The 56,694-nt window shown below is 69.1% G+C and carries 45 protein-coding genes and 1 pseudogene (2 of these 46 only partly in view); 28 read left to right on the forward strand and 18 right to left on the reverse strand.

Annotation, left to right across the window (positions count from 1 at the left end; genetic code table 11):
- From SNE35_RS30485 to SNE35_RS30510, 6 genes are all read left to right on the forward strand, one after another.
- Positions 1-2,601, forward strand: the 3' portion of a protein-coding gene (locus tag SNE35_RS30485) for a TonB-dependent receptor (RefSeq protein ID WP_320426838.1). The gene continues 150 nt to the left of window position 1, outside the view; the window shows 2,601 of its 2,751 coding nt (coding positions 151-2,751); its start codon lies beyond the left edge, outside the window; its stop codon occupies positions 2,599-2,601.
- Positions 2,602-2,745: 144 nt separating this feature from the next.
- Complete coding sequence (locus tag SNE35_RS30490; protein WP_320426839.1) at positions 2,746-4,008, forward strand: NAD(P)/FAD-dependent oxidoreductase; 1,263 nt, start codon at positions 2,746-2,748, stop codon at positions 4,006-4,008.
- Positions 4,009-4,012: 4 nt separating this feature from the next.
- Positions 4,013-4,774 (forward strand): class II glutamine amidotransferase, encoded by a 762-nt coding sequence (locus SNE35_RS30495; protein WP_320426840.1) that lies wholly within the window; start codon positions 4,013-4,015, stop codon positions 4,772-4,774.
- An 84-nt stretch (positions 4,775-4,858) separates the two neighbouring features.
- Positions 4,859-5,929 (forward strand): sensor histidine kinase, encoded by a 1,071-nt coding sequence (locus SNE35_RS30500; protein ID WP_320426841.1) that lies wholly within the window; start codon positions 4,859-4,861, stop codon positions 5,927-5,929.
- On the forward strand, positions 5,926-6,666 hold the full coding sequence (locus SNE35_RS30505) for a LytR/AlgR family response regulator transcription factor (protein ID WP_320426842.1): 741 nt from the start codon (positions 5,926-5,928) through the stop codon (positions 6,664-6,666). The genes SNE35_RS30500 and SNE35_RS30505 overlap by 4 nt, the downstream gene beginning before the upstream one ends.
- Positions 6,667-6,751: 85 nt before the next feature.
- A complete protein-coding gene (locus SNE35_RS30510) occupies positions 6,752-8,467 on the forward strand; it encodes a M14 family zinc carboxypeptidase (protein ID WP_320426843.1) in 1,716 nt (571 codons plus the stop codon).
- Between the two features lie 6 nt (positions 8,468-8,473).
- Here the strand turns inward: SNE35_RS30510 and SNE35_RS30515 are convergent, their stop codons facing one another.
- The 3 genes from SNE35_RS30515 to SNE35_RS30525 form a co-directional block, all read right to left on the reverse strand.
- The gene (locus SNE35_RS30515; RefSeq protein WP_320426844.1) at positions 8,474-10,201 is read right to left on the reverse strand and encodes a diguanylate cyclase domain-containing protein; all 1,728 of its coding nucleotides are present in this window, start codon (positions 10,199-10,201) and stop codon (positions 8,474-8,476) included.
- Between the two features lie 23 nt (positions 10,202-10,224).
- The gene (locus SNE35_RS30520; RefSeq protein WP_320426845.1) at positions 10,225-12,216 is read right to left on the reverse strand and encodes an OPT family oligopeptide transporter; all 1,992 of its coding nucleotides are present in this window, start codon (positions 12,214-12,216) and stop codon (positions 10,225-10,227) included.
- A 108-nt stretch (positions 12,217-12,324) separates the two neighbouring features.
- A complete protein-coding gene (locus SNE35_RS30525) occupies positions 12,325-13,764 on the reverse strand; it encodes a cytochrome P450 (RefSeq protein ID WP_320426846.1) in 1,440 nt (479 codons plus the stop codon).
- 70 nt (positions 13,765-13,834) lie between these two features.
- Between SNE35_RS30525 and SNE35_RS30530 the strand changes: the two genes are divergently transcribed.
- On the forward strand, positions 13,835-15,961 hold the full coding sequence (locus SNE35_RS30530; RefSeq protein ID WP_320426847.1) for a prolyl oligopeptidase family serine peptidase: 2,127 nt from the start codon (positions 13,835-13,837) through the stop codon (positions 15,959-15,961).
- 44 nt (positions 15,962-16,005) lie between these two features.
- Here the strand turns inward: SNE35_RS30530 and nadC are convergent, their stop codons facing one another.
- Together nadC and SNE35_RS30540 are read right to left on the reverse strand one after the other, a co-directional pair.
- The gene (gene nadC / locus SNE35_RS30535; protein WP_320426848.1) at positions 16,006-16,869 is read right to left on the reverse strand and encodes a carboxylating nicotinate-nucleotide diphosphorylase; all 864 of its coding nucleotides are present in this window, start codon (positions 16,867-16,869) and stop codon (positions 16,006-16,008) included.
- Positions 16,866-17,567 (reverse strand): fumarylacetoacetate hydrolase family protein, encoded by a 702-nt coding sequence (locus tag SNE35_RS30540; RefSeq protein WP_320426849.1) that lies wholly within the window; start codon positions 17,565-17,567, stop codon positions 16,866-16,868. Before SNE35_RS30540 ends, nadC begins: the two co-directional genes overlap by 4 nt.
- A 53-nt stretch (positions 17,568-17,620) precedes the next feature.
- Here SNE35_RS30540 and SNE35_RS30545 point away from each other — a divergent pair, with 53 nt between their 5' ends.
- A complete protein-coding gene (locus SNE35_RS30545; RefSeq protein WP_320426850.1) occupies positions 17,621-18,604 on the forward strand; it encodes a septal ring lytic transglycosylase RlpA family protein in 984 nt (327 codons plus the stop codon).
- Between the two features lie 9 nt (positions 18,605-18,613).
- On the opposite strand, the gene SNE35_RS30550 is transcribed toward SNE35_RS30545, so the two are convergent.
- Positions 18,614-21,625 carry a beta strand repeat-containing protein gene (locus tag SNE35_RS30550; RefSeq protein WP_320426851.1) on the reverse strand — a complete coding sequence of 1,004 codons (3,012 nt, stop codon included), beginning with the start codon at positions 21,623-21,625 and terminating at the stop codon, positions 18,614-18,616.
- Between the two features lie 139 nt (positions 21,626-21,764).
- Here SNE35_RS30550 and SNE35_RS30555 point away from each other — a divergent pair, with 139 nt between their 5' ends.
- Complete coding sequence (locus SNE35_RS30555; RefSeq protein ID WP_320426852.1) at positions 21,765-22,322, forward strand: ECF-type sigma factor; 558 nt, start codon at positions 21,765-21,767, stop codon at positions 22,320-22,322.
- 39 nt (positions 22,323-22,361) lie between these two features.
- Positions 22,362-25,031 carry a serine/threonine-protein kinase gene (locus SNE35_RS30560; protein WP_320426853.1) on the forward strand — a complete coding sequence of 890 codons (2,670 nt, stop codon included), beginning with the start codon at positions 22,362-22,364 and terminating at the stop codon, positions 25,029-25,031.
- Between the two features lie 23 nt (positions 25,032-25,054).
- On the opposite strand, the gene SNE35_RS30565 is transcribed toward SNE35_RS30560, so the two are convergent.
- Complete coding sequence (locus tag SNE35_RS30565; protein WP_320426854.1) at positions 25,055-25,813, reverse strand: SDR family oxidoreductase; 759 nt, start codon at positions 25,811-25,813, stop codon at positions 25,055-25,057.
- A gap of 69 nt (positions 25,814-25,882) precedes the next feature.
- Between SNE35_RS30565 and SNE35_RS30570 the strand changes: the two genes are divergently transcribed.
- On the forward strand, positions 25,883-27,040 hold the full coding sequence (locus SNE35_RS30570) for a GGDEF domain-containing protein (protein WP_320426855.1): 1,158 nt from the start codon (positions 25,883-25,885) through the stop codon (positions 27,038-27,040).
- Complete coding sequence (locus SNE35_RS30575; protein ID WP_320426856.1) at positions 27,037-28,221, forward strand: GGDEF domain-containing protein; 1,185 nt, start codon at positions 27,037-27,039, stop codon at positions 28,219-28,221. Before SNE35_RS30570 ends, SNE35_RS30575 begins: the two co-directional genes overlap by 4 nt.
- Before the next feature lie 6 nt (positions 28,222-28,227).
- Here SNE35_RS30575 and SNE35_RS30580 read toward each other — a convergent pair whose 3' ends face one another.
- Positions 28,228-29,847, reverse strand: coding sequence for a diguanylate cyclase (locus SNE35_RS30580; protein WP_320426857.1), 1,620 nt, complete (start codon positions 29,845-29,847; stop codon positions 28,228-28,230).
- Positions 29,848-29,946: 99 nt separating this feature from the next.
- A complete protein-coding gene (locus SNE35_RS30585) occupies positions 29,947-31,464 on the reverse strand; it encodes a CoA-acylating methylmalonate-semialdehyde dehydrogenase (RefSeq protein WP_320426858.1) in 1,518 nt (505 codons plus the stop codon).
- Between the two features lie 103 nt (positions 31,465-31,567).
- On the opposite strand from SNE35_RS30585, the gene SNE35_RS30590 reads away from it, so the two are divergent.
- From SNE35_RS30590 to SNE35_RS30600, 3 genes and pseudogenes are all read left to right on the forward strand, one after another.
- Positions 31,568-32,500 (forward strand): LysR family transcriptional regulator, encoded by a 933-nt coding sequence (locus tag SNE35_RS30590; protein ID WP_320426859.1) that lies wholly within the window; start codon positions 31,568-31,570, stop codon positions 32,498-32,500.
- 168 nt (positions 32,501-32,668) lie between these two features.
- A complete protein-coding gene (locus tag SNE35_RS30595; RefSeq protein WP_320426860.1) occupies positions 32,669-34,372 on the forward strand; it encodes a ClcB-like voltage-gated chloride channel protein in 1,704 nt (567 codons plus the stop codon).
- 23 nt (positions 34,373-34,395) lie between these two features.
- Positions 34,396-34,911, forward strand: a pseudogene (locus SNE35_RS30600) (YecA/YgfB family protein); the annotation flags it as partial.
- A 133-nt stretch (positions 34,912-35,044) separates the two neighbouring features.
- Here SNE35_RS30600 and SNE35_RS30605 read toward each other — a convergent pair.
- Positions 35,045-36,349, reverse strand: a complete 1,305-nt coding sequence (locus tag SNE35_RS30605; protein WP_320426861.1) for an Hsp70 family protein — start codon at positions 36,347-36,349, stop codon at positions 35,045-35,047.
- A gap of 136 nt (positions 36,350-36,485) precedes the next feature.
- On the opposite strand from SNE35_RS30605, the gene SNE35_RS30610 reads away from it, so the two are divergent.
- Positions 36,486-37,385: a serine hydrolase gene (locus SNE35_RS30610; protein ID WP_320426862.1), complete on the forward strand. Its 900-nt coding sequence runs from the start codon at positions 36,486-36,488 to the stop codon at positions 37,383-37,385.
- Between the two features lie 7 nt (positions 37,386-37,392).
- Here the strand turns inward: SNE35_RS30610 and SNE35_RS30615 are convergent, their stop codons facing one another.
- Together SNE35_RS30615 and SNE35_RS30620 are read right to left on the reverse strand one after the other, a co-directional pair.
- Positions 37,393-38,700, reverse strand: a complete 1,308-nt coding sequence (locus SNE35_RS30615; RefSeq protein WP_320426863.1) for a D-amino acid dehydrogenase — start codon at positions 38,698-38,700, stop codon at positions 37,393-37,395.
- A 26-nt stretch (positions 38,701-38,726) separates the two neighbouring features.
- Positions 38,727-39,365 (reverse strand): LysE/ArgO family amino acid transporter, encoded by a 639-nt coding sequence (locus SNE35_RS30620; RefSeq protein WP_320426864.1) that lies wholly within the window; start codon positions 39,363-39,365, stop codon positions 38,727-38,729.
- A gap of 76 nt (positions 39,366-39,441) precedes the next feature.
- On the opposite strand from SNE35_RS30620, the gene SNE35_RS30625 reads away from it, so the two are divergent.
- Complete coding sequence (locus SNE35_RS30625) at positions 39,442-40,362, forward strand: LysR family transcriptional regulator ArgP (RefSeq protein WP_320426865.1); 921 nt, start codon at positions 39,442-39,444, stop codon at positions 40,360-40,362.
- A 9-nt stretch (positions 40,363-40,371) separates the two neighbouring features.
- Here the strand turns inward: SNE35_RS30625 and SNE35_RS30630 are convergent, their stop codons facing one another.
- A complete protein-coding gene (locus tag SNE35_RS30630) occupies positions 40,372-40,608 on the reverse strand; it encodes a hypothetical protein (RefSeq protein WP_320426866.1) in 237 nt (78 codons plus the stop codon).
- 256 nt (positions 40,609-40,864) lie between these two features.
- On the opposite strand from SNE35_RS30630, the gene SNE35_RS30635 reads away from it, so the two are divergent.
- Positions 40,865-41,122, forward strand: a complete 258-nt coding sequence (locus SNE35_RS30635; protein ID WP_320426867.1) for a hypothetical protein — start codon at positions 40,865-40,867, stop codon at positions 41,120-41,122.
- Between the two features lies 1 nt (position 41,123).
- On the opposite strand, the gene SNE35_RS30640 is transcribed toward SNE35_RS30635, so the two are convergent.
- The 3 genes from SNE35_RS30640 to SNE35_RS30650 are packed head-to-tail and all read right to left on the reverse strand — an operon-like array spanning position 41,124 to position 43,653.
- Positions 41,124-41,903 (reverse strand): metallophosphoesterase, encoded by a 780-nt coding sequence (locus tag SNE35_RS30640; RefSeq protein ID WP_320426868.1) that lies wholly within the window; start codon positions 41,901-41,903, stop codon positions 41,124-41,126.
- Between the two features lie 14 nt (positions 41,904-41,917).
- Positions 41,918-42,688, reverse strand: a complete 771-nt coding sequence (locus SNE35_RS30645) for a UPF0149 family protein (protein WP_320426869.1) — start codon at positions 42,686-42,688, stop codon at positions 41,918-41,920.
- A complete protein-coding gene (locus tag SNE35_RS30650) occupies positions 42,685-43,653 on the reverse strand; it encodes a LysR family transcriptional regulator (RefSeq protein ID WP_320426870.1) in 969 nt (322 codons plus the stop codon). Before SNE35_RS30650 ends, SNE35_RS30645 begins: the two co-directional genes overlap by 4 nt.
- A 132-nt stretch (positions 43,654-43,785) precedes the next feature.
- Between SNE35_RS30650 and SNE35_RS30655 the strand changes: the two genes are divergently transcribed.
- The gene (locus SNE35_RS30655) at positions 43,786-44,022 is read left to right on the forward strand and encodes a hypothetical protein (protein ID WP_320426871.1); all 237 of its coding nucleotides are present in this window, start codon (positions 43,786-43,788) and stop codon (positions 44,020-44,022) included.
- 63 nt (positions 44,023-44,085) lie between these two features.
- Here SNE35_RS30655 and SNE35_RS30660 read toward each other — a convergent pair whose 3' ends face one another.
- The gene (locus tag SNE35_RS30660) at positions 44,086-45,954 is read right to left on the reverse strand and encodes a phosphoenolpyruvate carboxykinase (GTP) (protein ID WP_320426872.1); all 1,869 of its coding nucleotides are present in this window, start codon (positions 45,952-45,954) and stop codon (positions 44,086-44,088) included.
- Positions 45,955-46,229: 275 nt separating this feature from the next.
- Between SNE35_RS30660 and SNE35_RS30665 the strand changes: the two genes are divergently transcribed.
- The 4 genes from SNE35_RS30665 (at position 46,230) to SNE35_RS30680 (ending at position 48,949) form a co-directional block, all read left to right on the forward strand.
- Positions 46,230-47,042 (forward strand): beta/gamma crystallin-related protein, encoded by an 813-nt coding sequence (locus SNE35_RS30665; RefSeq protein WP_320426873.1) that lies wholly within the window; start codon positions 46,230-46,232, stop codon positions 47,040-47,042.
- 44 nt (positions 47,043-47,086) lie between these two features.
- Positions 47,087-47,641: a hypothetical protein gene (locus SNE35_RS30670; RefSeq protein ID WP_320426874.1), complete on the forward strand. Its 555-nt coding sequence runs from the start codon at positions 47,087-47,089 to the stop codon at positions 47,639-47,641.
- Positions 47,642-47,691: 50 nt separating this feature from the next.
- A complete protein-coding gene (locus SNE35_RS30675; RefSeq protein WP_320426875.1) occupies positions 47,692-48,054 on the forward strand; it encodes an RcnB family protein in 363 nt (120 codons plus the stop codon).
- A 109-nt stretch (positions 48,055-48,163) separates the two neighbouring features.
- A complete protein-coding gene (locus SNE35_RS30680; protein WP_320426876.1) occupies positions 48,164-48,949 on the forward strand; it encodes an Npun_F0296 family exosortase-dependent surface protein in 786 nt (261 codons plus the stop codon).
- 12 nt (positions 48,950-48,961) lie between these two features.
- Here SNE35_RS30680 and SNE35_RS30685 read toward each other — a convergent pair whose 3' ends face one another.
- Positions 48,962-51,067, reverse strand: a complete 2,106-nt coding sequence (locus tag SNE35_RS30685; RefSeq protein ID WP_320426877.1) for a helicase-related protein — start codon at positions 51,065-51,067, stop codon at positions 48,962-48,964.
- 573 nt (positions 51,068-51,640) lie between these two features.
- Between SNE35_RS30685 and SNE35_RS30690 the strand changes: the two genes are divergently transcribed.
- The 5 genes in view from SNE35_RS30690 to SNE35_RS30710 are tightly spaced (at most 45 nt apart) and all read left to right on the forward strand, a layout consistent with a single transcriptional unit that may run on beyond the window.
- Positions 51,641-52,321: a sugar transferase gene (locus SNE35_RS30690; RefSeq protein WP_431312809.1), complete on the forward strand. Its 681-nt coding sequence runs from the start codon at positions 51,641-51,643 to the stop codon at positions 52,319-52,321.
- A 1-nt stretch (position 52,322) separates the two neighbouring features.
- Positions 52,323-53,411, forward strand: coding sequence for a glycosyltransferase (locus SNE35_RS30695; RefSeq protein ID WP_320426878.1), 1,089 nt, complete (start codon positions 52,323-52,325; stop codon positions 53,409-53,411).
- Positions 53,412-53,456: 45 nt separating this feature from the next.
- On the forward strand, positions 53,457-54,884 hold the full coding sequence (gene epsF / locus SNE35_RS30700) for a chain length determinant protein EpsF (protein WP_320426879.1): 1,428 nt from the start codon (positions 53,457-53,459) through the stop codon (positions 54,882-54,884).
- 12 nt (positions 54,885-54,896) lie between these two features.
- Complete coding sequence (locus SNE35_RS30705; protein WP_320426880.1) at positions 54,897-55,796, forward strand: polysaccharide biosynthesis tyrosine autokinase; 900 nt, start codon at positions 54,897-54,899, stop codon at positions 55,794-55,796.
- A protein-coding gene (locus SNE35_RS30710) for a glycosyltransferase family 2 protein (RefSeq protein ID WP_320426881.1) crosses the window boundary here: on the forward strand, positions 55,786-56,694 show its 5' portion. The gene runs 99 nt beyond the window's last position; only the first 909 of its 1,008 coding nucleotides appear in the window; the start codon lies at positions 55,786-55,788; its stop codon lies off the right edge, out of view. The genes SNE35_RS30705 and SNE35_RS30710 overlap by 11 nt, the downstream gene beginning before the upstream one ends.

Genomic DNA, 56,694 nt, shown 5'->3' on the forward strand with positions numbered 1-56,694 from the left:
CTGGCGATTACGCGGGAGGAGATCTCCAATTCCGGCAAGGCGACGCTGACCGAATACCTGCAGTCGCTGTCGCTGGACGGCCAGGGTTCACTGCCGACCGGCTTTGGTAACGGTTTCGCTGCGGGTGCCACGGCGATTTCGCTGCGCGGTCTCGGTGCCAATGCCACCCTCGTGCTGCTGAACGGCCGCCGCCTGGCGCCCTATCCGCGTGCCGATGACTTCCAGAAGATGTTCGCCGACCTGTCGACGATCCCGCTGGAAGCGGTTGAGCGCATCGAAGTCCTGAAGGATGGTGCATCGGCCATTTACGGCTCCGACGCGCTGGCAGGCGTGGTCAACATCATCTTGCGCAGGAACTTCAACGGCATCGTGGGCAAGGTCGAGGCGGGCTCTTCGCGCTATGGTGATGGCAACCGGACCAAGGCGGCACTGACGATGGGCGCGGGTGATCTCGCGAGTGACAAGTGGAATGGCTTGCTGAACATCGAGGTGTCGAAGAACGACGAAATCCACTATCGCGACCGCAATCGCGAGTACATCGGCAAGGGCGACGTGCGGCCCTGGGGCTATGACGCTTTCGCCACTCAGTGGACCGATGGCTATCAGACGGGCAATACGGTGAGGCCTACGCCGGCCGGCATTATCCGTAACCCCAACACCCTTGCCTACCAATTGGTCTCTCCGTGCACCTCGGCTATACCCGGCGCGATCCAGCCCGGGTTCGATGGTGACAACGGGTGCTCTTTCGACTTCGGGCAGTTCCGCAGTTTCCAGCCCAAGCTACAGAATCTGTCGATCTTTGCCCGCGGCTCTGTGGCCCTCGGCGACGCTTGGGAAGCCTATGCCGAACTGAGTTACGGCAAAAACAAGACGGGCTTTGATGTGAGCTTGCTCACAACTCCTGGAACGATCATCGGGCCCTATGGCCTGCGGGGTTATGGCACGGGCATCAACGTACCCGAACTGACTTTGGCAGCAGAGCATCCGGACAATCCGTTCGGAACTCCGGTGCGCTTCCGCTATGCCTTCGGGGAATTCGGCCCGCAGCGTCGCACCAATGACTCCGACATCTCGCGGATCGTGGCGGGCGTCAAAGGTACGGCAGCCGGCTGGGATATCGATGCGGGCGTGATGCACTCCGAGTCGAAGCTCGATCAGGTCTACACAGTGCTCAGCACTCAAGGCGTGATGGATGCGTTCCACAATCCAGGCTCTGCGACCTTCGGCTACCGCATGGGCGCTAATGCCGGCTTGAACACCGCCGCACAGCGCGCCTCGCTACTCGTGAATGCCAGCAGTGCGAGCAAGACGACGCTCGACATCGTCGATGCCAAGGCTTCTCGTGAGCTGATGACCCTGCCGGGCGGCCCAATGGGCCTTGCCATCGGTACGGAGTATCGCAAGCTCAAGCTCGTCGCACCCTCGCTGAGCGGCACCGAAGATGGCTCGGTGATGGCAAGCTACAACGGTTTCTTCGGCGACGAGAAGACCTGGGCCGTCTATAGCGAACTGCTGGCCCCGGTGCTCAAGGGGGTTGAACTGACGGGTGCGGTTCGCTACGACCACTACGCCAGTTTCGATTCCACGACGCCCAAGCTCGCGGTGAAGTTCACACCGATGCCTCAACTGGTGCTGCGTGCCTCTTACTCGGAAGGATTCCGTGCGCCGAACCCGGCTGAGGCGAGTCCGCAAGCGCAGGCAACCTTCTCGTCTTCGGGTGCGCATGATCCGATTCGCTGCCCGGGAGGCGTGTTGGCGTCCGGTGCTACTCAAGCTGACTGCACGGGCAGCGCTGCGGGTGGTATCAGTCAGGGCAACCCTGACCTGAAGCCGGAAAAATCGAAGAACACCAACTTCGGCTTCGTTGCCGAGCCGGTGAAGGGCATGACCTTCGGTGCCGATTTCTGGCAGATCAAGAAGCGCGACCAGATCCAGACGATCTCGTTCCAGGAGGCATTCGACCGGCCCGACGTTGTCCGTTCCGACAACAACCTGCCAGGTATTCCCAACTCAGGCAGCATCATCGTGGCCTACGCGCCGTTCATCAATGCGGGCAGCACCACGGTGAGCGGTGTGGACGTGGACGCCAGCTACCGCTGGACGGTCGCGGAAGTCGGCCGCTTCAAGGCCGACCTGCATTGGACGCGCTACAGGAAGTGGGAGCTCGTGAACGACGGTGTCACGCACGACTATGTCGGCACGCATGGCAATTGCGACGTGTCCAACTGCATCGGCACGCCGAAGGACAAGGCCAACGTGGCGGTGACCTGGGAGACCGCGACCTTCGGGCTGACGGGCGTCTTGAACTGGCGCAGCAGCATCAAGAACACCGCAGAGAAGGCTGACGACACCTGTCTGAGCCTGGGCCGGCTGGATGGTTCCGAGTCGTGCGCGAAGCTGCCGAGCTTCTACACGCTGGACCTGACCGGCCGTTGGAACATCACGAAGAGCCTGCAACTCTACGGATCGATCCAGAACGTGTTCGATCGCGTTGCGCCGCTGGACACTGTGACTTACGGTGGCATCAACTACAACCCGATGGACGTGTCCGGTGCGATGGGCCGGTACTACTCGCTGGGCCTGAAGTACCAGTTCAAGTAAGTCGCTACGACCCCAGGGGGCTACGCACATAGCGGAGGTCTCTAGGAAAATGCCCCGCAACCGTGTTGCGGGGCATTCTTGTTTTGTGAGCCCCTCGCATCGCTACCCAGTAGCGCGTTCCAAGAAGACAGACACAATGCAAACATGATCGCCAAAGATGTACCCGTGTCTGCTGCAGCGCCCGTGCCGCCCGCCCGCTGCGAGATCCTCATCATCGGCGCCGGCCCCGCCGGCTGCGCCGCCGCCCGTGTGCTCGCCCAGCGCGGCCACGACGTCCTCCTTGTCGACAAACAGCCCCTCGGCCGCGACAAGATTTGCGGCGATGGCTTGATTCCGGACACGCACGCGGCCCTGGAGCGTTTGGGTCTCCTTGATCGCGTGCTGGCGCGCGCAAAGCGTCTGGGCCAGATTTCGTTCACCGGCCGGGGCGGTGGGCGGCTCGAGCTGTCGGCGCCGATCGCGGTGCTGCCGCGTCGGGAACTGGACCAATTGCTGAACGAGGCTGCACAGGAGGCCGGTGCGCGTTTCCTGGCGCCGGCGAGCTTCGAGGCGCCGTTGGTGGATGCTGCGGGCAAGGTTTGCGGCGCCCGGCTCGTCATCGATGGGCAGAAGCATGAGATCGCGGCCGACTGGGTCGTCCTGGCTACCGGTGCCGTGCCGGGCGCCCTGGCCGCCGCGGGCATGTGCGAACGCCAGACGCCCAGCGGCATCGCGATGCGCGGCTATGTTCACGCGCCCGGCCTGTCCTCGCGCCTGCAGAGCCAGCTCGATATCGCCTGGAGCGACGCGGTGAAGCCGGGCTACGGCTGGATCTTCCCGGCGCCGGGCGATCTCTACAACATCGGCGTTGGCGTGGCCGGTAGCCATGTCAGCGATGGGGATGGCAAGGGGCACAAGAACCGCCAGATCAATCTCCGCGCGATGTTCGATGCCTTCGTCGAGAGTTATCCGCTGGCTGCCGAGCTGATGCGCGAAGGCCGCATGGTCGGGGAGCTGAAGGGGGCGCCGCTGCGCTTTTCGCTGGAAGGCGCGCGCTGGACGCGGCCCGGCCTGCTGGTCACCGGCGAGGCGGCCGGCAGCACCTATTCGCTCACCGGCGAAGGCATCGGCAAGGCGCTGGAGACCGGCATCTTGGCTGCCGAAGCGATCGCGCAGCACGGGCAGGACGAGGCCGCGGCACGCGCCGCCTACGAGCAGTCGCTGGCCGCGCTGAAGCCCCGTTTCGAGACCTATGCCAAGGCCAACCGCATCAATGCCCACCCGTGGATCGGCGACCTGCTGATCTGGCGCGCTCAGCGCAGCGAGCGGCTGCGCCAGAAGATGCAGGGCGTGCTGAACGAGACCAGCAGCCCCGGCGCGCTGGTGAGCCTGCGCGGGCTGTCGCGGCTGCTGTTTTCCTGGTCCTGACGCCATGTGCCAGCTGCTGGGCATGAATGCCAACACCCCGACCGACGTGATGTTCAGCTTCACCGGCCTCGCCACGCGGGCCGAGGAACACAAGGACGGCTTCGGCATCGCCTTCTTCGAGGGCCACGGCCTGCGGCACTTCGTCGACCACCACAGCGCGCGCAGTTCGCCGCTGGCCGAACTGGTCAAGCACTACCCGATCCGGAGCGACAACGTCATCGCCCACATCCGCAAGGCGACGCAGGGCCAGGTATCGCTGGAGAACACGCACCCGTTCCAGCGCGAGTTGTGGGGCCGCTACTGGGTGTTCGCGCACAACGGCAATCTGGTGGACTTCAACCCGCGCCTACATGCCGCATTCAAGCCCGTCGGCCAGACCGACAGCGAGCGTGCCTTCTGCTGGCTGATGCAGGAGATGGCCAAGGCCCACCACAATGTGCCCAGCATCGAGGAACTGACACGCACCTTGGCCGAGCTGATGCCGCAGCTCAACCGGCACGGCACTTTCAACATGCTGCTGTCCAACGGCCAGGCGCTGTGGGCGCACGGCTCCACGAACCTGCACTACCTGCTGCGCCGCCACCCGTTCGGCCATGCGCGGCTGAAGGACGAAGACCTCAGCGTCGACTTCGCCACGCACACGACGAGCCGCGATCAGGTGGCCGTCATCGCCACCGAACCGCTGACCTGCGACGAGCCCTGGATTGCCTTCCAGCCGGGTGAGCTGAAGGTCTTCATCGACGGGGCGCTGGCGCCGCTCGCCTGAGCCGGCTGCCACCCGCGCAGTCTCACCTGCCATCCGCCGCAGCGCTGCCATCGCGGCGAGGCGCGCTCTATAGACTAGCGCGCCATGATGGATGCCCCGGACAAAAAGCAAGACGGCGTTGCACTGGACTGGAGCCAGTGGCTCTTTCCCGGGCCGAGCCGCATCTTCACGGCCGACGAGATGGCCCGTGCCGGCAACCAGCGCTGGCCGCGTCATCTCGACTCCTATGTGATCGGCAATGTCGTCGTCCTGCTGCTGATCAATTACATCCTGTCGCCGCGCCAAGTGCCTGGGTGGGCATTCCCGGCCAGCATTGGCGCGGCGTCGATGGCGCTGGCGGTTGGCAAGCGCTTGTGGCGCTCGCCGACGCGCGTGGGCCTCAACGTCGCTTGCCTCTCGCTCGGCGGCCTGCTGGGTCTCATCGCGGTGCTGCTTCGTCATCACGAGTTCGAGCCGGGCACGCTGCGTATGCCGGTGGCTCTGCTGCTGACGTTGGCGGTCGTGGCGGCGAGCGCCTGGTGGTTCATGGTGATCTACCGGGTGCAGCAGATCGAGTCGAGGCTGCGTGAACTTGCCGAACAGGACCGCAACCTCCGCCTGTCCCGCCAGCTCGCCACCGCCCAGATCCAGCCCCACTTCCTCTTCAACACCCTGGCCTCGCTGCAACATTGGGTCGACACGCAAGACCCCCGCGCAGCGCCCACGCTGCGCGCCTTCACCCAGTACCTGCGCAGCACCCTGCCGATGTTCGAGCGCGAGACCCTGACCTTGGCCGAGGAACTGCAGATTGTGCGCCACTACCTCACCGTGATGCAGGCCCGGCTCGGCGAGCGCCTGGCCTGGTCGATCGAGGCCGATCCGGCGCTGGACGGCCTCACGCTCCCGCCCGGCACCCTGCTGACCCTGGTCGAGAACGCGATCGCTCACGGCATCGAGCCCTCGTTGCGCGGTGGCCGCATCGAGGTCCGCGCCAGCGCCACTGACGACCAATCGATCCTCGAAGTCCGCGACGACGGCGCCGGCCTCTGCGCCGAGGCGCCCGAGGGCGTCGGCCTCAGCAACACCCGCGCTCGCCTGCGCCACCAGTTCGGCGATCGTGCTCGGCTGACCCTCAGCTCCCTCCACCCGGGCTGCCTGGCCCGCATCGAACTATGAACGCCCTGATCGCCGACGACGAGGAAGCGCCGCGCGAGCAATTGCGCGCCGCACTGGCCCGGTTGTGGCCCGAGCTGAACATCGTGGCCGCCAGCGCCAACGGCGTCGACGCCTGGGACGACTTCCTCTCGCACGAGCCCGAGCTCTGCTTCCTCGACATCCGTATGCCGGGCCTCAGCGGCCTGGAGGTGGCGCGCCGCCTGGCCGCGCTGGCGCGCCCGCCGCAGGTCGTCTTCGTCACGGCCTATGGCGACCATGCGCTGTCCGCCTTCGAGGCCGGCGCGCTGGACTACGTGCTGAAGCCGGTGGAAGACGCCCGACTGGCGCAGACCTTGCGCCGGATCCGCGAGCGCGCCGCTGCCGCGCCCGATCTGCAGAAACTGCTGGGCCGCCTGCTGCCGCCGACGCGACCCGTGATGCGTCCGATCCAGGCCAGCCTCGGCCGCGAGATCACGCTGATCGCGCCGGAGGACGTCGTCTATTTCGAGAGCGACAACCGCTACACCCGCGTCATCCACGTCGGCGGCGAGGCACTGATCCGCACGCCGCTGAAGGAGTTGCTGGCCCAGCTCGATGCCGAGCTGTTCTGGCAGGTCCACCGCTCGGTGATCGTCAACAGCCGCAGGATCGCCAGCGCGATCCGCATCGACGAGAACAGCATGGTCGTCACGCTGCGTGGCCGGGACGAGCGGCTGCCCGTCTCGCGCCAGTTCCAGGGCCTGTTCAAAGGGCAGTGAAGGAGCGGTAGCCAGGGTCCACCCCCGGTGTACGAAGCCCGGCCCAGTCTGCACAATGGCCCGGCCCCAACGACGCCCCACACCGATGGCCGCCCTGCCCACCCCGCGCTTCGATCACTTCTACCGTTACACCGAGCTGACGGAGTTGCTGTTCCACTATGCCGAGGCCCGGCCGAACCTGGTCTCGGTGCGCTCGATCGGCAAGAGCCATGAGGGCCGCGACATCTGGGTCGTCGTCCTGACCAACCTCGCCAGCGGTGCCGACGTCGACAAGCCCGCGCTCTGGCTGGATGGCAACATCCACGCCGCCGAGCTGACCGCCTCCACCGCCTGCCTCTACTACCTGCATCACCTGCTGACGCATTTCGGCGAGTCCGACGAGATCGGCCGCCAGGTCACCTACCTGCTGGACAGCCGCGTGATCTACATGGTGCCGCGCCTGGGCCCCGATGGCGCCGAACTGGCCCTGGCCGACCGGCCGCGCCACATCCGCTCGTCCACGCGGGCCTGGCCCTTCGAGGAGGAGCCGGTCGACGGCCTGACGATCGAGGACGTGGACGGTGACGGCCGCATCCTGACGATGCGCATGGCCGACCCGCACGGCGGCTGGAAGAAGCACGCCACCGATCCGCGGCTGATGGTGCCGCGCGAGCCCGGCGAGCACGGTGGCGAGTACTTCCGCCTGATCCCGGAAGGCTTCATCAAGGCCCACAACGGCCTCACCGTCACCGTCAACAAGGACCGCGAGGGGCTGGACCTGAACCGCAACTTCCCGAGCGACTGGCGCCAGGAGCACGAGCAGGTCGGCGCCGGCCCCTACCCGGCCAGCGAACCCGAAGTGCGGGCGATGATCGACTTCATCATCGGCCACCCGAACATCGGCGCGGCGATCAGCTATCACACGCACAGCGGCGTGATCCTGCGGCCGATGGGTAGCTGCAGCGACGACGACATGATTGCCGAGGACCTGTGGTCCTACAAACGCTTCTCGGACATCGCGGCCAAGTCGACCGGCTACCCGGCCATCAGCATCTGGCACGAGTTCAAGTACCACCCGAAGGACGTCATCACCGGCACGCAGGACTGGATCTACGAGCACCTGGGCGCGCTGTTCTGGGTCGTCGAGCTGTGGTCGCCCAATCGCGAAGCGGGTGTCGAGAACAGCAAGTGGATCGACTGGTACCGCGAGCACTCGCCCGAGGACGACCTGAAGCTGCTGAAGTGGAGCGACGAGCAGTGCGGCGGCCTGGCCCATGTCGACTGGCAGCCCTTCGATCATCCGCAGCTCGGCGCCGTCGAGATCGGTGGTTGGGACAAGATGAACTACTGGCGCAACCCGCCACCGGCGCTGCGCGAGCGCGAGGTCGCGCGCTTCCCGGCCTGGATGAGCCAGCTCGCACTCTCGCTGCCCAAGCTGGAGCTGCTGCGCACCGAGGTGCGCGCGCTGGGGCCCGACACCTGGCGCGTGCGCATGGCCGTGGCCAACAGCGGCTACCTGCCGGCCTACGTCACCAAGCGCGCGCTGGAACGCAAGACCGTGCGCGGCGTGATGTTCGAGATCCACCTGCCGGCCGGCAATGCCGAGGTGAGCCTCTTGGGCGGCAAGGAGCGGATGGAGGGGCCGCAGCTGGAAGGCCACGCCCCCAAGACCTCGATGCAGGCCTTCCTGCCGAACCGCGAGGTCACGGCGGACCGTGCCGTCGGCGAATGGATCGTGCGGGCCCCCAAGGGCACGCGGCTGGCGCTCACCGCCAGCGCCGAGCGCGCCGGTGTCGTGCGGACCGAGGTCTCGCTGGACTAGGCCGGGTCAGGCGGCCGGCGAGGCAGCCGGCGCAATCCGGTAGATGCCGCGTCCGGCCGCCTTGGCCGCGTACAGCGCGGCATCGGCGCGGCCGAGCAACTGCTCGTCGCTGAGGCCGGGCTCGTCCAGATAGGTGGCGATGCCGATGCTGGTGGCCACCTCGCGCTCCTCGCCGTCGCCCATCTCGAAGGGCCACGCCATCTCGCCCAGGATCTTGTTCGCCACCTGCTCGACATCGGCGCCGGAGGCCAGGCCTTCGATGATCAGCACGAACTCGTCGCCGCCGAGGCGCGCCACCATGTCAGTCTCGCGCACGCAGCCGCTCAGGCGGCGCCCGAATTCCTTCAGCACCGTGTCGCCGGCCGCATGGCCCAGCGTGTCGTTGATGGCCTTGAACTTGTCCAGGTCCAGGTACAGCAGCGCCATCATCCGGCCGCGCCGGCGCGTGCGGGCCATGGCCTCGGGCAGCGTTTCATTGAACTGGCGGCGGTTGGCCAAGCCTGTCAGCGCGTCGATGCGCGAGAGCTGGTCGAGCCGGGCCTCGCTGGCTTCCAGCTGTTCGTTGGCCTGCTGCAGTTCTTCGGTGCGCTCGGCCACGCGGCGTTCCAGCAGCGCATCCTGCTCGGCCTGCCGTTCGGACAGGTCGGCCAGCGCGTTCGACAGCAGCGCCACCTCGCGGAAGCCGCGCAATCGTGGCAGCCCCTTCTCGCCCAGGTGCTGACGGGCGGACACCGCGTCGCACAGCTCGACCAAGGGCGCCGTCAGGCGGCGCGCCAGCAGCCAGGCCAGCGGCATGCCCAGGGCGGCCAGCGCCAGCGCGGCCAGGGCGATCTGCAGGCGCAGGCGGTAGAAGTCCGCCAGCGCGACGCTGACCGGCTTGCGCAACATCACCACCCAGCCCATGCCCGGGTAGTCGCCGCGGCCCTGCGTCTTCGCGGTGACGACGAACCAGTCCTGGCCCTCCGCATGCATCTGCCGCGTCGTGGCCGAGTCCTCCAGCAGCTCCGGCCGCAGCTCGGGCAGCTTCTTGCCCTCGCTGCCGGGCGGTCCCAGCAGCACTGTGCCGTCCTTGGCCAACACCAGGGCCTGCGCTTCATGGACATGCAGGGCCGAGTCGATCAGCTCGTCCTTGATCTGGCGCGCCCAGGCCCAGCTCAGATGCGCGCCGAACACGCCCTGCAGCTCGCCGCTGCCGTCGCGGATCGGCACCGCGAAATCGACGAAGCGCCAGGGCTCATCCTGCTTGGGCAACAGCTTCTCCAGCAGCACCGCGCCATGGACGTCGCCCACGAAGGGGCTTTGCTGCGCGCCCTGCCACCAGGGCCTCTTGGACACGTTCGCGCCTTCCAGCAGCCCGCCGGCCGCGGCCAGCACCTTGCCCTGCGGGTCGGTCAGGCCCATCCAGGCGAAGTGCGGGAAGCCGGCGTGCGCGGCATCCAGCGCGCGGCGCACCTCGAGCGGCTTGTCCACGCGCCGGAACGAGTCCAGGTCCGCCAGCACGCGGATCTCCTGGAACTGCTGCGCCATGCCGCGGTCCAGCGCGTCGCGGAAGTCGGTGGACAGCTGGTGCATCGACTCGACGGCGCTGCGCTCCGCATGGGCGCGCGTGAAGCGGTCGATCAGCAGCGCACAGGTCAGCACGGCCGCCACGGCGGCGAGGAACACCGCCGCGGTCAGCCAGGTGCGCAGCGAAATGCCGCGCACGGGCGTGCCGGTGCTGTCGAGTGCGGCCAAGGTTAGTCAGTCGAGACTTCTTGTTATGTCCTCCCTGGACGGCTGCCGCCCAGGCGCAGGAGCCAACCATACAGCGCAATGCCGACGGCGACAAATGCCAGCCCGCCGAGCCACACGGCAGCGTCGCCGAAGCCCGGGCCGACCAGCGCCAGCGGGGCATCCTTGCCCGAGAACACGACGATGGCCGACAGCACGATGCCGATCAGGCTCTCGCCGACGATCAGGCCCGAGGCCAGCAGCACACCGAGCTGCTTGGTCGCGGCGGGGCGGGCCGTCAGCTCGGCGCGCTTGTCGAACCACCAGCCGGCCACCGCGCCGATGACCACCATCAGCGTGGACGAGGTCGGCAGGTAGATGCCCAGGCCCACGGCCAGCGGCGGCAGGTAGGCCGAGCCGCTGGCGCGCAGCACGCGGTCGATGACGATGCAGACCACGCCGATCCCCGCGCCGATGCCGATCAGGTTCCACGGCAGGTCGCCGCCGATCACGCCCTGGGCCAGGGCCGAGATCAGCGCGGCCTGCGGTGCGGCCAGTGCGCGGGCGGCGTCGGCGCCGGGCGCACCGGCGAAGCCGTAGGCCTTGTTCAGCAGGTCCAGGATCGGCGGGATCACCACCGCGCCGGCCACCACGCCGACGATCAGCGCCACCTGCTGGCGCCACGGCGTGGCGTCCACCAGCTGGCCGGTCTTCAGGTCCTGCAGGTTGTCGTTGGAGATCGTGGCCACGGCGAACACCACCGAGGTCACGAACAGCGCGAAGGCCACCAGTGCCTTCGTCGACTCCGGCGGCAGCAGCGGCTTCACCGCCAGCGCCAGCATCAGCGCCGCGCCGATCACCACCAGGATGCCCACGCCCGACAGCGGGCTGTTGGACGAGCCGATCAGCCCTGCCATGTAGCCGCAGACGGCGGCCACGAAGAAGCTCATCAGCAGCACGTAGACCACACCGCCGGTCACCAGCAGGCCGATCTGGCTGGACAGGCCGGCGCCGTTGCCGAAGTCCGCCAGCAGCCAGCCGATCGGCAGCATGCAGACCAGCGTGATCAGGCCGACGATGCCGATCGGGATGTCCCGCTCGGTGCGCGGCAGCGCGCCGGCGGCGTCGCCCTTGCGGGCGCGCGAGGCGGCCATCGCCGAGCGCAGGCCGGTGAACACCGGCTTGGCCAGCATCAGCAGCGTCCAGATCGCGGCCACGCCGATGGTGCCGGCGCCGATGAAGCGCACCTTGGTCTTCCAGGCCGCCACGGCGATGGCGGCGGTCTCGCCCGTGACGCCCGAGGTCAGCGAAGGCACGAAGCCGGCCCAGGCGATCAGCGCGCCGACCAGGATCGCGACGCCCACCCACAGGCCCACCAGGTGGCCCACGGCCAGCAGCGCGAAGCTGAGGCTGAAGTTGAAACCGGTGGCCGGGCCGTCCTCACGGCCGCCGAGGCGGAAGAACTTGGCCACCTCGCCGGCGAACACCTGCGTGGCGACGACGACCGCGAACCCGGCCGAGACGAGGCTGCCCCAGACGATCGCCAGCAGGCCCTGCTTGCCGGCGGAGGGGTCGTCGCCCTCGGCGCCGACCTTCAGCACTTCGGCGCAGGCCACGCCTTCCGGGTAGGGCAGATCGGAGTTCGTCACCAGTGCGCGGCGCAGCGGGATTGAATACATCACGCCCAGGATGCCGCCCAGCGCGCAGATCATGAACGAGGTCCAGTACGGGAAGCCCTGCCACCAGCCGATCATGATCAGGCCCGGCAGCACGAAGATGATGGAGGACAGCGTGCCGGCGCTGGAAGCCACCGTCTGCACGATGTTGTTTTCCTGGATCGTCGCGCCCTTGAAGCCGCGCAGCACGGCCATCGAGATGACGGCGGCCGGGATCGAGGTGGCGAAGGTCAGGCCGGCCTTGAGCCCGAAATAGACGTTGGCGGCGGTGAAGACGACGGTGATCAGGACGCCCAGGATCAGGCCGCGGACGGTCAGTTCCAGGCGCTGCTCGTCGGCACTCGGCGGGAAGGGTGAGGACATGGAGGCGTTCTTCGGAAAGATGCGATGGCGCGCATCATCCCCGCTTTTGCCTCCCGGCCGGGAGAGTGGATGCCCCGAGCCCGGGCAGCCTTGGGTTCAGGTGCGGATTCAGGCGCGGGGGCGCAGCCGCATCGTCAGCCCGCGCGGCGCCATCGTGAAGGACAGGACTTCCTCCGCCTCGGGCTCGCCGCTTGGCGTGTCCACGGCCAGGATGTCGAAGCGCGAGAGCAGCGTGGCCATCGCCAGCTTGATCTCCAGCAGCGCCAGGTAGCGGCCGGGGCAGATCCGCGGTCCCGCGCCGAAGGGCATCGCGATGCGCTTGGCGGCCGAGGCGTCGCGGCCCAGCCAGCGCTCAGGGTCGAAGCGATCCGCCTGGGGGAAGTTCTGCTCGCTGACGCTGTCGCGCCGCAGCAGCGCCAGGATCACCGTGCCGGCCGGCGCCTCGACGCCGTCCACCACCGTGTCGTGGATGGCCTGCAGGCCCACCATCGGCGCCACCGGCTTCAGCCGCATCGTCTCGTGCGCGCAGGCCTCGACATAGTCCAGCGTGCCGAGCTGGTCCTGCGTGATGCCGTCAAGATCTGGCCCCACCGCGCCGCGCACCTCGGCCGTCGCGCGGGCCAGCGCCTCCGGGTGGCGCCACAGCAGGTGGATCATCCAGGCCAGCGTGTTCGCCGTCGTGTCCTCGCCGGCCAGCAGCATCGTCAGCACATTGCCGGCCACCAGCCCGTCGTCGATGCCGCTGCCGGGCACGTCGGCCGCCGCGATCATCGCCTCCAGAAGGTTGGAGGGCTGCTCGCGCAGGGCCGGGTCGGCAGCCATCCGCTCGCGGGCCCGCGCGATGAAGCCATCCACCGCGGTCAGGATCTCCGTCAGGCTGGCCTCCAGCTCCCGGTCGCGCGCGCTCTTGAACCAGCGCCAGGTCGGCAGCGGCGCCAGCAGGCGGCGGTACAGCGCGGGGAACAGCTTGTCGAGGTGGCGCTGGATCACGTCCTCGTCCGACTCCAGCGTGTTCACGTCCGCGCCGAAGGCCAGGCCGGCGATCGTGTCCACCGTGTAGCGCATCAGGTCGGCCTGCAGGACGATCGGCGTGTCGGCGGCCTTCTCCCAGCGCGCGGCCAGGCGCAGTGCCACCTTGCGCATCGCCGGGAAGTAGTGCCGGACATGGGCCGGGTCGAAGCCCGCCATCACCATCCGGCGCTGGCGCGCCCAGCTCTCGCCGTTGGCGCCGAACACGCCGGTCGGCAGGCCCAACTCCTGCCAGATGTGCTCCAGCTTCGGCGTGCGGCGGAAGCCCTCGGGCCGGTCGCGTAGCGCTGTGGCCACGGCCTCGTGATTGCCGATGACGAGGATCGGGCCGCCGCCCAGGCGCAGCGTGTAGCGCGGGCCCAGTTCCTGCGCCCACTGCTCCATCTGCTGGTGGAAGCGCGCCGGCTCGACGCGCAGCAGGTGCCCGAACACCGGCAGGCCGCGCGGAGACGGCAGGTCGGCGAGCCGCAGCCGCCGTTCGGATGTCTCCTTAGCTGACAGGATGTCCGGGGTATCCATGGGGCCTCCGCCGTCCGTATCGGTGCAACTGTAAGGCTAGACTTTGCCCTCCAGATCAGAGGGTGCCGACATGCTTCGTTCATCGTCCCGCATCGCCGCAGCCGCCCTGCTGCTGGCTTCCGCCGCCCTGGCGTCCGCCGCTGAACCGTACCCGCCGGCCGCGCGCCAGCCGGTGACGAACGTCTACCACGGCACCGCCGTCGTCGACGACTACCAGTGGCTGGAAGACGCCGCCAGTCCGGCCACCCGGGAATGGGTGGCCGCCGAGAACCGGCTGACCCGCTCGGCTCTCGACGCGCTGTCCGGCCGCGCCGCGCTGCGCGCGCGCATCGAGGCGCTGCTGACCTCGCGCTCCGCCACCTACTACGGCCTGCGCCGCGCCGGCGGCGTCTGGTTCGCGCTGAAGTCGCAGCCGCCGAAGCAGCAGCCGCTGCTGGTGAGCTTCGCCGACCCGGCGCGGATGGACACCGAGAAGGCCGTCGTCGACCCGAACGTGCTGGCGGCCGACGGCTCGCTGGCAATCGATTTCTTCGAGCCCTCGCCGGACGGCCGGCGGGTGGCCGTGTCCTTGTCCGAGAAGGGCAGCGAGGACGGCTCGGTCCACCTGTTCGACGTCGCCAGCGGCAAGGAGACCGACGTCGTCGTGCCGCGCGTGCAGTACCCGACCGGCGGCGGCTCGGTGTCCTGGCGCGCCGATGGCAAGGGCTTCTTCTACACGCGCTACCCGGCGCCCGGCGAGCGCGCCGAGGCCGATGCGCACTTCTACCAGCAGGTCTATTTCCACGCGCTCGGCCAGCCCGTCGAGCGCGACCGTTATGTGATCGGCCACGACTTCCCGCGCATCGCCGAGATCGCGCTGAGCAGCAGCAAGGCCGGCGAGCAGCTCGCCGAGGTCAAGAACGGCGACGGCGGCGAGGCCTCGTACTACCTGCTCGGCAAGGGCGCCGGCGCGAAGTGGCAGCGCGTGGCGGACCTGAAGGACGGCGTGAAGGCCGCGCTGTTCGGCGACGACGGCTTCGTCTACCTGCTCTCGCGCGACGGCGCGCCGCGCGGCAGGCTGCTGCGCCTGCCGGTGAGCAGGCCTGTGCTGGCGCGCGCGCAGACGCTGCTGCCCGAGGGCGAGGCCACGCTGGAGCACATCGCGGTCAGCGGCCGCACGCTGTTCGTCTCCGGCCTGCTGGGCGGGCCCTCGCAACTGCAGGCGATCGATTTGAAGACCCTGAAGCCGCGCGTGCTCGAGCTGCCGCCGGTCAGCAGCGTCAACGACCTGGTGCGCGACGGCGACGGCGTGCTGGCGCTGATCGCGAGCTACACCGAGCCGCTCGCCTGGTGGCGCCTCGATGCCGGTGGCCACGCGACGAAGACCCCGCTGGCGATGACCAGCCTCGCGGACTTCAGCGACTGCGAAGTGGTGCGCGAGTTCGCCACATCCAAGGACGGCACGCGCGTGCCGCTGAACATCCTGCGCCGCAAGGGCACGGTGCTGGACGGCCGCAACCCAACCATCCTCTACGGCTACGGCGGCTATGGCGTCAGCATGGTGCCCGGCTTCTCAGTGACGCGCCGCGCCTGGTTGGACCACGGCGGCGTCTACGCGATCGCCAACCTGCGCGGCGGCGGCGAGTTCGGCGAGGCCTGGCACCTGGCCGGCAACCTGACGAAGAAGCAGACCGTGTTCGACGACTTCATCGCTGCCGCCGAACATCTGATCCAGCGAAGCTACACGACGCCCGCGAAGCTGGCCGCGCAGGGCGGCAGCAACGGCGGCCTGCTGATGGGTGCGGCGCTGACGCAGCGGCCCGATTTGTTCCGTGCCGTCCACAGCGCGGTGGGCATCTACGACATGCTGCGGGTGGAGTTGGACCCGAACGGCGCCTTCAACGTCACCGAGTTCGGCAGCGTGAAGGACCGCGCGCAGTTCGAGGCGCTGTACGCCTACTCGCCCTTCCACCGCGTGAAGGATGGCACCGACCACCCGGCGCTGCTGCTGACCACCGGCGACAACGACGGCCGCGTCAACCCGGCGCACTCGCGCAAGATGCTGGCCCGGCTGCAGGCGGCCGACCCGCAGGGCCGGCCCCTGCTGCTGCGCACGACGGCTGCCGGCGGCCACGGCATCGGCACGCCGCTGTCGGAGACGATCAACATGCAGACCGACGTCTTCGCCTTCCTGTTCTGGCAACTGGGCGTGGATTGAGGCTTGAGGCCCCCGCCCGGCGGGGCCGCGCTCCTGCTGCTTCGTCAGCCTTCCACGCGCATCGAGTAGTCGATCGCCCGCACGTCCTTGGTCAGGCGGCCGATCGAGATCCTGTCGACGCCGGTGGCAGCGATCCAGCGCAGCTGTTCCAGCTCGACGCCGCCGGACACTTCCAGCAGCGCGCGGCCGTCGGTGATGGCCACGGCCTCCTTCATCATGGCCTCGTCGAAGTTGTCCAGCAGCACGCTGGTAGCGCCGGCGCTCAGCGCCTCCTGCAGCTCGGCGATCGACTCGACCTCGACCTGGATGTCCACGCCCGCGCCAAGGGCCTGCGCCGCGTGCAATGCGGCACCGACGCCACCGGCCGCGGCGATGTGGTTTTCCTTGATCAGGATGCCGTCGTACAGCGCCAGCCGCTGGTTCGCTCCGCCGCCTGTGCGTACTGCGTACTTCTGCGCCAGACGCAGGCCTGGAATGGTCTTGCGCGTGTCCAGCACCGCGCAGCCGCGCGGATTGGTGCTGGCGCCGGCGATGGCGTCGGCATGGCGGCGCGTCTGCGTCGCGGTGGCGGACAGCAACTGCAGGAAGTTCAGCGCCGGCCGCTCGGCCGAGAGCAGCGCGCGGCCATCGGCCTCGATGCGGCAGACGAGGGTGTCGGCGCTCATCAAGGCGCCTTCGTCGTAGAGCCACTCGATGCGGGCGCTCGGGTCCAGCGCGGCGAACACGCCAGCGAACCACTCGCGGCCGCACAGCACCGCCGCCTCGCGCACGCGCACATGGGCCTTCACGCGGCGACCGGCCGGCACCAGTTGCGCGGTCCAGTCGCAGATGCCGATGTCCTCGGCCAGCGCGTCGCGGATGTTGCGGGCGCGGGCTTCGTTCAGAGTCTCGTTGTGGTCGCTGCTCATTCCGGCTGGCCGATCGTCAGCGTCAGGTTCACCAAGCCCTCGATCTGGCCGGTGATCTCGTCGCCAGGCTTCACGGGGCCGACGCCTTCCGGCGTGCCGGTGTAGATCAGGTCGCCGGGGCCCAGGTGATAGAACTGCGACAGGTTGGCGACGATCTCGGCATTGCTCCAGATCATGTCGGACAGGTCGCCGCGTTGCTTCTCGACGCCGTTGACCTGCAGCGTGATCGCGCCCTTGCCCATGTCGCCGGCCTGCGCCGCCGGGATCAGGTCGGTGATGACGGCGGACTGCTCGTAGGCCTTGCCGGTGTCCCAGGGCCGGCCGGTGGCCTTGGCGGCGTTCTGCAGGTCGCGGCGGGTCATGTCCAGGCCGGCGGCATAGCCCCAGATCGCGGCGGCGGCCTGTTCGGGCGTGGCGCGGAACAGCGGCGCGCCGAGTGCGAGCACCAGCTCCATCTCGTAGTGCAGGTTCTGCGTCATCGGCGGGTAGGCGATCGTGGCGCCGGACTCGACCAGCGCATTGGCCGGCTTGCTGAAGTAGAACGGCGGCTCGCGGTCGGGGTCGCTGCCCATCTCGCGCGCATGGGCCGCGTAGTTGCGGCCGACGCAGAAGATGCGGGAGACGGCATAGCGTGCGCTGCTGCCGCGCACCGGCACGCTGGGCTGTTCGGGGGCGGGGAAAATGTAGGTGCTGCTCATGGGGCTGAAGCATACGCTTTGCGTCCCGGCGAGGATCGTTTAGGGTTGCGCCCATGCGAGAGAGAACAAGTTGGGGCGGGGCGCTGCTGGCGCTCCTGTTGACCTTGGTGCTGGCCGGCTGCGCGAGCCACCGCGGCGTCGCCGAGCGCGACGGCCCGGAGGCGGTGATCCCGCCCGATCTGCAGAAAGTGCCCGATGCCACGCCGCACGTCGAGCGCATCCGCGCCGGCGGGCCGAACAAGCCCTATGACGTCGACGGCCAGCGTTATGAGCCGATGACCGAGGACAAGCCGCTGGTCGAGCGCGGCCTGGCCTCCTGGTACGGCAAGAAGTTCCACGGCCGGCCGACCTCCAGCGGCGAGGTCTACAACATGTACGCGATGACGGCCGCCCACGCGACCATGCCGATCCCGAGCTATGCCCGTGTGCGCAATCCGGCCAACGGCCGCGAGGTGATCGTGCGGATCAACGACCGCGGGCCCTTCCACAAGGGCCGCATCATCGACCTCAGCTACACCGCCGCGCTGAAGCTGGACGTGCTGCGCGGCGTCTCGCCGGTGGAGGTGGAGCGCATCACCTATGAGGACATCCGCACCGGTGCCTGGATGCGTGGGCGCAAGAGCACCGACGATCCGGCGCCGGTGTACGCCGCGGCCGAACCGGTCGGCGCACCGCAGCGCGAGACCACGGCGGACCTGCGGCCGGCCGAGGACACGTCGCCTGCACCGGTCTTGCCGACGGTGCCCGCCACGGCCACCGCGCCACCGGTGCCGGCGCCCGCGGTGGTGCCGCCGGCCGCGGCCCCGGGCTTCTGGGTACAGCTCGGCGCCTTCTCCAAGCTCGATGGCGCCGAGGCCTACCGCGAGAAGCTGGTGCGCGAGCTGGACTGGCTCGCGCCGCTGCTGGCCATCTTCAAGGACCGCGGCCTGAACCGCCTGCAGGCGGGGCCCTACGCCAGTCGGGCCGACGCCCAGGCCGCCGCCGACCGCGTGCGCCACACGATGGCGCAGGCCGCGGTGGTGGTCGAGCGGAAGTAGGGGCTATCCTCAGGCCAGCTTCTTGCGGCGACGCGTCAGCCAACCGATCACGCCGAAGCCGGCCAGCAGCATCGCGTAGCTGGACGGTTCCGGCACGGCGCCGACCTGCGTCACGTCCAGCCAGACCTCGTTGGCGTGGCTGTAGTCCAGGGTGTACTCGAAGCCGTTGCCGAATCCGCTGGTCGTCACGTTGGCGAAGGTACCGGTCAGCGCGCCGGAGCTGCTCATCAGCAGGTAGGTGTCGCCCTGCTGCAGCATGCAGCTGAAGCAGCTCAGCGCCAGGGTGCTGCCGTCGATCGCAGCCGTGCCGGCGACCTGCAGGAAATCGCTGGCGGCAGCCGAGCTGAGCCGGATGTCCAGCACGCCCAGCGGGCCTTGCACCAGGTTGCTCGCCAGTGTCAGCGTGCCGGTCGCCGCGGCGGATCCGGGGGCGATGTGGCCGTTGTTGGTGAGCGTGCCGTTGGCCTGGATCGTTGCCACGCCCATCAAGGTGCCGGCATTCGTGAAGTTGTCCGGCAGGCGCAGCGTGCCTGTCTGCGCTTCCAAGGTGCCGAGGTTCTGCAAGGCCACGCCGGACAGGTCGCTGGTGCCGCCGCCGGCGGTTTTGACGATGCTGCCCGTGTTCACGAGATCGCCGCCGCCGTAGATGCCGCTGTCGTTGGCAAACTCGTAGCGGCCGTTGTTCGTCAGCGCGCCGCTGCCGTAGGCGTACAGGTTGTCTGTGGCAGACGTGCGGCCGGCCAGCGTGAGGCCCGCGGCGTACTTGTAGCTGCCGCCCTCCACGTACAGCGTGCTGCCGCTGGCGCTCTGCCAGGCGCCCGTCATCGTGCTGCTGGTCCAGTGCGCGTCGCCGGTGGCGACGACGTTGTTGGCCGTGATCGTGCCGCCCGACAGGTAGAGATTGCTGCCGGTGCTCAGCGTGCCGTTGAAGGTCGCGCCGTTGGTCACCAGCACCTGGCCGGCGCCGGTGATGCGGCTGCCGCTGGCGAACTGGGCGCCGTTGTCGAAGACCATGCGGCCGGTCTGCACGTCGATGACGCCGGTGCTGGCGTTGCTGAAGCCGCTGACGCTGACATGGGTGTCGCCGCCGCCGGCGATCTTGGCCAAGGTGCCCTTGTTGACGAAGCTGCCGGCGCCGCCGTTGTTGTACAGGCCGGCATCGTTCAGGAACTGGTAGCTGCCGGTGTTGACCAGCGTGTTGCCGTCGTCGAAGTACAGGTTGTCGGTGGCCGTCATCGTGCCGGCATTGGTCAGCGTTCCGCCCACGTACTTGTAGCTGCCGCCGTCGACGTAGAGGGTGCTGCCGCTGGCGGTCTGCCAGGTGCCAGCCATCGTGTCGCTGGTCCAGTGCACATCACCGGTCGCGACGACGTTGTTGCCCGTGATCGTGCCGCCCGACAGGTAGAGGTTGTCGGCGGTGCTCAGCGCGCCGCTGAAGCTCGCGCCGCGGGTCACCAGCACCTGGCCGGCGCCGGTGATGCGGGTGCCGCTGGAGAAGCTGGCGCCGCTGTCGAAGATCATGCGGCCGGTCTGCACGTCGATGATGCCGGTGTCGCCGTTGCTGAAGCCGCTGATGCCGATGTGGCTGTCGCCCGCGCCGCCCACTTTGGCCAGGGTGCCGTTGTTGATGAAGCTGCCGGGGCCGTCGTTGTTGTAGAGGCCCGCGTCGTTGGTGAACTGGTAGCTGCTGTTGTTGACCAGGGTGCTGCCGGCGTTGAAGTACAGGTTGTCGGTGGTCGTCATCGTGCCGGCATTGGTCAGCGTGCCGGCCACGTACTTGTAGCTGCCGCCGTCCACGCGCAAGGTGCTGCCACCGGTGTTCTCCCAGGTGCCGGACAGTGTGCCGGCGGTCCAGTACACGTCGCCGGTGGCGACGACGTTGTTGGCCGTGATCGTGCCGCCCGTCAGGTACAGGTTGTTGGCGGTGCTCAGCGCGCCGCTGAAGCTCGCGCCGTTGGTCACCAGCACCTGGCCGGCGCCGGTGATGCGGGTGCCGCTGGCGAACTGGCCGCCGTTGTCGAAGAGCATGCGGCCGGTCTGCACGTCGATGACGCCGGTGCCGCTGTTGCTGAAGCCGCTGACGCTGACGTGGCTGTCGCCGCCGCCGCCCACCTTGGCCAGGGTGCCGTTGTTGACGAAGCTGCCGGGGCCGTCGTTGTTGAACAGGTTCGAGTCGTTCGTGAACTGGTAGCTGCCGTTGTTCGTCAGCGTCGTGCCGTTGTTGAAGTACAGGTTGTCGCTGGCGACCAGGGTGCCCGCATTGCTCAGCGTGCCGCCCACGTACTTGTAGCTGCCGCCCACGATGTTGACGGTGGTGCCGCTGGCCGTCTGCCAGCTGCCGGCCAGCGTGCCGCTGTTCAGTTGCAGGCTGCCGCTGGACAGCGTGGCCGGGGTGGTGCCGCTGCCGGTGTAAGTGCCGCCGCCGAGCACCAGGCTGCCGTCCGACGAGAAGGCGCCCGAGAAGCTCGCGCCGCCGCTGACCAGCACCGTGCCGGGGCCGGTGAAGCTGCTGCCCGCGTTGAACGTGGCGCCGCTGTTGAAGATGATGCGGCCGGTCTGCGCATTGATCGTGCCGCCGTTGTTGACGAAGCCACTGATGCCGATGGTGCTGTCGCCCCCGCCAGCGACCTTGGACAGCGTGCCGGTATTGACGAACACGCCCGAGGCGCCGTTGTCGAACAGGCTCGAATCGTTGAGGAAGCGGAAATTGCCGCCGTTGTTGATCGTGTTGCCGGTGGCGAAGTACAGGTTGTCGCTGGCGTCGATGGCGCCGCCGGCCGTGGTGGTCAGTGCCACGTCCAGGTATTTGTAGCTGCCGCCGATGATGCTGAGGGAGTCGCCGCTGCCCAGCGTCGTCAGGCAGCCGGAAACGCTGTAGTTGCCGCTGCTGAAGCTGCAGACATCGGCCATGGCCAGCTGCGACATGCCGGCCAGCGCCAGCGCCGCGGCGGCACTGGAGGCGCGCAGCCGGAACCGGGCGGGGCGGTGATGGACTGAGGGGACCGGACGGAAGGCTTGCATGACGGGTTGCTCCAAGGTTGAAGAGATCCACGAGCCGCCGCGATCGGCAGTCCCTATCCCTGAACACGCAGTCGCCCGGCCCAAGCCGCCAACTCACCCCCTAAATATGGGGGGTATGCCACTGCTAGAGTCGTGCGCAATGGACGCGTCGCTGACCTCCCTGCTGCACGATGCCGGCCGTGGCGACGCTGCCGCGGGCGAACGCGTGTTCGCGCTGCTGTACCGCGAGCTGCAGGGCATGGCGCGCGCGCGCCTGGCTCGCGCGCCGAGAGTCACCGCGGCCGACACCGGCGCGCTGGTGCACGAGTGCTGGCTGCGCATGCAGTCGCTGGGGGAGCAGCACTTCGCCGACCGCCATCATTTCCTGGCCTACGCCGCGCGCGCGATGCGCTCCATCGTCACCGACATGGCGCGCCGCCACGCGGCCGAGCGGCGCGGCGGCCAGGTCGAGCACATGACGCTGGACACCTCGGTGGCCGATGCCGTCGCCGACGCGCCGGAAGACCTGCTGGCGCTGGACGGCGCGCTGGAGGAGCTGTCCCGGCTCGATGCCCGGGCGGCGCGGGTCGTCGAGATGCGCTTCTTCGCCGGCCTCGGCGAGGCCGAGATTGGCGACGCCCTGCAGGTGTCGCTGCGCACCGTGCAGCGCGACTGGGAGCGCGCTCGCGCCTTCCTCACCCTGGCCTTGAAGCCATGACGATGGCGGTTTTGGCCGCCGGATTGCGTATTCCAAGCCATGACCGCTCCCAACTTCCCCATCCGCGCTGAAGACTGGCCCGAGGTGTCCCGCCTCTTCGACGAGGCGGGCGAGCTGGCGCCCGAGGCCCGCACCGCCTTCCTCGCGCGGCTGGACGCCGAGCAGCCGGGCCTGTCGGTGCAGGTGCGGGCGCTGCTGGCCAGCAGCGCCGAGCGCGAGACGGGCGACTGGCTGGAGCGTGGGCCGCGGCTCACCGGCGAGGCCTGGATGGGCGATGGGCCGCGGGCCGGCGACACGGTCGGCCGCTATCGGCTCGTGGACCGCTGCGGCAGCGGCGGCATGGGCGAGGTCTGGCAGGCCGAGGCGCTGGAGGGCCCCGTGCGCCGCGTAGCGCTGAAGCTGCCGCTGTGGCACCGCCCCGGCAGCGCCACCGCCGAGCGCTTCGCGCGCGAGGGCGACATCCTGGCGGCGCTGGACCATCCGCACATCGCGCGCCTGTTCGATGCGGGCACCGCAGCCGACGGCACGCCCTATCTCGCGATGGAATGGGTGGAGGGCGAGCCGCTGATCGCCTGGTGTGACAGCCGCCGCCTGGGCCTGGCCGAGCGGCTGGCCCTGTTCCAGCAGGTGCTGGAGGCGGTGGCCTACGCGCATGCGCATCTCGTGCTGCACCGCGACCTGAAACCGGCCCACCTGCTCGTCACGCCGCAGGGCCAGGTCAAGTTGCTGGACTTCGGCATCGCCAAGCTGCTGGACGATGGCAACAGCCCCGCCGATGCCACCGAGCTCACGCGCGCCGCCGGCCGCATGATGACGACCGCCTACGCCGCCCCGGAGCAGGTGCGCGGCAGCCCGTTGACGACCGCGGCCGATCTCTACTCGCTGGGCGTCGTGCTGTTCGAGCTGCTGAGTGGCCATCGCCCCTACGCGCCGCGGTTGAACACGCCGGCGCAGCTGGAGACCGCCATCGCCGAGGGTCACCTCATGCGCGCCGCCGACGCGGCCACTGACGTCGACGCCCAGGCCCGCGGCCTGACGCGCCGCGCGCTGGTCAAGCAACTGCGCGGTGACCTGGACGCCGTGCTGGACAAGGCGCTGCAGCTCGAGCCCGCGCGACGCTACGCCAGTGCCGAGGCGCTGTCGGCCGACCTGGCGCGCCACCTGCGCGGCCACCCGGTGCTGGCCGCGCCCACCAGCCGATGGCAGCGCGCTTGGAAGTTCACGCAGCGCCACCGTGCCGGCGTGGCCCTCGGCACGCTGGCCGTGTGCAGCCTCGTGGGCGTCACCGCCACGGCGCTGTGGCAGGCGCACGAGGCCCGGGCGCAACGCGCTAAGGCCGAAGCCTCGCTGGCGACGACCGAGAGCTTTGCGTTCTTCCTCGGCGACCTGCTGGGCGACGCGCTCGCCGCCGGCGGCAACGAGTCGTCCGAGGCCGTGGTCGGGCGGGCCGAGCGCATCGCTCGCGGCGAATTCGCGGACGAGCCCGAGACCCTGTCGCGCGTGCTCCTGGCCATCGCCCAGCACCACGGCGGCATCGGCGAATCCGAGCGGGCGGCGAAGCTGTACGAAGAGGCGCGCGCCTTGACGCATGAGCACAGCCAGCAGCAGGCCATCGACTGCGACCTTGGCATGATGTACCAGCGCATCGGCCGGCGCGACGAGGCGTTGGCGATGCTGCAGCGCGTGGCGGACGATCCGAATGCCGAGGCCGTCTCCCGCGCCAACTGCGCCTCGTACCAGGCTACCGTGCTGTTCAATGCCGGCAAGCTCGACGACGCCTTGCGCGCCGCCGACGCCGCCACCGCCTACTGGCGCGCCATGCCGCGGCCGATCAAGCAATTCGAGGCGCCGCTGCTCGGGCTCAAGGCCAGCATCCTGATGAACACGCCGCGGGTGGCCGAGGCGGATCCGCTGTTCGCGCGGGCGATCCAGTCGATGAAGGAGCTCGGCCGGGACCAGGGCCCGAACTACGTCGCACTCTTGAACAACTGGGCGCTGGGCAACTTTCTGGCCGGCCAATTGGGCGCTGCGCAGACCCGCCATGACGAAGCCCTGGCCCAGGCTCGGGCGTTCGCCGGGCCGCAGGGCGTGGCGCCGATCAACCTGCTCAATGCCGCTGCCGACCGCCTGGAGCTGGGGCTCTATCCGGAGGCGCTCGCCCTGTACGACCAGACACTGGCGGCGGCGCGTTCGTGGCACAACGCCGGCTTTGCCGCCAGCGCGCAATGCATGGGCGCGCTGGCGCTGCTGCGCGGCGAGCCGGGCCACGAGGCCGAGGCCCAGGCCCGCCTTGCCGCGGGTCGCGCCGAGAAGCTCAGCGACAGCCCGGCCGACCGCATCGCCGCCACCAACTGCATCGGCGCCGAAGCGCAGCTGGCGCTCGCACGCGGCGACGCGGCCGCCGCGCTGAAGGGCTTCGACACGCTGCTGGCCGTGCCCAAGATGCGCGAAGCGGCGCGTGCCTTGCTGCTGCAGTGGCGTTCACGTGCGCAGCTCGCTGTTGGCAATGCGGAGGCGGCGCGTGTCGACGCGGAGGCATCGCTCAAGCTCGCGCGCCAGTTGCAGGGTACGCAGCCCGCATCGTTCCGCACGGCGCTCGCACTGGATGCGCTGGCCCGTGCGCAGGGCGATGCTGCAGGCAAGCTGCGCCAGGAGGCCGACGCTGCGCTCGCCGCCAGCGTCGCGCCCACGCACTGGCTCCGGCGTTAGCGGCCTTGTCGGCCCTATCGGCCCTATCGGCCGCCCGTCACGTCGATCGTGACACCGACGCTGTAGCTCGAGGCCTCCGACAGCAGCCAGACGACCGCCTGCGCCACTTCGTCCGCCCGGCCCATGCGTCCCATCGGGATCGCCGCGATCGCGGTGTCGAGCAGCTCAGGCAGCGCCGTGGTGGCGTGGATCTCGGTATCGATGATGCCGGGCCGCACGGCGTTGACGCGGATGCCCTCGGCGATCAACTCCTTGGCGAGGCCGGCGGTCAGGCTGTCGACGGCGCCCTTGCTGGCGGCGTAGTCCACGTACTGGTTCGGGCCGCCCAGCTGGGCCGCGCGCGAGGAGAGGTTGACGACCGCGCCGCCGCTGCCGCCGCTGCCGCCGTGGCGCGTGCTCATGCGCCGCGCAGCCTCGCGGGTGCACAGCAGCGTGCCGATCACGTTGACGTCGAGCACGCGGCGCCAGCGCTCCACCGTCATGTCTTCCAGCCGCGCGCCGCGTGCGACGATGCCGGCGTTGTTGACCAGCGCATCGAGCCCGCCGAACTCGGCGTCCACCCGCGCGAACATCGCCTGGACCTGGGCCTCGTCGGCCACGTCCGCCTGCAGCACCAGCGCGCGGCGGCCGAGCGCGCGGATGCGCTCGGCCACGGCGTTTGCCGCGGCAGCGTCCTGCGCGTAGTTCAGCGCCACATCCCAGCCGGCCTCGGCGCAGGCCAGGGCAATGGCGGCGCCGATGCCGCGGCCGGCGCCGGTTACGAGAACGATCCTGTTTTTCATCGTGCGGCCATTGTGCCGGCGCGGCCGCATCGGTGATGATGCCTGGCATCTTCCCTGACCTCTGCGCGGATGGACCTGCTGGACGCTCCGACACTGCTGCTGGTCAACGCGGTCTTCAACGGCTTCGCGGCGGCCGGCTGGGCGCTGCTGGCCGGTGTGTTCCGGATGGCGCCGCGGGCGAGCTGGCTGATGGTGGGAGCGCACCTGTTCCGGATCCTGCAGACGACCGATGCGGGGCTCACCGCCGGCTGGTCATCGCTGGCGGTCGTCGCCTTCGAACAATCGTGCGCGCTGGCCGCGGTGTGCCTGCTGGCGCTGGCGTTGCGGCGGATGCTGCGGCTGGGCCGCGGGCGCCGCCACATCGCGCTGATCACGGGCGCGGGCTTCCTGGGCATCGTCCTGCTGTTCGCGCTGCAGCAGCGGGCCGGCATCCCGCTGGTCGCCGCCGTGGCGATCACCCTGCTGGCGCTGGGTGGGGCGCGCGACGTGATCAGCGGTGCGGGGCCGGGTCTTGCTCGCTGGATCACCATGCTGCTGGTGCTGCCCTACCTCGTGCTGGCCGGCCTCGGCATCGTGCGCCTGGCGATGCCGGCGCAAGGCGGTGCAGTCAGCGCCGGTGTGAGCGCAGGGGTGGGTGCGCTGTGGCTGCTGCTGACGATGGCGATCTCGGTCAGCCTGATGGCGCTGCTGGTGTGGCGCCTGGTCGGCCGCGTCGAGCATCTGACGCTGCGCGACCCGATGACGGACACCCTGAACCGCCGCGCCATCGCCGACGAGGTGCAGCTGCTGCAGGCGCGGCGCGAGCGCGGCCATGACTTCGCGCTGGTGCTGCTGGACATCGACCACTTCAAGCGCATCAACGACGAGCTGGGCCACGCGGCCGGCGATGCCGCGCTGCTGCACGTCGTGCGGATCGTGCGCGGCTGCCTGCGTGAGGCGGACCGGCTCGGGCGGCTCGGTGGCGAGGAGTTCTGCGCGCTGCTGCCCTACACGACGACCGAGGCTGCGGCGCAGGTGGCCGAGCGCATCCGTGCGACGCTGCAGGCGCAGCCGCTGGTCTGGCGCGGCCAGCGCGTCGAGCTGACGGCCAGCTTCGGCGTCGCGGGCGGCCGCGCCAACGACCCGGCGGGCGAGGTCTCGCTGGCGCGCGCGGACGAGCAGGTCTACCGCGCCAAGGGCGAGGGCCGCAACCGCGTCTGCGTGGCACCGGCGGAGGCGTTCGGATGAGCGGGACCTTGTCGGAGGCCTTCCTGCTGGCCGACCCGATGACCTTGCTGATGGCCATCGTGCTGATGCTGCTGGCGGCCAGCGGGGTCTGGTGGTCGATGGCGGCGGGCACGACGGTGGCGCCGCGGGCCTCGATGTGCCTGGCCGTGGCGAACGCGCTGCTGGCGGGCGGCCTCGGCGTCGATGCGCTGGGCGGCCAGGCGCCCGGCCTGCTGCGCGACGGGGGTGGCGACCTGCTGGCCATCGGGGCCTTCGCGGTGCTGCGCGCCGGCGTGCCTGCCATCGTCGGCGAACCGCTGGCCTGGCGTTCCGCGCTGGCGGTCTGGCTGGCGTCGGCGGTGCTGCTGGTCGCGGTGCCCCTCGAGGGCGACATGCGCTGGCACGTACGCGCCGTGCACACCGCGCTGGGCGCGCTGGTGGCGATGAGCTGCGTCGACGCCTGGCGGCAGCTGCGCCGGCATGTGAGGCCGGCCTTGAGCGCGCTGCTGATCACGCCGCTGTTCGCGGTCTTCGTGCTGCTGGCGGCGCGGCTGCTCGAATCGTTCTGGCAGCCGGCGCAGACGGTGGATGTGCGCCAGCTCAACGAGTTCAACGTCATCTGGCTGTGGATGACCCTGCTGGTGAGCCTGGTGCTGAACGCGACGATGGCCTGCCTGATCGTGATGCGCCTGGTGCTCAGCATCCACCGGCTGACCCGGCGCGACCCGCTGACCGATGTCTACAACCGCCGCGCGCTCAGCGAGGCGATCGCCGCGGAGCACCTGCAGCTGCAGCGCGGCCGGCCCTATGCGCTGGTGATGATCGACATGGACCGCTTCAAGCAGCTCAACGACACCTTGGGCCACGCGGCCGGCGATGCGGCGCTGTGCCGGCTGGTCGAGGCGCTCAAGCCCTGCGTGCGGGATGTCGACCGGCTCGGGCGGCTCGGCGGCGAGGAGTTCTGCACCCTGCTGCCGCTGACCGATCTGGTCGGCGCGCTGCTGGTGGCCGAGCGCATGCGCGCGAACCTGGAGGAGAGCGCCTTCGAGTGGCAGGGGCACCCGTGGCAACTGACGGCCAGCTTCGGCATCGCCGAGGCGCGACCGGAGGATGCGAGCGCCGATGCGGTGCTGGGCCGCGCGGACCGCGCTATGTACAAGGCAAAAGCCCAGGGCCGCAACGTCGTCCAGGCCGATGATTGAACCCGCTCAGGCCAGGGCGACTCTGTTGCGACCGAGATGTTTGGCGCGATACATCGCGCTCTCGGCGCGCGCCACCAGCAGGTCCGTGGCGTAGGGCGGCGCGTTGGCCAGGCCGATGCTCAAGGTGACGTCCAACCCCGGCGACAGCGCGCGCCAGTCGTAGGCCTCGACCGCCTGGCGCAGTCGCTCGCAGACCTCGAAGGCGCGGTCGGGGATGGTGTCGGGCAGCACGACGAGGATCTCCTCGCCGCTCCAGCGCAGCAGCAGGTCGCGGCCGCGGGTGTTGTCGCGCAGCATCTGCGCCAGCGCCTGCAGCACGCGGTCGCCGACGGCGGTGCCGTGCTCGTCGTTGATCGCGCGGAAGCGGTCGACGTCGATCAGCGCCACCGTCAGCGGCGTCTCGCCGCGCTCGGCGGAGCGCATCAGCGCGGGCATCTTCGACTCCATGCAGCGGCGGTTGCCCAGGCCGGTCAGCGGGTCGCGCAGCAGCTCGTCGTCGGTGTCCAGCGCTGGGCGGCGCCGGTCGGCGGGGCTGCTGTAGCTCTGCTCGGCCTCGAGGCGGCTGACGAAGAAGCGCGCCTGCGCCATCAGTTGCGCGACGCTGCGCCGGTGCTCGATCGCCTGCACCTGCTCCAGGTGCTGCAGCGCCTCGTCGGCCTGGCCCAGCGTCTTGTGGGCGCGGTAGGCGGCATGCTGCAGCCGCATCGAGGTGGTGCCGCCGAGGTCGCGGCCGTGTGTCTCGACCAGCAGGGCTTTCAGGTCGACCAGGGCCTCGGCGATCTGGCCGCGCTTCATGGCCAGCTCGGCCAGCGAGCAGCGCACCCGCCAGCTCAGCGCGATGTAGCCGCAGCGGCGGTCCAGCTCCAGCGCCGAGAGCAGCAGGTCCTCGGCCTCATCGAGCCGGCCCAGGTGCATCAGCACCTCGCCGCGGCTGCCGTCGGTCAGCGCCAGCGCGTAGGGCTCGTCCTGCGCCAGCGCGTGCGGGCGGGCGCGCTGGGCGTGGTCGAGCGCGCGGTGCAGGGCCTCCATGCATTCGCGCTCGTGGCCGCTGTGGTTCAGCAGGTGGTAGGTGCCCAGCGCGACGGTGGCGAGGTTGTTGTGCGCCACCATGTTCTCGTAGTCGGTGGCCAGGTCGCCGAGCAGCGCGGTGGCCTCGTTCATCAGGCGCTCGGCCTGCCAGGGATCGCCCATGCGCTCGAAGCAGGCGCCGACCGCGTTCAGCGCGACGCTGACGAGGCGCGTGTCGCCCAGCTCGCGCGCCGCGGCCATGTTCTCGTTGGCGCAGGCCAGCGCGGTCTCGAAATCGCCCAGCTCGGCGGCGCCCAGCGCCATCATCCGCAGCAGGCCGCACAGCGGCGGGCTGGTGCCCAGGGCGCGCTGCAGCGGCAGCAGCTGCTGGCCGATGGCCAGCATCTCCGTCAGCTCGCCGCGGCGCAGGTGGAAGCGTGCCAGCAGGCGGCCGGCCTCAAGCTGCTCTTCGACATAACCCTGATCCACAGCGGCATCCCAGGCCCGCCGCGCCAGGGCCAGACCCTGGACCAGATCACCACCGGAATGGGCCTGGGCGTCTTGCAGCCATCCGGCGATCGGATTCCCGTGCTGCTGCCCTGTGCTCGTGTCGTGCATCGTTGCGGCGCCCCTTGATGAAGCGCCAATCTAGCCGATCAGGCTAGGGGATGCGAGCCCTCGAAATGAAGGGTCGGGCTCCTGGCTCTTTCCCGGCGCTCACTTGCTCGTCGGCATGGCGAACTCGGCGCCCTTGGCCACGCTGGCCGGCCAGCGTTGCATCACGCTCTTCTGCTTGGTGTAGAAGCGCACGCCTTCCTCGCCGTAGGCATGCATGTCGCCGAAGAGGCTGCGCTTCCAGCCGCCGAAGCCGTGCCAGGCCATCGGCACCGGGATCGGCACGTTGATGCCGACCATGCCGACCTGGATGCGGCGGGCGAACTCGCGGGCGACGTTGCCGTCGCTGGTGTAGCAGGCGACGCCGTTGCCGTACTCGTGGTCGTTGACCAGCTTCACCGCCTCGGCGAAGTCGTGTGCGCGCACGCAGGCGAGCACCGGGCCGAAGATCTCTTCCTTGTAGATGCGCATCTGCGGGGTCACGTGGTCGAACAGCGTGCCGCCGGTGAAGAAGCCGGCCTCATGGCCCGCGACCTTGTGGCCGCGTCCGTCCACCACCAGCTTCGCGCCTTCCTCGACGCCGATGCCGATGTAGTTCTCGATGCGGTCACGCGCCTCGCGGGTGACGATCGGGCCCATCTCGGCATCGGATTCCATGCCGTTCTTGATCTTCAGCTGCTTGGCGCGCTCGGCCAGCTTCGGGATGATCTTGTCGGCCACGTCGCCGACCAGCACCGCCACGGAGATCGCCATGCAGCGCTCGCCGGCCGAGCCGTAGGCCGCGCCGATCAGCGCGTCGACGGCCTGGTCGATGTCGGCATCGGGCATCACGACCATGTGGTTCTTCGCGCCGCCCAGCGCCTGAACGCGCTTGCCGTTGCGGGCACCGGTCTCGTAGATGTACTGCGCGATCGGCGTCGAGCCGACGAAGGAGATCGCCTTGACGTCCGGGTGGTTCAAGAGCGTGTCCACCGCCAGCTTGTCGCCCTGGACCACGTTGAAGATGCCGTCCGGCAGGCCGGCGCGCTTGAACAGCTCGCCGATGAAGACGCTCGGCGACGGATCGCGCTCGCTGGGCTTCAGGATGAAGGCATTGCCGGTGGCGATGGCGACCGGCGCCATCCACATCGGCACCATGAACGGGAAGTTGAACGGCGTGATGCCGGCGACGACGCCCAGCGGCTGGCGCATCGTCCAGTTGTCGATGCCGGTGGACACCTGCTCGGTGTAGTCGCCCTTCAGCAGCTGCGGCACGCCGCAGGCGAACTCGACGACGTCGATGCCGCGCGCCACCTCGCCCTGCGCGTCGGAGAAGACCTTGCCGTGCTCGGCGGTGATCATCGCGGCCAGCTCGTCCTTGTGCTGATTCAGCAGCACAAGGAAGTTCTGCATCACGCGGGCGCGGCGCAGCGGGGGGGCATCGGCCCAGGCGGGGAAGGCGGCCTGGGCGGAGGCCACGGCGGCATTCACGTCCTCGGCCGAGGCCAGTTGCAGCTGGCGGGCGACGGCGCCGGTGGCCGGGTTGTAGACGGCCTGGCTGCGGCCCGAGCTGGCCGCCTGTGGCTTGCCGTGGATGAAGTGGGTGATGTCGGCGGTGCTGGTGTAGGCGCTGGCGCTCATGGCTTGTCTCCGATCGGCTCCGAAAAAGATGGGCAGAGTCTAGGCAGCGACCCCCGGCCTGCCAATCGGCTTCTGTCGATTTGATTGTTCGATAATCTGAACAATGACGACGACACCGGAGTTCCGCCACGAGCTGCTGTGGGGCCAGCTGCATGCGCTGGGCGTGATCGCGCAGCTGGGCAGCTTCACCAAGGCGGCGCAGCGGCTCGGGCTGTCCAAGGCGGCCGTGAGCCAGCGCATCGCCGAGCTGGAGCGCGCAATGGGCCAGACCCTGGTGGCGCGCACGACCCGCTCGGTGCGGCTGACGGACGCCGGCCGCCAGCTCGTCGAGGAGACCGAGGCCAGCTTCGCCCACATCACGCGCACCCTGGGCGCCACCCGTGACGCCGCCGGTCAGCCGCGCGGCCTGCTGCGACTGACCGCGCCGGTGGCGCTGGGCCGCCAGCACGTGGCGCCGCTGCTGGGCGAATTCCTGCGCCGCTATCCGGAGATCCGCATCGAGCTGGACTTGAGCGACCGCGTGGCCGCGCTGACGCAGGAAGGCTTCGACCTGGCGATCCGCCACACCAGCGCGCCGCCGGACACGCATGTCGCCGTCAGGCTCTGCGCCTCGCGCTCCTTGCTGGTGGCGAGCCCGGCCTACCTGGCGGCCCAGGGCGCACCGGCGCATCCGGAGGCGCTCTCGCAGCATGCCTGCCTGCCCTACCTGCGGCCCGGGCCGGCGCTGTGGCTGTTCGAGAAGGGCGGCCAGCGCCTGCGCGTGCCGGTGCTCGGGCCGCTGCGCGCCGGCAACAGCGAGATCCTGCGGGACGCCGCGCTAGACGGCCTGGGGCTGGCGCTGTTGCCCGACTTCAGCGCTGCCGAACCCTTGCGCGAGGGGCGGCTGGTGGAAGTGCTGCCGGACTGGCGCCCGGTTGGCTTCTTCGGCGACGCGATCTACGCCATCCATCCCTGGGCCAGCACGACGCCGCGTCCGCTGCGCCTGCTGATCGACCACCTGAAGCAGCAGCTGCGCCGTGGCTTCGTATCCGAATGAAAAAAACGCTCCCAGGCCGGAGCCGTGGGAGCGTTGCAAGTCCTCGAAAGGACGTCGTTGGGAGTCTGCACTGTAGTGGTCAACCCGTATCAATGCATCCTCAAGCGGGGTGAAAAATCACCCGCCGCTCCAGTTCCCGACTTTTGATGCCCCTTTGATGTTCCTTTGATGCGCTCTTTTGTCGATTTCCGCCTGCTTGCCCTGCGGCGCCTGCGTGCCACCGAGTGGGAAGGCACGCTGCTGTGGGCCGCGCTGATCGGCGTGCTGGGCGCGCTGGCGACGATTGGCTTCCGCGAAGGCCTGCTGGCCACCGAGCGGCTGCTGTACGGCCGCAGCGATGGCCTGGTGCAGATCGCCCGCGGCCTGCCCGAGTGGCTGCGGCTGCTGGCGCCTGCGCTCGGCGGCCTGGTGGCCGGGGCTGTGCTGCTCGCCGCGCGGCGCATGCCGCTGGCGCAGGGTGGCGACTACATGGAGGCGATCGCGCTGGGCGAGGGGCGGCTGGGCCTGCGCTGGTCCTGCCTGCGGGCACTGTCCTCGGCGGCTACCGTCGTCAGCGGCGGTGCGATCGGCCGCGAGGGGCCGATGGTGCAGCTCGCCGCGCTGGCCGGTTCGCTGATCGGAAGCTGGCGTGCGGTACCGGTGCCGCGGCGCCGGCTGATGGTGGCCTGTGGGGCCGCGGCCGGCGTGGCCACGGCCTACAACGCGCCGATCGCCGGCGCGCTGTTCGTCGCCGAGATCGTGCTGCGTTCGCTGGCGATGGAAAGCCTCGGGCCGCTGCTGGTCGCGGCCTTCGCGGCGAACGTCACCGCCGGCTTGCTGGTCGATGCCGCGCCGGTCTACCGGATGCCGGCCTTCGTCGCCCCGCACGGTGCGCCGATGGTGCTGCTCGCTTCGGTAGGCCTGCTGGCCGGTTTCGGCGCGCCACTGTTCCTTGGATTGCTGGACGGGGCCAACGCGCTGTTCAAGCGGATTCCACTGGCGCTGCCGCTGAAGCTGGGCCTGGGGGGGCTGGGCGTCGGCGCGCTGTCGCTGGCGGCGCCGCAGGTCTGGGGCAACGGCTACAGCGTCGTCAACGCGGTGCTGCAGGGCGACTGGCTCTGGACGGCGCTGCTGGCCGTGCTGGCGCTGAAGCTGCTGGCCGTGGCCTCGACGACCGGCTCCGGTGCCGTCGGTGGCATCTTCACGCCGACCCTGTTCGTCGGCGCGATCAGCGGCGCGCTGTTCGCCATCGCCGCCGAGCGGCTGTGGCCCGGCGCGGTGCCGGCGCCCGCGGCGATCGCCGTCGGCATGGGCGCCTTCCTGGCGGCCTGCACCCATGCGCCGCTGATGTCGGTGCTGATGATCTTCGAGATGACCGAGAACTACGGCGTCGTCGTGCCGCTGATGCTGGCCTGCGTGCTCGGCTACTCGATCTCGCGCCGGCTGCGGCCGCGCTCGATCTACGCCGGCGTGCCGGAACTCAACGCGCACGCCCCGGCGCTGACGATGGCCGCTGACTTGCTGCGCACCGACAGTGCGACGGTGCGCGTGGGCGACAGCCTCGCCGCGCTGGAGGCGGCCTTCGTGCGCTGGCGCCGGCCGCACATCTACGTGCTCGATGCCGAGGACCGCTTCGCCGGCGCGATCGCGCTGCACGACCTGGCGCCGCTGGTGAAGCAGGGCACGGCGGCCGATGCGCCCTGGCCCGCGGCGCTGCTGCGCAGCAACTTCCCACGGGTGGAACTGGGCACGCCGGTGTGGAAGGTGCTGGAAGTCTTCGCCACCCATCCGGGCGAGCGGCTGCCGGTGCTGGATGCGGCGGGGCGCCTGGCCGGCTACGTGACCAAGACCGACTTGGTGCTGATGCTGCGCGAACGGCTGGCCGTGGGCTGAGCTGCGGCACGACAATGGGCGGCATGAAACCGTCCAAGCCGTCCCATCCGCCTGTCGCCAAACCCGCCCTGGCTCCGCTCGACGAGTCAGAGATCGAGCAGCTGCAGGAGCTGCTCGACGCCGTGCCGGAGCCGCTGGAGCCGCTGGACGTCAGCATGCTGGACGGCTTCATCGTCGGCGTGCTGCTGCAGCCCAAGCAGGTGCCGCACTTCCAGTGGACCAAGCACGTGCTCGATGCCGAGGAAGGCCGCAGCCCGCCGGAGGGTTTCGATAGCCGCCCGCTGATCGCGCTGGCCAAGCGCCGCTACCAGGAGCTGAACCAGGCCATCGTCCAGCGCCAGTGGTTCGACCCGCTGGTGTTCGAGCTGGATGAGGAGGCCGAGCCCTCCGAGGTGGTCTATCCCTGGGTGGCCGGCTTCGCGCTGGCCACCGAGCTGTTCCCCGAACTGATGCGCCAGGACGCGGCGTCGCTGCTTGAGCCGCTGGCCTCGCTGTTCATGCACCTGGACCCGGACGACCTGGAAGACGCCGACGAGCTGCTCGAGGAGATCGAGACCCTGGAGCCGCCCGCGGACGTGGCGGAGGCGGTGGAGGGCCTGGTCAGCGCGACGCTGATGCTGGCGGACGTGACGCGGCCCGCCGCGGCGGCACCGGCCGGCCCGCCGTCACCGGTCAGGCGCGGAACAGGCGCGCCGCATGCAGCCCGAGGCCGGTCGCGACCGAGGCGAAGCGGTCGCCGCGCACCTGGGTCGCGGCCGGGAACTCGCGCGCGATCCGGTCGGCCAGCAGGCGCAGGCCGGTCGAGCCGCCGGTGAAGTAGAGCGCGTCGATCTGTTCGGGTTTCAGGCCGGCCTGGGCGACGGTCTCGCGCCCGGCCTGGACGATGCGCTCGATGTCACGGTCCAGCGCCTCGACGGCGGTGCGCTCGCTCAGGGCCACTTCGAGGCCGGGCTCGATCAGGCTCAGGTCGATGACGGTGTCGCCGCCGCCGGAGACGGCGATCTTCGCGGCCTCGGCACGCCCGGCCAGCTCGTGGCCCAGGCGCTCCTCGACGACGGTCATCAGCCGCTGGTGGTGCAGCGGATCGCCGTAGAAGCTCTTCATCTGCCGCAGCTCGGCCACCCGCATGGGGCTGTAGACGGTGTTGATCAGGTGCCAGGTGGCGAGGTCGAAGTAGACGGCGCTGGGCACCTCGCGCGGCGGGCTGCCGGCGCGCTCGGGGCCGAAGGAGCGGTAGCCGAATTCGCGCAGGATGCTGGCGAGCTCGACGTGGCGGTCGAAGTCAGTGCCGGCGATGTGGACGCCGTGGTTGGCGAGGATGTCCTCGCGCCGGTCCACGCGCTGCATGCGCTCGGGGCCGACGCGCACGATCGAGAAGTCCGAGGTGCCGCCACCGATGTCGGCGACCAGCACCAGGCTCTCGCGCTCTACCTGGCGTTCGTAGTCGAAGGCCGCGGCGATCGGCTCGAACTGGAAGTGCACCTCGTGGAAGCCGACCGCGCGGGCCGCGGCCTCCAACGAGGCCTGCGCCGCGGCATCGCGCTCCGGCTCGCGGTCGACGAAGAAGACCGGCCGGCCGAGCACGATCTTGTCCAGCGGCTGCGCGGCACCGGACGCGAGCGCCGCATTGCGCAGGCGCTTCAGGTAGCCGGCCAGGATGTCGAAGTACTTCACGCCGCGGCCGCCGCCGACGTCGGTCGTCTGCTCGATCAGGCCGGAGCCGAGGATGCTCTTCATCGAGCGCATCAGCCGGCCGTCGTTGCCGTCGATGTAGGCCTTGATGGCGGCGCGGCCGAAGGCGCGCGGCGGGCCGTCGGCGTCGTGGCGGCCCTCGACGAAATAGAACACGGCGGTGGGCATCGTCGCGTGGCCGGGCTCGAGCTCGACGAGGCGCATGCTGCCGTCGGCGTCGGGAATGGCGATCGCGGAGTTCGAGGTGCCGAAGTCGACGGCGCAGAAGGAAGGCGTTTGAGGCATGGCCGGACGGACGGTGCGAGGGGCGCGCATTCTACGGGCCGCGATGAAATCGATCGTAAAGGCGGCGTGTCCGCGCGTGATCTGCATGGACAATCGACGCGCCTTTCCTCCACCTCTGAAGAAGCTTTTCGTCTCCATGGTCCGTGCGCTGTTTCCCGTCCTGCTGCTTGCCGCTGTGTCTGCCAGTTATGCCCCGAGCGCCGATGCGGCGGCTCACCACGGCAAGCGCGCTCATCGCGCGGCGGCCGCGGCTGCGGCCCAGCCGGCGCTGAGCCCTGAAGAAGCACAGAAGGAGCTGATGCGGCTGCGCGTCAATGCGCGGCATGCGCTGGTGCTGGAGGAAGGCTCCGGCAAGGTCGTGCTGAGCAAGGACGCCGACGCGGTCGTGCCGATCGCCTCGCTGACCAAGCTGATGACGGCGATGGTGGTGCTGGACGCCAAGCTCGACCCGCGCGAGACCTTGCGCGTCGACGCCGACGATGTGGACACCTTGAAGCACAGCGCCTCGCGGCTGCGCGTGGGCGCCGAGCTCTCTCGGGTCGATGCGCTGAAGCTGGCGTTGATGAATTCCGAGAACCGCGCGGCGGCGGCGCTGGCCCGTACTTTCCCGGGCGGCTTGAAGGGCTTCGACCTGGCCGTGCAGGCCAAGATCCGCAGCCTCGGCCTCACCCGCACGGCGCTGGCCGATCCGACCGGCCTGTCGCCGCAGAACACCTCGACGGCCAGCGAGGTCGCGAAGATCGTCGAGGCCGCATCGCGCTACCCCGAGATCGTGCGCATCACCAGCCAGAAGAGCGACGAGGTGCCGGTCAGCGGGCGCACGCGCGAGGTCCACAACACCAATCACCTGGTGGGTGGCAAGGGCTGGGACATCCAGCTCTCCAAGACCGGCTACACCGAGGAAGCGGGCCGCTGCCTGACGATGCGGATGAAGACCGGCGAGCGCTTCTACACCGTGGTGCTGCTCGACGCCGACGGTTCGGCCCAGCGCCTGCGCGACGCGGCCAAGATCCGCCAGACCCTGGCGCGGATGTAAGCCGGGGTCAGGCCTTGCCTTTGCCGGTTTCGGTGCCGGCAACGTCGCCGTAGAAGTGGAAATCGATGGCCGGCCGGCGGCCCGCCATCAGCTCGGCCAGCGCGCGGCCGGAACCGGCACCGTGCGTCCAGCCCAGCGTGCCGTGGCCGGCATTGACCCACAGGTTGCTCGCCTTCTTGCTGCGGCCGATGTAGGGGATGTTGCTGGGCGTGCTGGGGCGCAGGCCGGTCCAGTAGTTGCGCTCGGACAGGTCGGCGACGCCGGGGAACAGCTCCTCGTAGCGCTTGACCAGCGCGTCGCAGCGCACCTTGGCGGTGGGCGTGTCCAGGCGCAGGTCGAAGCCGCTGAGCTCGGCCGTACCGGCGATGCGGATGTAGTCGCCAAGGCGCGAGATTGCGATCTTGCGCGTGTCGTCCAGCAGGCTGACGACGCTGGCCGCCTCGGGCCGCTTCAGCCGCAAGGTGGCCGAGTAGCCCTTGGCCGGATAGATGTTCAGGAACTCGCCCACCTGCTTCATCAGCGCCGGCGTGTAGGAGCCCAGCGCGGCGACAAAGGCATCGGCCTTCAGCGTCTTCTTCTCGCCGCTGCGGCTGGCGGCGACCTCCACGGCGTCCAGCCCCGAGCCTGAGCGCGAGAGCCGCAGGATGTCGTGTTCGTACAGGAAGGTGGCGCCGCGCTCGGCGCAGCGGCGCGCGAGTTCCTGCGTGAACACGCGGGCATCGCCCGATTCGTCGCTGGGCGTGTAGGTGCCGCCGTAGATGCGACCCTGGAAGTTGGCCAGCGCCGGCTCGACCTTCAGCACCTCGTCGTGGTCGAGGATGCGGCGGTCGACGCCGTGGCTCTTCATGATCTCGGCGGCGACCACGCCGCCGTCGAAATCCGCCTGGCTGGAGAAGAAGTGCAGGATGCCCTTCTCCAGGCGGTTGTATTCGATGCCGGTCTGCGCGACGACGTCCTTCAGCGACTCGTGGCTGTAGCGGCCGAGCTGCACCAGCTCTTCCACATTGCGCTCGAAGGCGGCCGAGGTGCACTGGCCCAGGAAGGCCAGGCCGTAGCGCCACTGGGCGATGTCCAGGCGCGGGCGGAACAGCAGCGGCGAGTCGTCGCGCAGCAGCCACTTGGCGACCTTGAACGGCGCGCCGGCATTGGCCCAGGGCTCGCAGAAACAGACCGAGATCTGCGCGCCGTTGGCGAAGCTGGTCTCCAGCGCGGCATCGGGCTGGCGATCGACCACGGTGACTTCGTGACCCTGCTCCAGCAGATGCCAGGCGGTGCTGATGCCGATGATGCCGGCGCCCAGGACGACGATCTTCATGCTGTGTTCTCTTTCTTGCTTGCTATCTATCGAATCAGTTGGATGGCCAGGGTCAGCATCACGAGGGCGATGGCGGCGTCGATCGCCTGCCAGACGCCCGGGCGGCGCAGTGGCCCCGCGGCAGCCGCCGCGCCGAAGCCCAGCAGCGAGAACCACATCAACGAGGCGAGCGACGCGCCCGCCGCGAAGGCCCAGCGCTGGTCTTGCGGCTGCTGCGCACCGACGGTGCCGAGCAGCACGACGGTGTCCAGGTAGACGTGCGGGTTCAGGTAGGTCATGGCAGCCGCGCTGAGCAGCGTGGCGCCGAGGCCGTTGCGCGTGTCGCGGGTGTCCTGCAATGCGCTGGCATCGTGGTTCCAGGCGCGCCAGGCGGCCCGCAGGCCGTAGACGGCTAGGAAGGCGGCGCCGCCCCAGCGGAAGACGGCCATCAGCAGCGGATTCGCGCCGATCGCCGCGCCGAGGCCGAACACGCCGGCGCAGATCAGCAACACATCGGACAACACGCACAGCGCGACGACCGGCCCCACATGGCTGCGCAGCAGGCCCTGGCGCAGCACCAGCGCGTTCTGCGCGCCGATCGCGACGATCAGGCCGGCGCCCGTCAGCCAGCCCTGGATCGAGGCGGCGAACGAAACGGAGCTCGGTGCGATTTCTGCGATGGGCATGGCGCGCGGATTGTCGCCAGCACCCCATCTGAAATGAAGGGCGATTAATATTTCAGCGACTCCATTAGATCGACTTATGAAAGACCTGGATTCCGCCGATCTCGATTGCCTGGCCGCACTGGCCGACGAGCGCAGCTTCGAGCGTGCCGCGCAGCGGCTCGCCGTGACGCAGAGCGCCGTGTCGCAACGGCTGCGCAACCTGGAGGCGCAGCTTGGCCAGTTGCTGGTCGTGCGCTCGCGGCCGCTGCGGCTCACCGAGCCCGGCAAGCTGCTGCTGCGCTACGCCCGCCAGATGCAAGCGCTGCGCACCGACCTTGCCCGCGAACTGGGCGCCCGCACGACGCGCAACGAGCGCATTGCCATCGCCGTCAACGCCGACAGCCTGGCGACCTGGGTGCCGCCGGCGCTGGATCCGCTCGTGCAGGCCGGGCTGAACGAAGGCTTCGGGCTGGAACTGGTCGTCGACGACCAGGACTTCACGCACGAGTGGCTGCGCCAGGGCGAGGTGCTGGGCTGCGTCAGCACGGTCCGGCAGGCCTTGCGCGGCTGCTCCGTCCAGCCGCTGGGCGTGATGCGCTACGTGGCCGTGGCCAGTCCCGCCTTCCTGCGCGAGCACCTGCCGCAGGGGCTCAATGCGGCCAACTTCACCACCGCGCCCTTCCTGGTCTTCAATCGCAAGGACGACAGCCAGGTCCAGTGGGTGTCCAAGGCCTTCGGCGTGCGCGCTCCGCGACTGCAGGAACGCTACGTTCCATCCAGCGAGGCCTATGTGCGGGCAGTTCTGATGGGATGGGGAGTCGGCGTTGCGCCGGAACTACAGCTGCGTCCCCTGATTGGTAGCGGCGAGCTGGTCGTTTTGCGACCGGAACTGAGCATCGACGTGACGCTGTTCTGGCATCAGTGGAAATTGGAGGCCGATTCGGGGGCTGCCGGCGGGACCTTGCTGGACCAGATCGGCAAGGCGCTGGCGGCGGGCGCGAGGGCCGCGCTGGGCTGAGCCCGGGTCTCAGTTCAGGACGAAGACTGCGCGAACGGCAACGCCCGAAGCTGCCCGCTCGACAGGACGCGCGGCCAGATGAATGTCCCGGCGGTGCGACACCACCTGGGCCGGTAAGGAGGCCTTGCCGAGGATCGTGTGGTCGTCGGTGATCTCTTTCTGCACGGTTCCCGCCAGCCACAGCGACGCGCAGACGACGACGCCAATGGTGCCGGAGGCAAGCCATTTCAGAATTGCTTCATTCATGTGGTCAGGAAAGAGACAGGCGGGGTTTGGTAGGGCAAGGGCACGCAGCATGCCCAAAGCGATTCGTTTTCGGTACCCACCCGAAGGGGGAAAGGGGTTTCTACCAATATCGTACGTGAGGCGCGTGACTTCTTCGTTTCTTTTTCTTTTGATACGCGCTCTTACCTATCGTGCTTTTTTCCCAACTCCGCTGGTATTTCCACCTACTTCAGTGGGTACGGCGACGTTTCGTTCATGGACACTTGAAGCGTGGTGGATGGGCCGCCGCAACTCCATTCCTGTGAGGTCTGATATGCGATTCGCACCAGCAGCATTGCGTTTCTTCCGTCGCTCCTCCGCACAGGTTGTCGAGCAGGATCCGGCCGAAATGGGCACGGCGTTCGGCATGGAGGCGAGCCTGGAACCCGTTGAGGACTTCCGGCCCAGCGTTGGCGAGTACGGCCTGGAATCGCAGCAAGTGGCTGCGGCCGCAACGGCGGAATCTCCGCTGGCCTGGTTGAGCCGCCGCAGCTGATTTATTCGCCCGCTGCGAAGACTTCGATCAGCAGCTTCGGCGCGAATCCCGCCGCCTCTCCTTTTCGCTCATGCCCACGGGCATTGCAGACGACGCGCGTCGCGCCGATGCGGTAGTCGTGCTGGCAGTGCAGATGGCCATGCAGCCACAGCCGGGCACCCGGCATCAAGTCGTCATCCGCATTGCAGAAGCTGGCCGTACCGGGCTGTTTGCCGTAGCGCGGATCGGCGCTGCGCAGGCTCGGCGCGAAATGCGTGATGGCGACGGTGGCGTCCCACTCCGGCCCGCTCTCGTCGTGAGCCAGTTCCTCGGCAAGCCAGGCACGGCAGCGCAGCGCCTCATCGCGAACGGCCTCCGCGTCGAAGGGCTGGCCGTCGCGCGTTGACGCCATCACTCGCTGGAAATAGCCGGCGGCGCGCATCGCGCGTTCCCGCCCCGCCGGGCCGAAGACGTCGAAGTCGCTCCAGCGCGTGCTGCCGACGAAGCGAACGCGGCGTCCCTCGGCATCGATGCGGATGCAGGCCGAATCGTCGAGCAGGATGAAGCCCAGTTCCTCGGCCAGACGCTGAATGCCGGCCCGTGCTTCGTCGAAGTCGCGCCGGTCGTACTCGTGATTGCCGGGCACGTAGAGCACCGGCACGGGCCAGTCGGCAAAGCGGCGCAGGCCTGTCCAGCCGCTGTCGACGTCGCCGGCCAGCACCAGCAGTTCCGCGCCCGGCGCGGGTTCGGGCTGGTAGGCCTCGGTCTCCAGATGGAGATCCGAGAGCAGCTGCAATCGCATTGCTCAGTGCTTCGTCAGTTGGCGCCGTGGCACTGCTTGTACTTGCGGCCCGAGCCGCAATGGCAGGGGTCGTTGCGGCCGAGCTTGGGCGCGGCGCGGCGGATCGTCTCGACGGCATAGCGCCGCTGCTCGGTCAGGTCGCAGAGGTCGGCGACGCTGACGACCATCTCCTCGATCGCATCGTCCAGGTCCTTCAGCGGATGCTCGCGGTCCAGCGTGGCGACGATTTCCTTTTCCTCGTCCGTCTCGGCGGGCAGGTGGCGATACAGACGCGCCATCGCGGCCATCACGGCCTCGTCGTCCATCTCGGCCAGATCGGGGAAGCACAGGCAGGCATGCTGGAAGCCGGCGACCCAGGGCATCAGCGTGCGCGAGATCTTGCTCATGCCTGCGTAGGTTTCCTCGGCTGCGGCTTGTTCCGGATCGTCGGTGGGCGCGGCTGCCTGCGGTGCGTCTTCGTCCTCGTCCAGATCGAGCACGACCGGGTCGAACCAGCCGTCCTCGACGAGCTGCCGGTTCAGTGCCGCATGCCGGCGTTCGACCAGCTCGCGCACCTTCGCCAGCCAGGCCGGATCGGCGTCCTCGGGCAGCAGGCCGCCGTCGTAGTCGAAGATATTGGGCAGCCACTCGTCGATCTCGATCAGCCGCGGCTGCACCAGCACGCCGCAGAGGTAGCCGTCCAGCATGGAAGCGTCCAGCGCCTGCAGCGGCTCGGGCGTCGTGGCCAGGAGTTCGTCGAGTTCGGCGAACTCGGCGTCGGTCAGGTCGGTGTTGCGTGTGCTCATCCCGCAATTGTCGCCGCGGACTCGGCCTTGGCGCGACGGGCGGCTTCGATCAACCGTTCGCGCATCCAGCTCTCCGGGCCGCGGCCTTCGCTGCGTAGGTGCCACAGCATGTCCACCTCGACCGTATGCAGCGGCATCGGCAGCCGCTTCTCGATCAGCCGGCTCCGGTAGCCGGTGGCTTCGATGAAGGTCGAGGGCAGCACGGTCAGCAGATCGGAGTTCGAGACTACGCGGCCCGCGGTGAAGAACTGGTTGACCGTCAGCATCACGCGGCGCTTGCGCTGCAGCGCCGTGAGCGCCTCGTCGACGAAGCCATGCGCCCGGCCCGAGAAGCTCACCAGAAGGTGCTGCGCCGCGCAGAAGCGATCCAGGGTCAGCTCGACGCTGGCCAGCGGGTGATCCTTGCGCATCACGCAGACGTAGCTGCTCTCGTACAGCCGGTGTTGACGGATCCGTGGCGAATTGCCCTGCATGCCCTGCATCTGCAAGGCGGCGGTGACGCCCGGGAAGTAGCCCAGCGCGAAGTCGGCGTCGCCCTGTTCCAGCATGTCGCGCGGGTCGCGCGTCGTCAGCGGCAGCACGTGGACGTTGGCCAGGGCCTGGAGCTCCTCCAGCTGCGCTACCAGCGGCGGCAGGATCAACGCGGCAGTGGCGTCGGCCATCGCGATGCGGAAGGTGTGCTCCTGCTCGGTCGCTTCGTAGGTGCCGGGATCGAACAGGGCTTCCAGCCGGGCCAGGATCGTGCGCACCTCGGGCCACAGCGTCTCGGCGTGAGGCGTGGGCTTCATGCCGAAAGCCTGGCGGACGAACAGTTCCTCGCCGAGCGACTCGCGCAGCCGCTTCAGCGCATGGCTGACCGCGGGCTGCGTCATCGCCAGGCGCTCCGCAGTGCGGGTCAGATTGCGCTCGGCCATCAGCGCGTCGAACACCTTCAGCAGGTTCAGGTCGAGGTGGCGGAATTTCATGGCGTGAGCTCCCGTGACATGCGCACTGTTTATATGACTAATTCAAACAATTCATTTTTAACATGTCTAGGGTTTACCCCATAATTCGTTCTGTCGGTTCTACAGAGCCACTAACCAACCAAGGAAACAGCCATGAGCGTTGCTACGCAAACCTTTGGTCTGCCGCTGAGCCGCGGCGGTAACCAAGCCACTTCTTTCTTCGTCATCGGTGCCCGCGTGTGGCGCCGTGTGATCCTGTCGGTCCAGGCCAAGATGGCCGCCGCCGCCGAAGCCCGCGCCGAGCGCGAACTGCTGGCCCTGGCCGCACAGTACGAAAAGACGATGCCTTCGTTTGCCGCCGAACTGCGCGCCGCCAACACCCGTCGCTGATCTTCGCGCAGGAAACAAAAAAGCCCGCTGCTTCAGCGGGCTTTTTGCATTCCAGTCCGGCCTTTACAGCGCGGCCAGCCGGTTCTCGATCTTCGCCTTCGTCAGGGGCAGCGCCTCGGGCAGCTTGTTCGAGAGCTGGGTGAACAGCTCGGCGTGCAGGCCCAGCTCGGTCAGCCAGGCGGCCTTGTCTATGCCGGTGACCTGGGCGTACTGCTCGCGGCTGAAGGCGAGGCCGTCCCAGTTGATGTCGGCGTAGTTCGGCGTGACGCCGAACACGTTTTCCTCGCCCTGGCCCGTGCCTTCGATGCGGTCCAGCATCCACTTCAGCACGCGCATGTTCTCGCCGTAGCCGGGCCAGACGAACTTGCCGTCCGAGCCCTTGCGGAACCAGTTGACGCAGAAGATCTTCGGCAGCGTGCCGCCGGCGGCTTCGAGCTTTTCGCCGACCTTGAGCCAGTGCTGGAAGTAGTCAGCCATGTTGTAGCCGGTGAAGGGCAACATCGCGAACGGGTCGCGGCGCACGACGCCCTGCGCACCGCCGGCCGCGGCCGTGGTTTCCGAGCCCATCGTCGCGGCCATGTAGACGCCTTCGACCCAGTCGCGCGCCTCGGTCACCAGCGGAACGGTGGTCGAGCGGCGGCCGCCGAAAATGAAGGCGTCGATCGGCACGCCGGCCGGGTTGTCCCAGTCGGCGTCCAGCGCCGGGTTGTTGATGGCCGACACGGTGAAGCGGGCGTTCGGGTGCGCAGCCTTGGCGCCGGTCTCCTTGGCGATGGCCGGCGTCCAGTCCTTGCCTTGCCAGTCGATCAGGTGGGCCGGCGGCGTGTCGGTCATGCCTTCCCACCAGACGTCGCCCTCGTCGGTCAGCGCGACATTGGTGAAGATCACGTCGCGGCCGAGGCTGGCCATGCAATTGGCGTTGGTGAGCGCATTGGTGCCCGGCGCGACGCCGAAGTAGCCGGCCTCGGGGTTGATCGCGTGCAGCCGGCCGTCGGCGGCGGGCTTGATCCAGGCGATGTCGTCGCCGATCGTCGTCACCTTCCAGCCTTCGAACACCTTCGGCGCGATCAGCATCGCGAAGTTGGTCTTGCCGCAGGCGCTGGGGAAGGCGGCGGCGACGTGGAACTTCTTGCCGTCCGGCTTGGTGACGCCGAGGATCAGCATGTGCTCGGCCAGCCAGCCTTCCTCGCGGCCCATCGTCGAGGCGATGCGCAGCGCGAAGCACTTCTTGCCCAGCAGCGCGTTGCCGCCGTAGCCGGAGCCGTAGGACCAGATCTCACGCGTCTCCGGGTAGTGGACGATGTACTTGGTCTTGTTGCAGGGCCACTTCACGTCGGCCTGGCCCGGCTCCAGCGGCGCGCCGACCGTGTGCACGCAGGGCACGAAGTCGCCGTCCTCGCCCAGCACGTCGAGCACCGCGCGGCCCATGCGGGTCATGATGCGCATGTTCACGGCCACGTAGGGGCTGTCGGAGAGCTCCACGCCGATGTGCGCGATCGGCGAGCCCAGCGGGCCCATGCTGAACGGCACCACGTACAGCGTGCGGCCGCGCATCGCGCCGCGGAACAGCGCGTCGTTTCCGGTCTGCAGCAGCTCGCGCATCTCGGCGGGCGCCTTCCAGTTGTTCGTCGGGCCGGCGTCTTCCTGGCGCGCCGAGCAGATGAAGGTGCGGTCTTCCACGCGGGCGACGTCGCTCGGGTCGGAGCAGGCGAGGTAGCTGTTCGGACGCAAGTCGGGGTTGAGCTTCTTGAACGTGCCGCCGTCCACCAGTTGCTGGCAGAGCCGGTCGTACTCGGCGGCGCTGCCGTCGCACCAGTAGACGTCGCGGGCCTCGGTCAGCGCGGCGACCTCGGCGACCCAGGCGATCAGCCGTGCGTGTTTCAGGTGTGCGGGTACGTTCAGCCGCAGCCCTTCCATCGTGGGCAGGTTCATGGTGAGTTTCCTTTGATTACATGAAAGCGAGATTGGGTCAGCCTCGCAGAAAGCGGGGCTGACCCAATGACACGGGTCGGGATCGGCATTCTGCTTTGAATGTAATCACGCTGTAACCTCCGCGAATGGCGGGGTTATGCAAAACGGGAATGGATTCATGCGTGGGTGCGCCGGGCCGTAGGACGACTACTACGGTTCCCCGCGGCACCGTCCGCTATTCGCCCGATCGCCGGCCGCCCACACTGCTTTTCATCGGAGTCATTGGAGATACCGAGATGAAAAAGACCTCTTTGCTTTTGAGCGGTGCGCTGGCCGCCGCAGGCCTGATGGCCGCCAGTAACGCGATGGCCGACATCACTTTCTATGCCGGCGAGAACTTCAACGGACCGTCCTTCACGACCGAGCGCCAAGTGCGCGACATGGAACGCTACGGCTTCAATGACCGCGCCTCGTCGCTGACCGTGGGGCAGGACCGCTGGGAAGTCTGCGAAAACGCCGGCTTCCAGGGCCGTTGCGTGATCGTGCGCCCCGGCAACTACCCGTCGCTGCGTGCGATCGGCCTGAACGACCGCATCTCGTCGGTGCGCATGATCGAGCGCGATGCGAGCGATCCGCCGCCCCCGCCGCCGTCCGTTTCCTACTACGACGCCCGCCCGCGCCATGGCGAGCGCCTCTTTGAAGCGGACGTCGTGGCCGTCCACGCCGTGGTCGGCCCGCCCGAGCGGCGCTGCTGGGTCGAGCGTGAACGCGTGTCCGAAGACAACGGCAACCGTGCCGGCGGCGCGATCGCCGGTGCGCTGATCGGCGGCATCCTGGGCCACCAGATCGGTGGTGGATCGGGCCGCGACCTGGCGACGGCCGGCGGTGCCGTGGCCGGCGCGGTGGTCGGCTCCAACGTGGCCGGCAACAACGACCGCGTCGTGAGCCAGAACGTCGAGCGTTGCCGCACGACACCCGCTTCGACACGCCCCGACTACTGGGACGTGACCTACAGCTTCCGCGGCATCGAGCACCGCGTGCAGATGACGGAGCCGCCGGGCGCGACGGTCACGGTGAATCGTGACGGCGAACCGCGCCTCAACGGCTGATCCCGCCAACAGGCAAATACTCCACCAACCCAGAGGTAAGCATCATGAAACAAACGCAACTCAATCTCCGCGCTAGCCTGTTCACTGCCGCCCTGTTGGCCCTGCCGATCGGCCAGGCGCTGGCCATGGATCACAGCGAGTACGCCGCCGGCAAGTCGCGCATCGAGGACGCCTACAAGGCCGACAAGGCGGGCTGCAAGTCGCTCAGCGGCAACGGCAAGGACGTCTGCATGGAAGAGGCCAAGGCCAAGGAGAAAGTCGCCAAGGCCGAGCTGGAGCACGACTACACGGGCAAGGAGTCCGATTGGGTCAAGGTCCTGAAGACCCGTGCCGAGACCACCTATGACGTCGCCAAGGAGCGCTGCGACGACCAGGCCGGCAACAACAAGGACGTCTGCGTCAAGGAAGCCAAGGCCGCCAAGGAAAGCGCGCTGGCCGATGCCAAGGCCAGCAAGAAGATCCATGACGCGCGGGCCGATGCCGCCGACCAGAAGCGCGACGCGGATTACAAGGTAGCAACCGAGAAGTGCGATGCTCTGGCGGGCGATGCCAAGAGCAGCTGCATTGCCCAGGCCAAGGCGAACTTCGGCAAGAGCTGAGTCAGTAAGCCCCGCCCACTAGCTGTAAATCAGACGGAAGGAATTTCCACATGAGCAAGACCACCACGAAAAAGATGATCGCGAGCGCGCTCGCTGCCGTACTGACGCTGGGCGCTGCCGGCGGTGCCTTCGCGCAGCGCCATGACCGCGACGATCATCACGACCACGATCGCGACAACCACGAGTACTCGCACCGCGCCGACATGCGCCGCGGCGCCGGCCCCAACCACGACATCTGGGTCGGCCGCAGGGTGCCGACCGAGTACCGCCAGCGCTCCTACGTCGTCGACGACTGGCGCGGCCACCACCTGCGCCAGCCGCCGCGCGGCTACCACTGGGTGCAGAGCGGCTCCGACTACCTGCTGGTCGCCGTTGCTACGGGCCTGATCGCCTCTGCGATTCTTAACAACTAAGACAAGCACGCGCAACGCAAGGCATGCCGATTGCCTTGCAGCGGGGCCCCGAGTCATCTCCGGGCCCCTTTTCTTTTGCCCAACGTTTCTTGCCCAACGCGAGGTGCCCATGAAGACTGTCTTCTTCTCGTCCGCCCTGCTGGCAGCCGCGCTGTCCGTCACGCCGGCCGCTCACGCCGGCGTCTCGATCAGCGTGGGGCCGCACCAGAGCGATGCCACCTCGGGGAAGATCTCCCCGTACTGGGGGCTGCCCAACGTCTTCATGGAAACCTTCGACCTGCCCGGCGGTGGGTGCGGGCTGAACGGCCCGCCGCAATCGGTGGCCGGTGGGCCGTGGGGCATCGTCAAGGGTTCGCTGCAGGGGGCGTACGCCGCACCGGCCGGCGACTCCTCCTGCTACGCCTACGCACCTGTCTATCAGGGGCAGGGCATGTATGCCGGCTCCGCGCTGCCTGCCGATGCGCCGGTCGGAGCCCTCTCGGCGGTGGACATCCTTTACCAGCCGCTGATCGACTCACTGCCGGCGGGAACGCAACTGAACTACGTCGGCCTTTACTACGGCTCAATCGACCACTACGACAAGCTGGAGTTCTACTCCGGCACCACGTTGGTGGCGACGGTGAGCGGCACGAGCATCCTTGATGCCTGCGGCTCCTGCACGCCCGGCGACCGGACCAGCGACGCGACGAACGCCTTCGTCAACCTGTACTTCACGCCGGACATCGCCTTCAACCGCTTGCGTTTCGTCACCTATGGCGTCGCTGTCGAGGTAGACAACGTGGCGGTCGGCTTCGACGTCACCCCGGTGCCCGAGCCGCCGGCGGTGGTGCTGGCCGGCGCGGGCCTGGCGACGCTGCTGTGGATCGCGCGCCGGCGGCGCTCGCCGCGTAAGTAGAGCGCGGGCTAGCTAGCGGCGGGCCTGGCGCCCGCCGAGCGCCTGCCACAGCGGCTTCTTCGCCTTCAGGTGGCGCTCGATGCCGTCGTTGAGCCGGCCGCGCAAGTCAACCACCTCGTCCACCCGGCCGTAGATCCCCGGGAAGCGCAGGTCCAGCCACAGCCACAAGGTGCAGGAGCGCAGCGCCTGCTCCATCCGCTCCAGGCGGCTGTGCTCGTCCACGTCGGCCAGGAACCAGGGCTCGCCGGCGCGGCCGTTGCGCGCATGGCCGTCCGCCCACTCCAGGTACTCCATCAGCTGCGCGGGCGTGCGCGTGTCCACCGGCGCCTGCGCATAGATGAAGCGCGCCTTCAGCGGCAGCCGGCCGGCGTTGCGGTCCAGCGCCTCGGCCAGCTCCAGCATCTGCTCCAGCTCGGCCACGGCGAAATGCGCGTCGTCCAGTCGCAGCTGCGCCACGAACACGTCCAGCACCGCGCGCAGCCGGTTCAGGTCCAGGCGCTGCGCGATCGTCTCCACATGCCACCAGTTCGGCGCCACCGCGGCCTTGAAGTCGCGCGGCGCCCGGGGCGTCTTCGCCATCGCTTCCTTCAGGCCGCGCGCGGCCGTCGGCTCGGCTTCGCGCAGCACGCCGGCGAAGCCTTCGTCGTGGATGCCGTAGCGGCCCGCGCGGCCGGCGATCTGGTGCGTCTCCGACACCGACAGCTCGCGGTCGGACTGGCCGTCGAATTTCGTCATCGTGCTGAACAGCACGCGGCGGATCGGCAGGTTCAGGCCCATGCCGATCGCATCGGTGGCGACGAGGATGTGCGAGGCGCCCTGCGCGAAGCGCTCGGCCTCGCGCCGCCGCACCTCCGGCGGCAGCGCGCCGTAGATCACCGAGACCGGATGGCCGCTCTGCGCGATCTGGTCGCGCAGCATCAGGACCTCGCGGCGGCTGAAGGCCACCACCGCGTCGCCGCGCAGCAGTGAGGCGATCGGCACCGGGCCCGGCAGCAGCTGCACCTCCTGCTTGCGTTCGAACTCGCGCACCGTGCAGGACTCGCCGCACAGGCCCAGCAGCTGCTCGATCGCCGGCACCGCGTAGGCCGAGCAGATGATGATCAGCTCGTTCGCCGGCACCGCCGTGATCGCCTGCGTCCAGGCCCAGCCGCGATAGGTGTCGAACAGCATCTGCGCCTCATCGATCACCGCCACGTCGACCGGCCGAGCCGTGTCCACCATCTCGATCGTGCTGGACACGATGCGCGCATCGGGCAGCGGCACGTTCTCCTCGCCGGTCAGCAGCGAGCAGGGCACGCCGCGCGCGACCAGGCGGTCGCGCCCTTCCAGCGCCAGCAGCCGCAGCGGCGCGAGATAGGCGCCGCGGTGCGCCTGCGCGAGCTGCTCGAAAGCCGCGTGCGTCTTGCCGCTGTTGGGCGGGCCGACGAACAGGGTCACCGTGCGTTGCATCCGCCGTGCGGTCTCGAAGCTGTCCGGGTAGCCGCGGAAGGCCAGGTCCTGGTTCAAGGCGGCCAGCGCATTGAGCTCGGCCACATGGCTCTCCCAGCGGTCCTGCGCACGCGTGCAGGCGTTCTTCAGCGCGGCCAGATCCTGCGGGATCGCGCACTCGGCCTGCAGGCGCGGCAGCAGCGTGTCGACCTGCGCCGAGTCGCCGGCCATGCTGCGCGCGACGAGTGCCTGCAGATGCGCGAGCAGCTCCTGCGCATGTTCATAGGCGGGCCGCTGGCCGATCGCGGCCTTCAGCGCGTGCATGTCGCCCTCGCGGTAGAAGCGCCAGACGGGGGCTGCCTCATCGAGCGCCACCCGGTAGGCCACCGTCAGCTGCGCGCCGGCAGGCTCGGCCAGCTTCAGCACCTGCTTGCACAGCCGCGCCCAGGTCGTGCCCTCGCGCACCAGGCCCAGTGCTTCGAGCTGGGCCGTGCGCTGCTGCATCAGCGCCCGCACGGTGGGGGCCGTGCCGACGGCATCAATGTGCTGCAGCGCCGATTCGATCAGCGCCGGCGCGATCCAGCGGCTCGGCCGTGCGCCGGACACCGCCTTCTGGATCATCACCAGCCCGAGCCGGTCCAGTCGTTCCTCGCCGTCATCGATGCCCTCCAGGTCGGCGGGCGAAATCACCTGCGGTAATTGATAGGCCGACTGGCGGATGCGCTGCCATTGCTCGGCCGTGACGTCACTCGGAATGCGGGCCAGATGCCGCGCATGCGGAAGCGAGAGAGGGGTGGGGGCAGGGGATGAAATCTCGGGCACGAGAGCGATGAAACCAGCGATGAAACCAGGAGAGGGCGGCGCAAGCCTTGCCGTCATTCTTACCGAAGCGCCTCGACCCAAGCTGATCTTGCACAGTGTGGATGTGTTCGTCGAGGCATGAAATGCACCGCTGAAACTCGTCGTTAGGCGATTTCGGGGATGGCTCCTTAATTTTAAGTAACAAGCCGGAGGCATCGCCGCCGTCACGATGCATTTGTGCAGTGCATCAAAACGAATTTGTGCACTGCAGCGAAGACGCCCGTGCACATCGAAGGTTCCTGCTGATCCGACCTGGCGCCGAACACTCGCCGATTGGTGCGTCGCACGCATCACTGGGGCGGCATGCGCTGGCTTGGGGCGTTACTTTTTCACGGAACGTGGCGCGCTGTTTGCAAAGAGACCCCCGTCTGTCCACCAAACCAGATGTACGGGAGATGGTCCATGAACGCTGCCAATTTTGTGGCGCAAGCCCAAGACGTCCACGCTGTCGCTGACGCCGGGCTTCAGAGGCTGCGCGATGCAGTCGAACTGCGGCTCAACCAGGCCGCTGCGCTGATTCTTTTAACACTGCTGAGCCCGCTGATGCTGGTCGTCGCCTGGCTGATCTGGCGACGCGATGGCGCGCCGATCTTCTTCGGCCACTACCGCGTCGGCCTTGACGGCCGGCTGTTCCGCTGCCTCAAGTTCCGCTCGATGCTGCTGGACGCCGACCGCGCGCTCGCCGACCTGCTGCGCGACGACCCCGCCGCGCGTGCCGAATGGGAGCGCGACCAGAAGCTGACGAACGACCCGCGCATCACGCCGGTGGGCCACTTCCTGCGCAAGACCAGCCTCGACGAGCTGCCGCAGCTGTTCAACGTGCTGCGCGGCGAGATGAGCCTCGTCGGCCCGCGGCCGATCACCGTCGGCGAGCTGCCGCGCTACGGCCGCACGCGTTGGCACTACCTCAGCGTGCGTCCTGGCATCACGGGCCTCTGGCAGGTCAGCGGCCGCAACAACACCAGCTACGAAGAGCGCGTGGCGCTCGATCGCCGCTATGTGGAGCAACGCTCGATGGCCGGCGATGTCGGCATCCTGCTGAAGACCGTACGAGTGGTGTTGCTCCGCGAAGGCGCGCGCTGACATGCGCCGCGCACTTGAAATAGAAGTCCCCGGCAAGGTCGTCCACGTGGTGGGCAACCTCACCGACGAGGTGTTCAGCTTCCTCGGCCCCGCGGCCCAGGCGGTGGCGCGCAGCGGGCGCGAGCAGGCGGTCGTGATGATCGACCAGTCGCGCTACCGGCACCATCTCGCCCGGCTGCACGAGTCGGCCGAGCTGGCGCTGGTGCCCAGCGAGCGCAACCCGTTCAAGCAGTGGACGGCGCTGCATCAGGCCTGCTGCACGCAGTTCGCGCGCGGGCCGCTGCATGCGGTGCACTTCCATGGATTGATGCCGGCGCTGGTTGGCTCGCAGGCGGTGCGCGCGGTGCCGGGCGCGCGGAATGCGCCGGTGTTTTTCTCGCCGCACGGCTCGATCTCACTGGGCAGCTCGCTCGGCGGGCTGGGCCGGTTGCTGCGCACGGTCGTCGGCTCGGCGCGCGGTTCGGCCATCGTCAACCAGCCGCAGGAGAGCCGCCAGTTCGAGGACTGGCCCTCGTCCGAGCTGGTCGAAAGCCCGGTCGCCGAGCTGTTCTTCGAGCTGGTGCGCAAGGAGGCCCGCCATCCGCTGATCGTCACTGGCGGCCGCTCGCAGAGCCCGCGCAGCGCCGAGCTGCTGGCGCAGCTGGCCGTGCTGCTCAGCGGCACCGACCTGCGCATCAGCTTCAACTGGATCGGCGACGTCGACGAGGTCTCGCGCGTGCGCTTGAACGCCGCCGGCGTCAGCGTGTTCGATGTCGACGGCGACGCCGAATGCGCCGCGCGGCTGGCGCCGGGCTGGGTCTACCTCGCGCCTGTCGCGGCACGCGGCTTCCCGCTGTTCCTGGCCGAGGCGATGGCCGCGGGCCTGCCTTGCGTCGTGTTCGATTGCGGGCCGCACCGCGAGCTGATCAGCGAGGGCGAAAGCGGCTTCCTCTGCACGACCGAGCGCCAGATGATCGAGCGCATCGCCGCGCTGATCGACGACGCGGCGCTGCGCCAGCGGCTCGGCCGCGCGGCGCAGGCTGCAGCCAAGGCGCGCTTCGGCGAATCGCAGTTCGGCACCAAGCTGCTCGCGGCCTATGCGCTTGAATAGCGCGATACCTGAGCGGATGGCTCGCTTGTTGCTTCGGAGCTGCGCATGAGCTTTGCACAACTGCTCCTGGTGCTGCGGGCGCGCTGGCGTTCCGCGCTGGCCGTGCTGCTGGTCGTGACCTTGCTCGTCGCCGGCGCGACCCTGGTGCTGCCGAACAAGTACACGGCCACGTCCTCCGTCGTGCTGGACGTCAAGTCGCCCGACCCGATCGCCGGCGTCGTGCTGCCGGGCATGACGGTGTCCAGCTACATGGGCACGCAGGTCGAGGTGCTGCAGAGCGAGCGTGTGCTGCGCAAGGCGGTCGACGCGATGGGTTCGACTCGCGACCCCGCGTTGCGTGGGCAGTGGGAAGCCGCGACCGGCGGCCGCGGCGACTTCGCGGCCTGGCTGGCCGCGGGCATCGGGCGCAACCTTGATGTGCGGCCGGGCAAGGACTCTAACGTCGTGCAGGTCTCGTACACCGCGCGCGATCCCGAGCTGGCCGCAACGATCGCCAACGCCGTCGTCAAGGGCTATATCGAGACGACGCTGGAGCTGCGCACCGAGCCGGCCAAGCAGTTCAGCCAGCTGTTCGACGAGAGCACCAAGAACCTGCGCGAGGCCCTGGAGGCCGCGCAGGCCAAGCTGTCGGACTTCCAGAAGCGCAGCGGCATCATCGCCACCGACGAGCGGCTCGACGTCGAGAACAACCGCCTGGCCGAGCTGTCCACGCAGATGGTGGCGCTGCAGGGCCAGGTGGACGATTCGCGCAGCCGCGACAGCCAGGCCCGCACGCGCGGCGACCAGATGCAGGAAGTCGTCACCAACCAGATGGTGATGACGCTCAGCTCGCAGCTCGCCACGCAGGAGGCCAAGCTGCAGGAACTGAGCGCCCGCTATGGCGACGCCTACCCGCAGGTGGCCGAGCTGAAGGCCAATATCGACGAACTGCGCAAGCGCCTGAACGCCGAGCGCTCGCGCATCGCCGGCAGCCTGAACGTCAACAACTCGGTCAACCAGTCGCGCCTGGCCGAGCTGCGCCAGTCGCTGGACGATCAGCGCGCCAAGGTCTCGCGCATCAAGTTGCTGCGCGACGATGCGCTGGTGCTGCAGCGCGACGTCGAGAACGCCCAGAAGGCCTTCGACGCCGGCTTCAGCCGCAAGAGCCAGAGCGCGCTGGAGAGCCAGGCGACGCAGACCAACGTCTCCATCATCCGCACGGCCACGCCGCCGCCGTTCCCGTCCTCGCCGCGCACCAACCTCAACATCGCCGTCGGCCTGCTGATCGGCTTGGTGCTGGGCCTGCTGACGGCCATCGTGCGCGAGCGCCGTGACTGGCGTCTGCGCCTGGACGAGGACGTCACCGACGGCCTGCGCTACCCGCTGCTGGGCGTGATGCCCGACGGCGACAAGGCCCGCATCGGCCACCGCACGGCGGCCTGGCGCGGTGCGCTGGATCGCGTGCTCGGTCGCACTCAACTGATCGGTTCCTGAACAGCGATGAATATGCGATCTCCCGTCGAACTGAAGGCCGTCTCCAACCCGCCGCCCGCGGCGCAGGAGCCCCGCGTGGTCGACCGCAGCATCGGCGATTTCATCGGCGAGCTGCGCCAGCTCAGCAATGCGCAGATCGAGCAGGTGTTGGCCTACCAGCGCAAGCACGGCGTGCGCTTCGGCGAGGCCGCGGTGGCGCTGGCGCTGGCCACGCGCGAAGACGTGATGTGGGCGCTGTCCAAGCAGTTCCACTATCCCTATGCCTCCGGCGACGGCGCGCGCTTCAACCCCGAGCTGGTCGCCGCGATCGATCCGTTCAACCCACAGACCGAGGCCTTCCGCGGCATCCGCAGCCAGCTGATGATGGGCGCGATGGCGGCCGACCAGCCCAAGCGCGCGCTGGCGCTGCTGAGCCCCGACACCGGCGACGGCAAGACCTTCTTCGCCGCCAACCTGGCGATCGTGTTCAGCCAACTCGGCGCCAAGACCTTGCTGATCGATGCCGACATGCGCACGCCGCGCCAGCACCAGCTCTTCGACATCCCGCACGAGACGGGCCTGTCCAGCGTGCTCTCGGGCCGCGCCGAGGCCAACGTCGTGCGGCCTGTGCCTGACCTGCCGAGCCTCTACGTGATGCCCGTCGGCGCGGTGCCGCCGAACCCGCTGGAGCTGCTGCAGCGGCCCGCCTTCGGCCTGCTGGTGCACGAGCTGCTTGCCAAGTTCGACCACGTGATCGTCGACACCCCGGCCAGCATCTACGGCGCCGACTCGCGCGTGCTGGCCGCCAAGTGCGGCCTGGCGATGGTGGTGGCGCGGCGCAGCGTCAGCCGCATGAAGTCGGTCCACGGCCTGGTGTCCGAGATCACGCGCGGCGCGGTGCAGTTCGCGGGGATGGTCGTCAATGAACATTGAACAACGCGTGCTGCTCGTGATCCCGACGCTCAACGAGGCGCGCGGCATCGAGGGCGTGATCGCGCGCCTGCTCGACGACGCGCCGCCCGAGCTGCGCATCGTCGTCGCCGATGGCGGCAGCAGCGACGGCACGCCGGAACTCGTGCAGAAGCTGGCGCAGCAGGAGCCCCGCCTCTCGCTGCTGCACAACCCGCGCCGCATCCAGAGCGCGGCGGTCAACCTCGCCGTGCAGCGCTTCGGCTCCGAGGCCGAGGTGCTGGTGCGCTGCGACGCGCACGCCGGCTATCCGGCCGGCTTCGTGCGCAGCCTGCTGGCGACGCTGGAGCGCAGTGGTGCCGATGCGGTCGTCGTGCCGATGGATTCGCAGGGTGAGACCTGCTTCCAGCGCGCCGTCGCCTGGGTGTCGAACACGGCGCTGGGCACCGGCGGTTCGGCGCACCGCGGCGGCCGCCGCAGCGGCTTCGTCGACCACGGCCATCACGCGGCCTTCCGCATGGCCTCGTTCCGCCGCGCCGGCGGCTACGACGAGAGCTTCACGCACAACGAGGACGCCGAGCTGGACTGCCGCCAGCGCGGACTCGGCAGCCGCATTTGGCTCGATGCCGACATCCGTCTCGACTACGCGCCGCGCGCCACGCCGGCCGGCCTCGCGCGCCAGTACTTCGCCTATGGCCGCGGCCGTTCGCGCACGGTGCGCCGGCATCCCGGCTCGATGCGCGCGCGCCAACTGGCCCTGCCCGTCAACCTGGTCCTGCTGGTGCTGTGCACCGCGCTGAGCCCCTGGCTGCCGCTGCTGGCCGCCTGGCCGCTCGCTTACCTGGCCGTGTTGGCGCTGGGATCGTTGCAGATCGCCCTGCGCCAGCGCTCGGCCTGCGGCCTGCTGGCCGGCGCGGCCGCC

The sequence above is a fragment of the Roseateles agri genome (assembly GCF_034043675.1).
In the GTDB taxonomy this organism is placed as follows: Bacteria; Pseudomonadota; Gammaproteobacteria; order Burkholderiales; family Burkholderiaceae_C; genus KK5.

Bases quoted from the DNA above. Each gene is read 5' to 3' on its own strand.
- nadC (WP_320426848.1), bottom strand. From the start codon at position 16,869: ATGAGCAGCGACCACAACGAGACTCTGAACGAAGCCCGCGCCCGCAAC.
- SNE35_RS30665 (WP_320426873.1), top strand. From the start codon at position 46,230: ATGAAAAAGACCTCTTTGCTTTTGAGCGGTGCGCTGGCCGCCGCAGGC.
- SNE35_RS30550 (WP_320426851.1), bottom strand. From the start codon at position 21,625: ATGCAAGCCTTCCGTCCGGTCCCCTCAGTCCATCACCGCCCCGCCCGG.
- SNE35_RS30690 (WP_431312809.1), top strand. From the start codon at position 51,641: ATGAACGCTGCCAATTTTGTGGCGCAAGCCCAAGACGTCCACGCTGTC.
- SNE35_RS30670 (WP_320426874.1), top strand. From the start codon at position 47,087: ATGAAACAAACGCAACTCAATCTCCGCGCTAGCCTGTTCACTGCCGCC.
- SNE35_RS30505 (WP_320426842.1), top strand. From the start codon at position 5,926: ATGAACGCCCTGATCGCCGACGACGAGGAAGCGCCGCGCGAGCAATTG.
- SNE35_RS30595 (WP_320426860.1), top strand. From the start codon at position 32,669: ATGCGCTCTTTTGTCGATTTCCGCCTGCTTGCCCTGCGGCGCCTGCGT.
- SNE35_RS30695 (WP_320426878.1), top strand. From the start codon at position 52,323: ATGCGCCGCGCACTTGAAATAGAAGTCCCCGGCAAGGTCGTCCACGTG.
- epsF (WP_320426879.1), top strand. From the start codon at position 53,457: ATGAGCTTTGCACAACTGCTCCTGGTGCTGCGGGCGCGCTGGCGTTCC.
- SNE35_RS30540 (WP_320426849.1), bottom strand. From the start codon at position 17,567: ATGAGCAGCACCTACATTTTCCCCGCCCCCGAACAGCCCAGCGTGCCG.
- SNE35_RS30585 (WP_320426858.1), bottom strand. From the start codon at position 31,464: ATGAGCGCCAGCGCCTACACCAGCACCGCCGACATCACCCACTTCATC.
- SNE35_RS30605 (WP_320426861.1), bottom strand. From the start codon at position 36,349: ATGCCTCAAACGCCTTCCTTCTGCGCCGTCGACTTCGGCACCTCGAAC.
- SNE35_RS30560 (WP_320426853.1), top strand. From the start codon at position 22,362: ATGACCGCTCCCAACTTCCCCATCCGCGCTGAAGACTGGCCCGAGGTG.
- SNE35_RS30680 (WP_320426876.1), top strand. From the start codon at position 48,164: ATGAAGACTGTCTTCTTCTCGTCCGCCCTGCTGGCAGCCGCGCTGTCC.
- SNE35_RS30520 (WP_320426845.1), bottom strand. From the start codon at position 12,216: ATGTCCTCACCCTTCCCGCCGAGTGCCGACGAGCAGCGCCTGGAACTG.
- SNE35_RS30610 (WP_320426862.1), top strand. From the start codon at position 36,486: ATGGTCCGTGCGCTGTTTCCCGTCCTGCTGCTTGCCGCTGTGTCTGCC.
- SNE35_RS30575 (WP_320426856.1), top strand. From the start codon at position 27,037: ATGAGCGGGACCTTGTCGGAGGCCTTCCTGCTGGCCGACCCGATGACC.
- SNE35_RS30630 (WP_320426866.1), bottom strand. From the start codon at position 40,608: ATGAATGAAGCAATTCTGAAATGGCTTGCCTCCGGCACCATTGGCGTC.
- SNE35_RS30565 (WP_320426854.1), bottom strand. From the start codon at position 25,813: ATGAAAAACAGGATCGTTCTCGTAACCGGCGCCGGCCGCGGCATCGGC.
- SNE35_RS30640 (WP_320426868.1), bottom strand. From the start codon at position 41,903: ATGCGATTGCAGCTGCTCTCGGATCTCCATCTGGAGACCGAGGCCTAC.
- SNE35_RS30625 (WP_320426865.1), top strand. From the start codon at position 39,442: ATGAAAGACCTGGATTCCGCCGATCTCGATTGCCTGGCCGCACTGGCC.
- SNE35_RS30675 (WP_320426875.1), top strand. From the start codon at position 47,692: ATGAGCAAGACCACCACGAAAAAGATGATCGCGAGCGCGCTCGCTGCC.
- SNE35_RS30650 (WP_320426870.1), bottom strand. From the start codon at position 43,653: ATGAAATTCCGCCACCTCGACCTGAACCTGCTGAAGGTGTTCGACGCG.
- SNE35_RS30635 (WP_320426867.1), top strand. From the start codon at position 40,865: ATGGGCCGCCGCAACTCCATTCCTGTGAGGTCTGATATGCGATTCGCA.
- SNE35_RS30590 (WP_320426859.1), top strand. From the start codon at position 31,568: ATGACGACGACACCGGAGTTCCGCCACGAGCTGCTGTGGGGCCAGCTG.
- SNE35_RS30645 (WP_320426869.1), bottom strand. From the start codon at position 42,688: ATGAGCACACGCAACACCGACCTGACCGACGCCGAGTTCGCCGAACTC.
- SNE35_RS30525 (WP_320426846.1), bottom strand. From the start codon at position 13,764: ATGGATACCCCGGACATCCTGTCAGCTAAGGAGACATCCGAACGGCGG.
- SNE35_RS30655 (WP_320426871.1), top strand. From the start codon at position 43,786: ATGAGCGTTGCTACGCAAACCTTTGGTCTGCCGCTGAGCCGCGGCGGT.
- SNE35_RS30495 (WP_320426840.1), top strand. From the start codon at position 4,013: ATGTGCCAGCTGCTGGGCATGAATGCCAACACCCCGACCGACGTGATG.
- SNE35_RS30490 (WP_320426839.1), top strand. From the start codon at position 2,746: ATGATCGCCAAAGATGTACCCGTGTCTGCTGCAGCGCCCGTGCCGCCC.
- SNE35_RS30530 (WP_320426847.1), top strand. From the start codon at position 13,835: ATGCTTCGTTCATCGTCCCGCATCGCCGCAGCCGCCCTGCTGCTGGCT.
- SNE35_RS30615 (WP_320426863.1), bottom strand. From the start codon at position 38,700: ATGAAGATCGTCGTCCTGGGCGCCGGCATCATCGGCATCAGCACCGCC.
- SNE35_RS30660 (WP_320426872.1), bottom strand. From the start codon at position 45,954: ATGAACCTGCCCACGATGGAAGGGCTGCGGCTGAACGTACCCGCACAC.
- SNE35_RS30500 (WP_320426841.1), top strand. From the start codon at position 4,859: ATGATGGATGCCCCGGACAAAAAGCAAGACGGCGTTGCACTGGACTGG.
- SNE35_RS30570 (WP_320426855.1), top strand. From the start codon at position 25,883: ATGGACCTGCTGGACGCTCCGACACTGCTGCTGGTCAACGCGGTCTTC.
- SNE35_RS30580 (WP_320426857.1), bottom strand. From the start codon at position 29,847: ATGCACGACACGAGCACAGGGCAGCAGCACGGGAATCCGATCGCCGGA.
- SNE35_RS30555 (WP_320426852.1), top strand. From the start codon at position 21,765: ATGGACGCGTCGCTGACCTCCCTGCTGCACGATGCCGGCCGTGGCGAC.
- SNE35_RS30705 (WP_320426880.1), top strand. From the start codon at position 54,897: ATGCGATCTCCCGTCGAACTGAAGGCCGTCTCCAACCCGCCGCCCGCG.
- SNE35_RS30620 (WP_320426864.1), bottom strand. From the start codon at position 39,365: ATGCCCATCGCAGAAATCGCACCGAGCTCCGTTTCGTTCGCCGCCTCG.
- SNE35_RS30545 (WP_320426850.1), top strand. From the start codon at position 17,621: ATGCGAGAGAGAACAAGTTGGGGCGGGGCGCTGCTGGCGCTCCTGTTG.
- SNE35_RS30510 (WP_320426843.1), top strand. From the start codon at position 6,752: ATGGCCGCCCTGCCCACCCCGCGCTTCGATCACTTCTACCGTTACACC.